47 protein-coding genes and 7 pseudogenes (1 of these 54 running past the window's edge) are annotated in these 57,385 nt (G+C 59.8%); 17 read left to right on the top strand and 37 right to left on the bottom strand.

Annotated features, from left to right (window positions below; genetic code table 11):
* Positions 1-42: pseudogene (locus P6U29_RS32930) on the top strand (IS21 family transposase) (its annotated part extends 309 nt beyond the left edge of the window); the annotation flags it as partial.
* An 11-nt stretch (positions 43-53) separates the two neighbouring features.
* Positions 54-923: an IS21-like element helper ATPase IstB gene (gene istB, locus P6U29_RS32925; RefSeq protein WP_407114469.1), complete on the top strand. Its 870-nt coding sequence runs from the start codon at positions 54-56 to the stop codon at positions 921-923.
* A gap of 1,350 nt (positions 924-2,273) precedes the next feature.
* Here istB (P6U29_RS32925) and P6U29_RS32920 read toward each other — a convergent pair.
* Positions 2,274-2,438: a hypothetical protein gene (locus P6U29_RS32920; RefSeq protein WP_407119608.1), complete on the bottom strand. Its 165-nt coding sequence runs from the start codon at positions 2,436-2,438 to the stop codon at positions 2,274-2,276.
* A gap of 449 nt (positions 2,439-2,887) precedes the next feature.
* Between P6U29_RS32920 and P6U29_RS32915 the strand changes: the two genes are divergently transcribed.
* Both P6U29_RS32915 and P6U29_RS32910 read left to right on the top strand, forming a co-directional pair.
* The gene (locus P6U29_RS32915) at positions 2,888-3,154 is read left to right on the top strand and encodes a type II toxin-antitoxin system RelB/DinJ family antitoxin (protein ID WP_104464508.1); all 267 of its coding nucleotides are present in this window, start codon (positions 2,888-2,890) and stop codon (positions 3,152-3,154) included.
* 12 nt (positions 3,155-3,166) lie between these two features.
* Positions 3,167-3,439 (top strand): type II toxin-antitoxin system YafQ family toxin, encoded by a 273-nt coding sequence (locus P6U29_RS32910; protein ID WP_407114468.1) that lies wholly within the window; start codon positions 3,167-3,169, stop codon positions 3,437-3,439.
* A 235-nt stretch (positions 3,440-3,674) separates the two neighbouring features.
* Here P6U29_RS32910 and P6U29_RS32905 read toward each other — a convergent pair.
* From P6U29_RS32905 to P6U29_RS32835, 15 genes and pseudogenes are all read right to left on the bottom strand, one after another.
* Positions 3,675-4,865 (bottom strand): annotated as a pseudogene (locus P6U29_RS32905) (IS3 family transposase).
* 127 nt (positions 4,866-4,992) lie between these two features.
* The gene (locus tag P6U29_RS32900; RefSeq protein ID WP_407114467.1) at positions 4,993-5,085 is read right to left on the bottom strand and encodes a hypothetical protein; all 93 of its coding nucleotides are present in this window, start codon (positions 5,083-5,085) and stop codon (positions 4,993-4,995) included.
* Between the two features lie 154 nt (positions 5,086-5,239).
* Positions 5,240-5,491: a hypothetical protein gene (locus P6U29_RS32895; RefSeq protein ID WP_407114466.1), complete on the bottom strand. Its 252-nt coding sequence runs from the start codon at positions 5,489-5,491 to the stop codon at positions 5,240-5,242.
* A gap of 187 nt (positions 5,492-5,678) precedes the next feature.
* Positions 5,679-6,056, bottom strand: a complete 378-nt coding sequence (locus tag P6U29_RS32890; protein WP_407114465.1) for a c-type cytochrome — start codon at positions 6,054-6,056, stop codon at positions 5,679-5,681.
* 12 nt (positions 6,057-6,068) lie between these two features.
* Complete coding sequence (locus tag P6U29_RS32885; protein ID WP_407114464.1) at positions 6,069-6,704, bottom strand: c-type cytochrome; 636 nt, start codon at positions 6,702-6,704, stop codon at positions 6,069-6,071.
* On the bottom strand, positions 6,704-7,552 hold the full coding sequence (locus P6U29_RS32880) for a substrate-binding domain-containing protein (RefSeq protein WP_407114463.1): 849 nt from the start codon (positions 7,550-7,552) through the stop codon (positions 6,704-6,706). The genes P6U29_RS32885 and P6U29_RS32880 overlap by 1 nt, the downstream gene beginning before the upstream one ends.
* The gene (locus tag P6U29_RS32875) at positions 7,518-9,353 is read right to left on the bottom strand and encodes a methanol/ethanol family PQQ-dependent dehydrogenase (RefSeq protein WP_407114462.1); all 1,836 of its coding nucleotides are present in this window, start codon (positions 9,351-9,353) and stop codon (positions 7,518-7,520) included. The genes P6U29_RS32880 and P6U29_RS32875 overlap by 35 nt, the downstream gene beginning before the upstream one ends.
* A gap of 106 nt (positions 9,354-9,459) precedes the next feature.
* Positions 9,460-10,251 carry a GlcG/HbpS family heme-binding protein gene (locus tag P6U29_RS32870; RefSeq protein ID WP_407114461.1) on the bottom strand — a complete coding sequence of 264 codons (792 nt, stop codon included), beginning with the start codon at positions 10,249-10,251 and terminating at the stop codon, positions 9,460-9,462.
* 73 nt (positions 10,252-10,324) lie between these two features.
* On the bottom strand, positions 10,325-11,248 hold the full coding sequence (locus P6U29_RS32865; protein WP_407114460.1) for a cytochrome c oxidase assembly protein: 924 nt from the start codon (positions 11,246-11,248) through the stop codon (positions 10,325-10,327).
* The gene (locus P6U29_RS32860; RefSeq protein WP_407114459.1) at positions 11,236-11,589 is read right to left on the bottom strand and encodes a hypothetical protein; all 354 of its coding nucleotides are present in this window, start codon (positions 11,587-11,589) and stop codon (positions 11,236-11,238) included. The genes P6U29_RS32865 and P6U29_RS32860 overlap by 13 nt, the downstream gene beginning before the upstream one ends.
* Positions 11,586-12,185 carry a cytochrome c oxidase subunit 3 gene (locus tag P6U29_RS32855; protein WP_407114458.1) on the bottom strand — a complete coding sequence of 200 codons (600 nt, stop codon included), beginning with the start codon at positions 12,183-12,185 and terminating at the stop codon, positions 11,586-11,588. The genes P6U29_RS32860 and P6U29_RS32855 overlap by 4 nt, the downstream gene beginning before the upstream one ends.
* Positions 12,182-14,089 carry a cytochrome c oxidase subunit I gene (gene ctaD, locus P6U29_RS32850; protein WP_407114457.1) on the bottom strand — a complete coding sequence of 636 codons (1,908 nt, stop codon included), beginning with the start codon at positions 14,087-14,089 and terminating at the stop codon, positions 12,182-12,184. The genes P6U29_RS32855 and ctaD overlap by 4 nt, the downstream gene beginning before the upstream one ends.
* A 2-nt stretch (positions 14,090-14,091) precedes the next feature.
* A complete protein-coding gene (gene coxB, locus P6U29_RS32845; RefSeq protein WP_407114456.1) occupies positions 14,092-15,102 on the bottom strand; it encodes a cytochrome c oxidase subunit II in 1,011 nt (336 codons plus the stop codon).
* 129 nt (positions 15,103-15,231) lie between these two features.
* Positions 15,232-15,354, bottom strand: a complete 123-nt coding sequence (locus P6U29_RS32840; RefSeq protein ID WP_407114455.1) for a hypothetical protein — start codon at positions 15,352-15,354, stop codon at positions 15,232-15,234.
* Positions 15,355-16,019: 665 nt separating this feature from the next.
* Positions 16,020-16,244, bottom strand: a complete 225-nt coding sequence (locus tag P6U29_RS32835; RefSeq protein WP_407114454.1) for a hypothetical protein — start codon at positions 16,242-16,244, stop codon at positions 16,020-16,022.
* Positions 16,245-16,704: 460 nt separating this feature from the next.
* On the opposite strand from P6U29_RS32835, the gene P6U29_RS32830 reads away from it, so the two are divergent.
* A complete protein-coding gene (locus P6U29_RS32830; RefSeq protein ID WP_407114453.1) occupies positions 16,705-16,905 on the top strand; it encodes a hypothetical protein in 201 nt (66 codons plus the stop codon).
* Between the two features lie 1,611 nt (positions 16,906-18,516).
* Here the strand turns inward: P6U29_RS32830 and P6U29_RS32825 are convergent.
* From P6U29_RS32825 to P6U29_RS32810, 4 genes and pseudogenes are all read right to left on the bottom strand, one after another.
* A complete protein-coding gene (locus tag P6U29_RS32825; RefSeq protein WP_407114452.1) occupies positions 18,517-18,855 on the bottom strand; it encodes an H-NS family nucleoid-associated regulatory protein in 339 nt (112 codons plus the stop codon).
* 2,067 nt (positions 18,856-20,922) lie between these two features.
* Entirely contained in the window at positions 20,923-21,378 is a 456-nt protein-coding gene (locus P6U29_RS32820) for a hypothetical protein (RefSeq protein WP_407114451.1), read from the bottom strand.
* A 241-nt stretch (positions 21,379-21,619) separates the two neighbouring features.
* Positions 21,620-22,751 (bottom strand): annotated as a pseudogene (locus P6U29_RS32815) (DNA topoisomerase IB).
* A 166-nt stretch (positions 22,752-22,917) separates the two neighbouring features.
* On the bottom strand, positions 22,918-23,940 hold the full coding sequence (locus P6U29_RS32810; protein WP_407114450.1) for a Ku protein: 1,023 nt from the start codon (positions 23,938-23,940) through the stop codon (positions 22,918-22,920).
* 593 nt (positions 23,941-24,533) lie between these two features.
* On the opposite strand from P6U29_RS32810, the gene P6U29_RS32805 reads away from it, so the two are divergent.
* Positions 24,534-25,106, top strand: a complete 573-nt coding sequence (locus P6U29_RS32805) for a hypothetical protein (protein ID WP_407114449.1) — start codon at positions 24,534-24,536, stop codon at positions 25,104-25,106.
* A gap of 950 nt (positions 25,107-26,056) precedes the next feature.
* Here P6U29_RS32805 and P6U29_RS32800 read toward each other — a convergent pair.
* Positions 26,057-26,278: a hypothetical protein gene (locus P6U29_RS32800; protein ID WP_407114448.1), complete on the bottom strand. Its 222-nt coding sequence runs from the start codon at positions 26,276-26,278 to the stop codon at positions 26,057-26,059.
* 308 nt (positions 26,279-26,586) lie between these two features.
* On the opposite strand from P6U29_RS32800, the gene P6U29_RS32795 reads away from it, so the two are divergent.
* A complete protein-coding gene (locus P6U29_RS32795) occupies positions 26,587-27,063 on the top strand; it encodes a DUF3833 family protein (RefSeq protein WP_407114447.1) in 477 nt (158 codons plus the stop codon).
* A 414-nt stretch (positions 27,064-27,477) separates the two neighbouring features.
* Here P6U29_RS32795 and P6U29_RS32790 read toward each other — a convergent pair whose 3' ends face one another.
* Complete coding sequence (locus P6U29_RS32790) at positions 27,478-27,684, bottom strand: hypothetical protein (RefSeq protein ID WP_407114446.1); 207 nt, start codon at positions 27,682-27,684, stop codon at positions 27,478-27,480.
* Positions 27,685-27,816: 132 nt separating this feature from the next.
* On the opposite strand from P6U29_RS32790, the gene P6U29_RS32785 reads away from it, so the two are divergent.
* A complete protein-coding gene (locus tag P6U29_RS32785) occupies positions 27,817-28,116 on the top strand; it encodes a hypothetical protein (RefSeq protein ID WP_407114445.1) in 300 nt (99 codons plus the stop codon).
* 22 nt (positions 28,117-28,138) lie between these two features.
* Here P6U29_RS32785 and P6U29_RS32780 read toward each other — a convergent pair whose 3' ends face one another.
* The 4 genes from P6U29_RS32780 to P6U29_RS32765 all read right to left on the bottom strand — a co-directional run bounded on the left by P6U29_RS32780 (position 28,139) and on the right by P6U29_RS32765 (position 31,707).
* Entirely contained in the window at positions 28,139-28,738 is a 600-nt protein-coding gene (locus P6U29_RS32780) for a patatin-like phospholipase family protein (protein WP_407114444.1), read from the bottom strand.
* Between the two features lie 57 nt (positions 28,739-28,795).
* Positions 28,796-29,029, bottom strand: a complete 234-nt coding sequence (locus P6U29_RS32775; protein WP_407114443.1) for a DUF3551 domain-containing protein — start codon at positions 29,027-29,029, stop codon at positions 28,796-28,798.
* 137 nt (positions 29,030-29,166) lie between these two features.
* Positions 29,167-31,404, bottom strand: coding sequence for a glycogen debranching protein GlgX (glgX, locus tag P6U29_RS32770; RefSeq protein ID WP_407114442.1), 2,238 nt, complete (start codon positions 31,402-31,404; stop codon positions 29,167-29,169).
* A gap of 21 nt (positions 31,405-31,425) precedes the next feature.
* On the bottom strand, positions 31,426-31,707 hold the full coding sequence (locus tag P6U29_RS32765) for a hypothetical protein (protein ID WP_407114441.1): 282 nt from the start codon (positions 31,705-31,707) through the stop codon (positions 31,426-31,428).
* A 133-nt stretch (positions 31,708-31,840) separates the two neighbouring features.
* On the opposite strand from P6U29_RS32765, the gene P6U29_RS32760 reads away from it, so the two are divergent.
* A complete protein-coding gene (locus tag P6U29_RS32760) occupies positions 31,841-32,629 on the top strand; it encodes an alpha-amylase family glycosyl hydrolase (protein WP_407114440.1) in 789 nt (262 codons plus the stop codon).
* Positions 32,630-32,643: 14 nt separating this feature from the next.
* Positions 32,644-33,789: a hypothetical protein gene (locus P6U29_RS32755; RefSeq protein ID WP_407114439.1), complete on the top strand. Its 1,146-nt coding sequence runs from the start codon at positions 32,644-32,646 to the stop codon at positions 33,787-33,789.
* A gap of 394 nt (positions 33,790-34,183) precedes the next feature.
* Here P6U29_RS32755 and P6U29_RS32750 read toward each other — a convergent pair whose 3' ends face one another.
* Both P6U29_RS32750 and P6U29_RS32745 read right to left on the bottom strand, forming a co-directional pair.
* A complete protein-coding gene (locus P6U29_RS32750; protein WP_407114438.1) occupies positions 34,184-34,447 on the bottom strand; it encodes a GlsB/YeaQ/YmgE family stress response membrane protein in 264 nt (87 codons plus the stop codon).
* Between the two features lie 40 nt (positions 34,448-34,487).
* Positions 34,488-34,943: a YidB family protein gene (locus P6U29_RS32745; RefSeq protein ID WP_407114437.1), complete on the bottom strand. Its 456-nt coding sequence runs from the start codon at positions 34,941-34,943 to the stop codon at positions 34,488-34,490.
* Between the two features lie 1,240 nt (positions 34,944-36,183).
* Here P6U29_RS32745 and P6U29_RS32740 point away from each other — a divergent pair.
* A pseudogene (locus P6U29_RS32740) lies at positions 36,184-36,671 on the top strand (low affinity iron permease family protein).
* A 513-nt stretch (positions 36,672-37,184) separates the two neighbouring features.
* On the top strand, positions 37,185-38,000 hold the full coding sequence (locus P6U29_RS32735) for a Crp/Fnr family transcriptional regulator (protein ID WP_407114436.1): 816 nt from the start codon (positions 37,185-37,187) through the stop codon (positions 37,998-38,000).
* 197 nt (positions 38,001-38,197) lie between these two features.
* On the opposite strand, the pseudogene istB (P6U29_RS32730) reads toward P6U29_RS32735, so the two are convergent.
* The 3 genes and pseudogenes from istB (P6U29_RS32730) to P6U29_RS32720 all read right to left on the bottom strand — a co-directional run bounded on the left by istB (P6U29_RS32730) (position 38,198) and on the right by P6U29_RS32720 (position 40,759).
* Positions 38,198-38,943, bottom strand: a pseudogene (gene istB, locus P6U29_RS32730) (IS21-like element helper ATPase IstB).
* 11 nt (positions 38,944-38,954) lie between these two features.
* Positions 38,955-40,493, bottom strand: a complete 1,539-nt coding sequence (istA, locus tag P6U29_RS32725) for an IS21 family transposase (protein WP_407119246.1) — start codon at positions 40,491-40,493, stop codon at positions 38,955-38,957.
* Positions 40,494-40,633: 140 nt separating this feature from the next.
* A complete protein-coding gene (locus tag P6U29_RS32720) occupies positions 40,634-40,759 on the bottom strand; it encodes a hypothetical protein (protein WP_407114435.1) in 126 nt (41 codons plus the stop codon).
* Between the two features lie 422 nt (positions 40,760-41,181).
* Between P6U29_RS32720 and P6U29_RS32715 the strand changes: the two are divergent.
* Positions 41,182-41,480: pseudogene (locus P6U29_RS32715) on the top strand (adenylate/guanylate cyclase domain-containing protein); the annotation flags it as partial.
* A gap of 93 nt (positions 41,481-41,573) precedes the next feature.
* Here the strand turns inward: P6U29_RS32715 and P6U29_RS32710 are convergent.
* Positions 41,574-43,373, bottom strand: a complete 1,800-nt coding sequence (locus tag P6U29_RS32710) for a hypothetical protein (protein WP_407114434.1) — start codon at positions 43,371-43,373, stop codon at positions 41,574-41,576.
* A gap of 336 nt (positions 43,374-43,709) precedes the next feature.
* Entirely contained in the window at positions 43,710-45,281 is a 1,572-nt protein-coding gene (locus P6U29_RS32705) for a carbohydrate porin (RefSeq protein WP_407114433.1), read from the bottom strand.
* Between the two features lie 169 nt (positions 45,282-45,450).
* Between P6U29_RS32705 and P6U29_RS32700 the strand changes: the two genes are divergently transcribed.
* Positions 45,451-45,765 carry a hypothetical protein gene (locus P6U29_RS32700; RefSeq protein WP_407114432.1) on the top strand — a complete coding sequence of 105 codons (315 nt, stop codon included), beginning with the start codon at positions 45,451-45,453 and terminating at the stop codon, positions 45,763-45,765.
* A gap of 682 nt (positions 45,766-46,447) precedes the next feature.
* A complete protein-coding gene (locus P6U29_RS32695) occupies positions 46,448-46,966 on the top strand; it encodes a hypothetical protein (protein ID WP_407114431.1) in 519 nt (172 codons plus the stop codon).
* A gap of 413 nt (positions 46,967-47,379) precedes the next feature.
* Here the strand turns inward: P6U29_RS32695 and hemN are convergent, their stop codons facing one another.
* Positions 47,380-48,711: an oxygen-independent coproporphyrinogen III oxidase gene (hemN, locus tag P6U29_RS32690; protein ID WP_407114430.1), complete on the bottom strand. Its 1,332-nt coding sequence runs from the start codon at positions 48,709-48,711 to the stop codon at positions 47,380-47,382.
* A gap of 479 nt (positions 48,712-49,190) precedes the next feature.
* Here hemN and P6U29_RS32685 point away from each other — a divergent pair.
* Positions 49,191-49,817 (top strand): annotated as a pseudogene (locus P6U29_RS32685) (IS66 family transposase); the annotation flags it as partial.
* A gap of 271 nt (positions 49,818-50,088) precedes the next feature.
* Here the strand turns inward: P6U29_RS32685 and P6U29_RS32680 are convergent.
* Together P6U29_RS32680 and P6U29_RS32675 are read right to left on the bottom strand one after the other, a co-directional pair.
* Positions 50,089-50,727, bottom strand: a complete 639-nt coding sequence (locus tag P6U29_RS32680) for an effector protein NopP (protein WP_407114429.1) — start codon at positions 50,725-50,727, stop codon at positions 50,089-50,091.
* A gap of 2,321 nt (positions 50,728-53,048) precedes the next feature.
* On the bottom strand, positions 53,049-53,765 hold the full coding sequence (locus P6U29_RS32675; RefSeq protein ID WP_407114428.1) for a sulfite exporter TauE/SafE family protein: 717 nt from the start codon (positions 53,763-53,765) through the stop codon (positions 53,049-53,051).
* A gap of 1,395 nt (positions 53,766-55,160) precedes the next feature.
* Here P6U29_RS32675 and P6U29_RS32670 point away from each other — a divergent pair.
* Positions 55,161-55,886, top strand: a complete 726-nt coding sequence (locus P6U29_RS32670; RefSeq protein ID WP_407119469.1) for a LuxR family transcriptional regulator — start codon at positions 55,161-55,163, stop codon at positions 55,884-55,886.
* A gap of 354 nt (positions 55,887-56,240) precedes the next feature.
* Here the strand turns inward: P6U29_RS32670 and P6U29_RS32665 are convergent, their stop codons facing one another.
* Positions 56,241-56,966, bottom strand: coding sequence for an outer membrane protein (locus P6U29_RS32665; protein ID WP_407114427.1), 726 nt, complete (start codon positions 56,964-56,966; stop codon positions 56,241-56,243).
* Positions 56,967-57,385: the final 419 nt, after the last annotated feature.

Genomic DNA, 57,385 nt, shown 5'->3' with positions numbered 1-57,385 from the left:
ATCCTGCATTCCAACATCCGCGGACCGCGCTACTACAATTAGGAGATGATCCCTTGCTCACCCATCCGACCTTCGACCGGCTCAACGCGCTCGGCCTCCACGGCATGGCCAAGGCCTTCGCCGACATCGAAGCCGCCGGCGAGGCTGGCAGCCTCGGTCACGCCGAATGGCTTGCTCTGCTGCTCGAACGTGAAGCCTCGCTGCGGCACGACAAACGGCTCGCCACTCGCCTGCGCTACGCCAAGCTGCGCCAGCAGGCGTGCGTCGAGGACATTGACTACCGCACCCCGCGCGGCCTCGACCGCCCACTGTTTGCCAAGCTTGTCGAGGGACGCTGGATCGACGACCATGCCAACCTGCTGATCTGCGGCCCGGCCGGCGTCGGCAAGAGCTGGCTCGCCTCGGCGCTCGGCCACAAGGCCTGCCGTGATAATCGCTCCGTGCTCTATCAACGTGTTCCGCGGCTGTTCGATGACCTCGCTCTCGCGCGCGGCGACGGCCGCCATCCACGCCTATTGCGCGGCCTCGGCCGTGTCGATCTGCTGATCCTCAATGATTGGGGGCTCGAGCCGCTCGATGCCGGCGCCCGTCATGACCTCCTGGAGATCCTGGAGGATCGCTACGGCCGCCGCTCGACCCTCGTCACCAGCCAACTCCCGGTCGACCAGTGGCACGCGCTCATCGGCGATACCACCTACGCCGACGCCGTCCTCGATCGCCTCGTCCACAACGCCCATCGGCTCGATCTCTCCGGCGAAAGCTGCGCCGAACCCGGCAATCCGCCCGAAAGTCCTGAGCCCGTGACGCTGTGGACATGCCGCTTCGCTTGGACAACGCCAAGGCGTTGCCCACATGCCCACAGCAACGGCAGCAGAACAAAAAGCAGATTCAAGCGGCGATTCCAGATTGACCACGAGGCTTGACCGATGCCAGAGAACCAACCGGCCAGAACGCCTCGCCCCGGGCGAGATCAAATCGGAGAGGTGGGCGACATCGTCTCGGAATCCCCGGGCGACTTCAAATCGGTACACCAGGGCGACTTCGTCGGAATCCGCAGCCCAGGAGGCCGACAGAGCCCGCAACGACGACGACCGCGCCTCTTGATTGCGTGTGGCGCAGGGTTGGTTAAGCCTTCTCCGCAAAACGCCGGGATCCGAGGAAGAGGCCTTCCGGTAACGCCTGGTTCAGTTGGTGCCATTTCGCGAGAGCAGGCGCACACGCTTGTCCTCCCGGATGACAAGCACTGATAGCCATCGTGCTTTGCTTCGTGAATCCCGTCCGGCCCGTCGCGGACCTGCTTGCCGGGAATCGCCAAGCAGAGCTCGTAGGTCATACGCATGTGCGGAAGATACGCGTTGGGCGAGACATTGCGACCGTTCCCTCGGGCAACAATTCCTGCTGACGGTCGCAAGGGAGCCGTCATTGAAATGTGTTAACGACTACCCTGCCAAAAAGGCAACATTTTCACCGAAGGGCCCAAAAAGAAGGACCTGGGGGCGTCCAATGAGTACCCGCGGTCGAGCGGTCATTCCTGCTGCTGCTATTCGCAAACGTCTTCAGAGCATCGTTTCTGCACTCGTTGAATTAGAGGAAATCCGGGCACGGGTTCTCGCCGCTGAGCAGAACGAAAAACCAAGATCCAAGCAGAAGAGGAGAGTGCTCCGCCGGGCCGAGCCCACCGGCGGAAAGCGCTAGCGGCCGTCGCCATAGCTTGCAACGCGCAGGCGGCCCTTAGGAACGATCGTGTCCGCACTCGGTTCGACTATCGGTCTTGCGTGCCCATCCTTTCGCAAGACCTGTTGCTAAGACTTAGCTCCAGCTCGTCCCCGGCGGGCTGGAGCGTTTCTTTTGCGTCGGATTCAAATTTAAATTCAAGAGACTGATTTTGTGGCGGGTGTTCCCGTCAAATGTGGATCCGATGGCATTTTGCGTGGAACGACCCCGGACGTCCCGGGGCTGGCTGCGGCACACCAGGGCGGCCCGACGCACCACTCACGCGGCGCACCGGCCGAAATCGTCTCGGCCAAATCGCAGGGGCAGCGTCTCAGATGATAGGCGGTCGAGATCAAATTCGACGGCCCGACTTCTCTGGGCTGATCCCGGGCAGACGGAGTTCATAACTCCCTTTCGATCGCTGGGTGGCTCCGGTTCTTCACCTTGATCCAGTGCTTCTGCCGACCGCCACGATATTCATGCAAATTCCGATGCCAGCTTGTCTACCGCCAATCTGTCGAGGGTGACAGACGATATCTCGGTCGTGGACGATAAGCCAATCAATGCCACCGGTCTGCAACCTCCTGCTGCATTCGCCAGTGAGATATTCCCCGGCTCTTCGAGATGAGCTGGAGCGGCTTGGCGCGATAAGATACCTGCTGGCGCCGAATATGCCGCACTGGATGTTTTTGCTTGAGCAGCCGGACAGGATTGGCGTCGGTCATGATTCTGAGTCTAAGCAGTCGATTGAGAGATACCAATGCAACTTACTGGGCAAGCCCGCTAGGTGTTGCGGCACCGTGCCGAACCGCACGCCTCAGCTCAGTCAAGAGCGACCTTTGGAAGGACGGATCGCGTCTGGACGATTGGCGATAAAGCCGGTTCGGAACCCGCAACTTCCGGGTAGTCGACGGAGGAAAAAGCCAAGGGCCATTATGTGGCAGTTTTCACACGTTCTGGTAGTAATATGGAGAAGGGGCCGAATTGGCCCCCTTTCCAATTGGTAAAAGTGACTGTAAGACCCTGATCTAGCGAAGGAATTTGCGATTAATTAAATTTTCGTTTCCTTGTGGGAACGTGTTGCGGACGTGTGGCGTTCGTGATTACATCGAACGTACAGACGGAGCAGTGCGACACATCAAGATCGTACAGCGCACCTTCGAGAGGTGGACATATGGCCAAGACAGCAACAATCAACGCTCGGATTGAACCCACTATTAAGGCGAAGGCGGAGAAAGTGTTCGCCGCCATTGGGCTAAGTGCTACTGACGCTATCGGTATGTTCTATCGTCAAGTTGTCTTTCGGAAGGGACTTCCCTTTGACGTCTGCGTTCCTAACGCGGTCACATTGGCGGCTTTACAGGAAGCGGAGTCTGGCGGCGGCGAGGTTGTTCAGGGGACAACTGAGGAGCTGTTTGAGGATATCCTGAACGAAAAGTGATACTACGAGGGGATGAAGCCCCTCCGACTCACAACCCAATACAAGAAAGACCTGAAGCGGATAAAGAGCCGGGGTTACCGGATCGATAAGCTTGTTATCATTGTGAACAAGCTTCGGTCCGGCACTCCTCTCTTGCCGATTGACGATGACCACCCGTTAAAGGGGCCTTGGGAGAGCTATCGCGGTTGCCACGTGCAAGGCGATTGGTGCCTCATCTATAAAAGCGAGCCTGATGAGTTGGTTCTCGTTCGGACAGGGACTCATTCTGATCTTTTCGAGAGGTGATCGGCCCGCCTCAAGCCCTGAGCGACTCACACAAGCGTGGGGCGGTTAACTGTGCCGTTAATCGCCCGTTCTTCACTAAGTGAAATCCGCACGAATCTCACGCCAGCGCGAGTGTCCTAATTCTCCTCTGCGGGTGGCCGCTCAGCGCATCCAGCGCAAACATGCGCCCGCCGTTGGTCGCGATGAAGATGCGCGCCGGACAGTTGGCAGGAGCGGGTGACCTTGCCCCCAAGTTTTATCCAATCCTGAGTTCGCTCCGGTCGTTGGATTTGCCCGGTTGGGCGGTGGGAGCGACGGGAGCTGGCGCGGAGCCTTCGGCATAGCGCAGCGCCAGATCCCGGCGCGGGTGACAGGTGAAGGCGAACTCGGAGGGCGTTTTCCATCCGAGCTGCGAGTGGGGTCGGGCATCGTTGTAATCGGCCCGCCAGCATCCGAGTGCGACGCGAGCCTGGGCCAGTGACGTGAACAGCGTCTCGTTCAGCAATTCATCCCGCAGCCGGCCGTTGAAGCTCTCGATGAAGGCATTCTGCATGGGCTTGCCCGGCGCAATGTAGTGCCAGGCGACGCGGCTCTGATCCGCCCATGTCAGGATGGCGTTGCTGGTCAGCTCGCTGCCGTTGTCGCTGACCACCATTTTCGGCTTGCCGCGCTCGATCATCAGCCGGTCCAGTTCCCGCGCCACGCGGATGCCGGAGAGCGAGGTATCGGCCACCAGCGCCAGGCACTCGCGGGTGCAGTCATCGACCACGGTGAGGACGCGGAAGCGGCGGCCGCAGGTCAGCTGATCCGACACGAAGTCGAGCGACCAGCGCTCGTTCGGCGCCATCGGCACCGTCATCGGCGCCCTGGTCCCGATGGCGCGCTTGCGGCCGCCACGGCGGCGCACTGCAAGCTTCTCTTCCCGGTACAGCCGGAACAGCTTCTTGTGGTTGACCCTATAGCCCTCCCGCTTGAGCAGGACATGCACGCGCCGATAGCCGAAGCGGCGGCGCTCGTGCGCGATCGCCTTTCATGCGCTGGCGAAGGCCGCCAGCGTCCGTCCGGATCGTCTTGTATCTCACAGTCATGCGGCAGCTGCCGATGGTTTTACACGCCCGCCGTTCGCTCATCCCGTGGGCATCCATGAGATGGGCGACAGCTTTCCGCCTCCTCGCGGGCGTCACCATTTCTTTCCCAGCAAGTCCTTCAGCGCGACATTGTCGAGCATGGCATCCGCCAGCAGCCGCTTCAGCCGCGTGTTCTCATCCTCCAGCGCCTTCAGCCGCTTAGCCTCCGACACCTCCATACCGCCGAACTTCGCCCTCCATTTGTAGATGCTGGCGTCGCTGACGCCATGCTTGCGGCACAGGTCGGCAACCGAAACGCCGGCCTCGTGCTCCTTCAAAATCCCGATGATCTGCTCTTCCGAAAAGCGGCTGCGCTTCATGCTCTGGTCCTTGTCGTGGGCCAGAACGAACTTCAAACTGGATTAAGCCCGTGGGGCAAGGTCACGGGGGCGCCGTCGGCGGTCAAGGCACCGGGCTTGGTGGCGTGATGGGACACACCGCGGCAGGTCATGTGCTGGAAGTTCTTGTTGTGCTTGACCTGCTGACCTGCGGGTCGAACTTCCAGCGCAGCTTCCCGGTCGCGGCGTCCAGCGCAAACACGATCTGGTGCTTCGAGCAGGTGTAGAGGAGGTCGCCGACCTTGAGGGGCGTCGCCTGGTTGGTGATCTCGTCGGAATCGTCGGGCCCCTTGTGGTCGCCGGTGCGGAATTCTCAGGCCAGCTTGAGATCCTTCACATTGTCCGTGGTGATCTGGTTAGCGAGGAATAGCGCCTACCGAACCAATGCCGCCATAGTCGGTCCAGTTCTCGCCGAAAGCAGGCACCGTCGATCCGGAAGCTGCCGCCGCCCCAGTCATCCCGCTCTCTGGAAACGTGCCGGCGAGATCGTGGGGATCGCGCGAGAGCGAGACGCCGAGCACGATTGCGGCGACGATCAGCAGGAATCCCAGCGCCCATCGCGGGGCCCGCAGGCGAGGCGTCAGACGCGCCGGAATGAACGGCAACAACCAGCCAGACGCCCAGCGGCACGAGCACCCAGCGACCAGAAATCGAACCCGACTTCCCAAATCGCCCAAACCATCGTGTCGAGCAGCAGCTAAGCACCAGGCCCATGATGGCGACAACCACACTCGCAATGGCCACCAGCGGCCTGGCGCGGAACACGTCGCGAGGCGATCTATCGGATTCATGATGCTACTTCAGCGTATAGAGAAACGCCGCGATGTCCCGCGCGTCCTTCTGCGGGATGCCCATTGTGGGCATGGCATTACCCGGCAACGCTTTCTGCGGATCTTCGATCCAAGCGGCCATATTGTCAGGCGAGTTCCGGATGTAGCCCGCGATATAGGTCCGCGTGCCGATCCGATGCAGCGGCGGGCCGACATTGCCGTCCGCGCCGGTAATTCCCGGAATGTCGTGACAGCCGCCGCAATGGTAGTTCTTGACAAGGTCGGCGCCGCGCCGTGCATCACCGTTGAAATTGTCAGGGCCCGCAGCCTCGGCCTTGCCGCAGCCGATCACCGTCAGCCCCAGCAGCGAGGCGATGAGCAGCCGTGCGGCAAAATTGTCCATTCACCACTCCGATTAGGGCTTCTGGCCGAAATTGAAGGTCTTGGTCGCCGACCAGGGATCGGTGGTCGAGACGTGCTCGGTCGGGACTTGCTCGACCTCCGGCGACAGAGGGTTCGCCGAGAAGGTGCGGCCCCATTGGTGGCTCGGCTCATTGCTGATCTTGCCGATGTAGGTGACGAGATCCCAGATCACGCTGTCGGGCAGCACGCCGCCCCAGGCCGGCATGCCGTTCGGGCGTCCCTGGTAGATCGACAGAAAGATGTTCTCGGGCTGCGAGCCGTAGATGAAGGTGTTGTTGCTCAGCGCCGGACCCATGCCGCCACCGCCATTGGGCGCGTGGCAGCCGACGCAGTTGAAGTTGATGTAGTACGTCATCCCGCGCTGCTCGGCGTTAGGATCGCCCTGCACGGGATTCTTGATCTGAGGCGGGTCGGGCTGCGCGCCCGGGTGGAGATGACTGACCGGAACCTGCATAAAGACGCCGGGCCGGCCATTGCCGACGCTGCCGCCGAAATTCGGCCGCGGCCCCAGCATCGGCATCTGAGCCTCCTGCGATTGCGGCAGGGTCTGCTGGGCAACGACGGCACTATGCGGCGCGGCCGCCAGCAGCAGTGATATGGCGCTCGCGCGCAGCGCTGGAGCTGACATCACTCATGTCCTCCCGATGCTGTGACGGGCTGCTCGAGCAGCGGCACACCAAAGCTTCGCAGCAGCGATGCAATCTCGGATCGATGCGCGTCGATGAACGCATTCAGCCGGTCGCGCAAAGCGTGGTCGCCCTTGCGTACGCCCATTGCAATGGCGAACTGGAATTGCTGGGGTGCAAAACCCTCGTAGTCTCGGATCGGATTGACGTTGAGTGGTACCGCTGAGCGTTGGGCGAAATAGCCGCCCAGCGGCCCCCAGGCGGCGGCAACGTCGATCTCGCCGGTCTCGACCGCCTCGATCAGGCGCGCCGGGGGATTTGCCTGGCGATAATCGCCATAAATCGAATAGCCCCTGACATTGTCGACGATGCCCTCTGCGCCGAGCGCCTGCGCCGGCGGCGGATTGTTGCCATCGTCGCCGATCAGATGAACGCCAATCGCAAGATAATGCAATCGCGGGTCGAGCAGCGACGACAGATCGAGTTTGCGGTCTTGCCGGCTGACGAAGACGTAAGTCGAGCGGTAATAGGGCTTCGTCGTCTCCACGAGAGCATAGCCTTCAGGCACGCCCATCACGACGTCGCATTGGCCCACTTTTAGTGTGTTACGGATAAAGCCGCGGCGCTGTGTCCACCAGGTGTAGGCAACCTTCTGGCCGAAGTGTTCGGCCACCATGCTCGCGAGCTTATTCTCGAATCCGGCCTCGGCGCTGTTCGAGAACGGCAGATTGTTCGGATCGGCGCAGACCCGAAATTCGTCCCTCGACGCCGCCGCGCTGGTCGCGAGCCCGGTCAGGATTGCAAAAGCGATGGCACTATTTCGAAGGCGCACGGCTTTGGTCCTCACCATTTGCGCCGCTGAGTTTGAACACCAGCAGCTCGCTTCCGCCCGTCGTATAGAACGGTAAATCCTGCATCGCGCCGCTGAATCCGAGTGCGGCGTTGCGCACGCGGGGATCGACCTCGGCATTGGCGACCACGCCGGGCCAGCCTCCGACGCCCGACAGGATCGCGATGTATTGCTGTCCATCGGAGCCGCGGTAGGAGATCGGCTGGCCGATGAAGCCGGAGCCGGCGCGGAATTGCCAGAGCAGATGTCCGTCCTTGGCATCCACCGCCTTGAACAGGCGGTCCATCGTGCCGTAGAACGCGACATCGCCGGCGGTGACCAGCGCGCCGCTCCAAACCGGCAGCTTCTCGTGGATCTCCCATACCTTCTTGCGCGCAACCGGGTCCCACGCCATGAACTCACCGCGATGGCCGCCAGGGCCGGCATACATGTCGACATCGGCGCCGACATACGGCGTGCCTGCGATGTAGCCGACCTGCGAGGCCTTGAAGTTCATGCAGAGATGCTGATGCGGCACATAGAGCAGTTTCGTCCGCGTTGACCACGCCGTCGGCTGCCAATCCTTGGCGCCCGGCGCGCTCGGGCAGATGTTCTCGACGGTCTTGCCGACCAGCGGCGTCTTCTCCTCGTTCGGGATGATCTTGCCGGTCTTGAGATCGATACCGTTATACGCGTTGACGAATTCATAGGCGTCCGCCGAGATCACTTCGCCGGTGGCCCGATCCATCACGTACATGTAGCCGTTGCGGCCGGGATGGATCAGCACCTTGCGCGGCTGACCATTGAGCTCGAGATCGACCAACACGTTCTCGTTGACCTCGTCATGATCGAACAGATCATGCGGATTGAACTGGTAGGCCCACTTCGCACGGCCGGTGTCCGGATCCCTGGCGAAGATCGACGCGCTCCAGAGATTGTCGCCGCTGCGCTGATTCGCGTTCCACGGACTCGGATTGGCGGTGCCGTAATAGATCAGGTTCAGCTCGGAATCATAGGAGATCCAGCCCCAGACCGTGCCGCCGCCGGTCTGCCAACGATCTGCGGGCCAGGTTTTCACGCCGAGATCAGCACCCTTCAGATTGTCATAGAACGGCTTGAAATCCCCGGCGATCAGCACGTCCTTATCGGGTCCTGTCGAATAGGCGCGCCAGGCGATCGCACCGGTGTTCTCATCCAGCGCCGTGACCCAGCCGCGGACGCCCATTTCGCCGCCGCTGTTGCCCACGAGAATCTTTCCCTTCACCACGACGGGAGCCATCGTGATGGTCTCGCCCTTGTTGATCTCGCCGAGCTTGGTGTGCCAGAGTTCCTTGCCGGTCTTGGCATCGATCGCGACGGTATGGTTGTCGAGCGTGTTGAGGAAGACCTTGCCGTTGTCGAAGGCCAGGCCGCGATTGACGACATCGCAGCAGGCGACACCGGCGGCCGCAGGCTCCGGCTTCGGCGCGTAGGACCATTTCAGTTCGCCGCTCGTCGCATCCAGCGCGAACACGCGGTTGGGGTAAGGGCCTGCATAAGGGCCGACCACATACATGGTGCCGTCCACCACGAGTGGCGCTGCCTCTTGACCGCGATCGGCGCCAACCGAGAACGTCCATGCAAGCTGCAGGCGAAAGGCATTGCTGGTGTTGATCTGGTCGAGCTCGCTGTAGCGGGTGTTGGCGTAATCGCGCGCCGCCATCGGCCATTGGCCGGGGTCCTTCATGCGGCTGGCCAGATCGCTCTGTGCCAAAGCGGATGACAGCAACGCACCGAATGCGCAAAGCACGCAAAGCACCAGCGTGAAAGAACGCACTAACATAGGTCAAGATCTCCACGGCAGTGACGAGGCCGTGCCGCGTTGGAGGCCGGTCTGCGAACGTACAAACCTTGCCCTTCCGCTTGGTTCCAAAGCGGCGATGGACGAGCTATCTCACCACGGTGCCAGAGACGCCCGCGCCAAGATCGACCGCGATCTGGTCCTCCTTGCCGTTGCACTTGGGGTGCCCGAAGCCTGACGGGCTTTTGCCGTCGGGACCGATGTCATAGATGATCGCGTCCTTCATGTTCGGGCTGACGCCAGCGGGCACGCGGTCGAGCCCGAGCTGGTGACGCACGCGCCAGGCGACATTGTGATCGGCGCAGGAAGTGTCGCCGCTGATGCCGAGCGCACCGGCGATGCCGTTGCCGTCATAGAGCGCCAGCCCGCCGCCGAACGCGATCACCCCGCCCACGGGCTTGCCGACCATCGGATCATGGGCCGTCCCGAAATCGTCAGGGCTGCCGGCATAGAGGGTTTCCGGCGAAGGTGGGTTGCTAAAAGCGGCGCCGAACAGGAACCCGCCGGGTTGCGCGCCGGCGTAGAGATTGGCGCTCGCCATCGCCTTGTCCTTCAGGCTGAACGCGTTCGCCGTGTTGGCCTTCTCCGCTGCGATCGCCCGGCTGCCTGGCCATTGATCATCAGCCTTGCTGCCGCTGTAGGCGATCGCGCAGACGATGCCCTGCCGGTTGACAACAGCAGCCCATTCGTTGTTGTCGAGGCCGCCATTGGTCGGGCCGCCGCCCGGCTTGACGCTCTTCTTGAGGATGTCGGCGAGCTGATCATGGTCGACCGGACACGACATTGCGGGTCGCGGCTGGTCTTGCGCAATTAGGCTCGCGGGCATCGACAATGCCGCGCTCAGGATCGCAGCTGTCGCCATGATGGATCGTTTGCCCATGTGACCTCCCTTCGGTGTCGCAGTCAGCAGGCGAACGTTCGAACGGAAGTTGCAGTTCCTATGCGAGAGGCGCTCATCCCGGATGCCGGATGGGGGCGAGCGGCGCATGGCTATCGTTCACTGTCAGCCAGCGATGCGCAAAGAACAGCGCCGCGCCGGTGTAGAGGATGCCCATGGGCACCCACATCAGGATGCCGGCGAGCTGCTGATCTTCGAGCGGCGAGAGGCCAAATTCGCCGGCGAGCGCGCCCTGGCCGGGAATCCAGAGCCGCGGCGAGATGGTCAGCAGCGCGCCGAGCACGCCGGAATGCAGGATCGTGATGAACAGACAAGCGATGGCGATGCCGTCGCGAATCCGGCTGCTGCGGCCCTGTCCGCGGCCATGCAGCAGCACCCACCAGAACAACAGGGCGGTCGCGAAGAAGCTGACATGCTGGAGGCGGTGCACGGCAGAATCGGCGAGCGCCCACGCATAGAGCGGCGGTGCATGCCAGGCCCAGAGCGCCGTCCCATGCAGCGCCGTCACGCTCACGGGATGGCTGATGAAGCCCCAGGCGCCTGCCACCGGCACCAGATTGAGGAAGCGCCCGGCCGCAGGGCGAAACGACGCCGGCAGGCTCCACAGCAGCGGACCGTTGATCCGGGCGTAGGCCATCAGCGGCGCGGCGACCACCATCAGCAGCTCATGCTCGACCATATGCGCAGCGAACAGGCGCTCGCCGAGCCAGTGCAGCGGCGATGTGATGGCGAGCGCGGTGACCAGCCAGCCGGTCCAGAATGCGGTCACCTGGCGGAAGCTGACGCCGCGGCCGCCGCCGGCCTGCCGCCAGAGCCGCTGCGTGCCGACATAGAAGGCGATGCCGACGAGGTAGAGCGGGGACAGCAGCCAAGGATCGTAGCTCCAGAGCGATCTGGCATCGACGTCGGAAAGGCCGTGGGCGCGTGCCGGCTGCGCCAACACGGCAAGCAGGAGTGCTGCGATGCTCAGCGAAGGCATGGGCTGATCAAGAGCGAAGCGGCCAGCTGGTTCGCAATCACGAGCGCAAACAGCGCGCCGGTGCCGACGCCGATCCAGGCCATGAATGTTCTGGGTCCGCCACCTTGCGCGTCGGTCCATTCCGCCCCGGCGCTGCGCCGGACTGCGCGAGCCGATATGGCCGTGCCCACAAACGCGACAATGGCCAGCACGAGGCTGACAATCGCACCGCTGATGCGCGTGGTCTCGCAGGAGAAATGCGCAAGCACGTAGATGCCTTGCAGGTTGAGCCCCCAGGCGATGGGTCCGAGCGCCACCCCGGCCCAGTACAACAGTCGCGAACGTTCGTCAGCTTCGGTCATAGGCGCGGCACCCAATCGAGCAGGACGTAGAGCGGCAGCCAGGCCAGCACGACGAAGTTCCAGTAGAACACGTTGTCCGTGACGTCGCTGAAACGCCTTGGCTGGGCATGGCGCGTGAACATCAGCACCGCCAGCACGACCGTGTCGCCGACATCCGTGGCAAGATGGGTCGTGTGCAGTCCGAGGATCAGCCACACGATGGAGCCGTAGGCGGAATTGTCCCAGCGCGTGTTGAGATGGGCGAACTCAAAGCCGCGCAGCACAAGGAGTGCGATGCCGATCAAGGCCATCACGATCAGGCAAATGCGTGTCGTCGCGAGATCCTGCCGGTGCGCAACGCGGCTGGTATATTCATTCGGGATGATGCTGAGCAGATAGAGCACGGTCGCGGCCGTGCCGGGCCAGAGGTCGGGAGGCGGGGCGCCGATCGGCCAGGTCGGGTTGACGGCGTAGAGATAGAGATAGGCGCCGATGGCGACGGCAAAGCCCATGCCTTCCAGCGCCATGAAGCCCATGGCGCCCCACCAGGGGCCGCTGCGCGGACCGAAGCCGTAGGTCGGCAGGTCCGAGACGTTGCGCACGATGGTCTGCCTCACGCCTCATCCTCCTTGCTGCCCGTTGGCCAGAACCAGCCGATCAGAGCAACGGCCATTGGCGGCGTGCCCCAGAGCACGGCCCAGGGTGTGAAGATTGATCCTATGAAGAAGATCGTCGTCGCGATCGCCGTGAGCAGCGGCCAGATACTTGGCTCGGGCGAGGCCTCTCGGATCTGCGGCTCGGCATCCGCCAGCGAGGTCACGAGCACCTCGCGCCGGTCCGCGCTGAGGCCGGCGACCACGGGCAGGCTTTCGTTATCAGCCCAGAGAGGATCGCGGTGCTTGACCACCGGAATGCGGTCGAAATTCTGGGGCGGGGGTGGCGACGAGGTCGCCCATTCCAGCGTCGAGGCATTCCAGGGATTGTCGCCCGCTAGCTCACCGTTGCGCAGGCTGTAGATCACATTGAGCAGCAACAGGACGAAGCTGAGCGCAAAGACCAGGGCGCCGCCGCTGGACACGAGATTCAAATGCGCCCAGTCCATGTCGGCGGTGTAGGTGTAGACCCGGCGCGGCATCCCGATCAGCCCGAGAATATGCATTGGGAAGAACGCAACGTTAAAGCCGATGAAGGCGAGCCAGAAATTCCACTGCCCAAGGCGTTCGCCCAGCATGCGCCCGGTGATCTTGGGAAACCAGTAGTAGACGGCGCCGATCAGCGGGAAGACGGCGCCCCCGATCAGCACATAATGGAAGTGAGCGACGACGAAATAGGTGTCGTGCACCTGGGTGTCGATCGGCACCGAGGCCACCATGACTCCAGAGAGGCCGCCGAGCACGAAGATCACGATGAAGCCGATCACGAACAAGAGCGGCGTCCGGTAGACCGGCCGCCCGTCCCACAACGTCGCGAGCCAGCAGAATATCTGCAGTCCGCTCGGCACCGCGATCAGCATGCTGGAGGCCGTGAACAGCCCGGCGCCGAGCTGCGGCAGGCCGGTGACGAACATGTGGTGGACCCAGAGACCGAACGACAGCAATCCCGTCGCGATCAGCGACAGAATGACGATTGGATAGCCGACAACCGGCCGGCGCGTGAAGGTCGCGAGGATCGCCGAGACCATGCCGGTGCCCGGAATGAAGATGATGTAGACCTCGGGATGGCCGAAGAACCAGAACAGGTGCTGCCAGAGCAGGGGATGTCCGCCGGATGAGGAGTCGTAGAAGCGGGTGTTGACGAGGCGGTCCAGGATCAGCGATGTCGATGCGACCATGACCGAGGGCATCGCGAACATCACGAGGAAAGCCGTGACCAGCATTGCCCAGACGAACAGCGGAATGCGGTCGAGCGTCATGCCGGGCGCGCGCAGCTTGAAGACGGTGACGACGATCTCGACGGATACCGCGAGCGCGGCGACCTCGGTGAAGGTGATCATCTGTGCCCACACGTCGGCGCGCTTGCTTGGCGTGAATTGCAGGTTGGAGAGCGGAACGTAGGAAAACCAGCCGACATCAGGGCCGACATTGAGTATAAATGAGATCCAGAGAAAAGCACCGCCGAACACAAACATCCAATAACTGAAGGCGTTCAGGCGGGGGAAGGCGATGTTGCGCGTGCCGACCATCAGCGGCACGAGATAGACGGCGAACGCCTCCATCACAGGCACGGCGAACAGGAACATCATGGTCGAGCCGTGCATCGTGAAGATCTGGTTGTACTTGTCTGCCGAGAGAAACGTCTTCTCGGGGCCGGCAAGCTGAATGCGCATCAGGACCGCAAGAAGGCCGCCCAGGATCAGGAAGGCGAATGCGGTCACGATATAGCGGCGGCCCACGATCTTGTGGTCGACCGACATCAACGCGCCGAGGAAGCCGGAGGGGGTGCGCCATACGCGCTCAAGCTGTGTCGACAGCTGAAAGCCGTTCAGGACGTCGTCCCGCAACTCGCGTGGTTCAGCGGCCATGCTCACTTGAGCTGCTCCAGATAATGAAGGATCGCGATGAGCTCGTCCGATTGCAGCGGCATCTTCGGCATGAGATTGCCGGGCTTGATGTGCTGCGGATCGGCGATCCAGGCGCCGAGCGTCCCCGGGGTATTCGGCAGCGTTCCTGCCGCGATCGTCGTGCGGCTGCCGATATGAGTGAGATCCGGACCCAGCTGTCCGCCGGCGAGGGTGCCGCTAATGTTGTGGCACAGGGCACATCCACGTGCCTGGAAGAGAGCCTGGCCCCTTTTGCCGAGCGGATCGGCAGGACTACTCGCACTCTGGTTTTCGTGATCGCGCCAGCGACCGAACTCGTCAGGAGGTAGTGCAATCACCGCAAACGCCATGTGGGCGTGCTGGAGCCCGCAGAACTCAGCGCATTGTCCGCGATAGACGCCGACGTTCTTTGCCGTGAATTGCAGTTCGTTCTTCTGGCCGGTGATGAGGTCCATCTTTCCGGTCAGGCTCGGCACCCAGAAGCTGTGGATTACGTCGGCAGATTCCAGCTCGAGCTTCACCGGTTTGCCAGTCGGGATCCGGATCTCGTTCGCGGTCACGAAGCTCTGGTGCGGGCTGTCAGCCTCATAGCGGACCTCCCACCACCATTGGTGGCCGATGATCTTTAGCGTTAGGGCGTTCTCGTCCTTGGCAAAGACGGTGCGCTGGCCGGCATAGCTGACGAAGGAGAGGCCCAGGACGATCACGGTGGTCGCAATGCCGAGCCCGAGAATGACGCGTCCTGTGCGCTCCTCAAACGGCTGATGCAGGTCGAGCGGTTGATCGATCGAACGCTTCCGACGCAACATTCCCAAGCCGAGCACGATCACGACAGCGGCCCAGACGATCGCCGCGACAGCAAGGAAGATGAAAAGCGTGTACCGGATTTGCTCCGACTGAAAGCCTTGTGGATCAAGCGCCGACTGTTGGCCGGCGCACGCGGCAAACGGCCAGGTCGTGTATAACACCAGAACCATTCGCACCCAGACCTGCATGGACGCTTCGCCGTACTCCGCTGCACAGGCGGAACCGGTGAATCCTACTAAGGTTCCTATTTGTTGATCGATAGATGCGCGCGCTCAGCCGGGAGGGACCGTCTCCAACGTCGGCCATCGTTCGGCGAATTAGAAGGGCCAACCCTTGGCAGCGATTACGATGGCCGCGTCTGCCGCTGCCATCAGCAAGAGGACGGCGAGCACGGCGATGATGGCACCCGGCTGGGCAAGCACACGCAGCGCTTCGAGCATGTTTAACTCCAGAATGCTATTGTTCCGGAACGGAAATTTTCCGGTGACCGGGAAGTTCCTATTGGGAGTGATGGGATGGCCCCTCTGCACCGGAACGAAGGCTCAAGTCCGCGCAGTCCCTCATCAGTTTGAGGATTACACGTGCCACGCTATCACTTTGATCTGGTGGATCGAAATGCGGGCTCTCGAGGCAGGAGGTGCTGAGTTGCCGGATAGCATCAAAGCCCTCAATGTCGCCGAAGAGATTGCGAAGCGTCTGCTGAAGGAGCGGCCGATCTCAAGGGCCGCTTAGGGAAGGCACCGGGGCAAGTGTCGCCGATTCCGTCCAGAAGCTCCGCTACTGCGATAGTCGCCACCTCAGGTGAGACCCCGGGCAGCGGCGACCCTCGAGCAATGTCGAAAGCGCGATCACGAGCGTACGGATCCGTGTCGGTCCTGCACCGTGCTCTTCGCACTCGCGGATGGCGCCAGCTTCCAAAAACACCGATCGAGCCCGGCCTTCGATCGTGCGATAAGCAGCGCATCGCTCCCGGAACATCAACATCACGAACTCCAGTGACGCGGAAGGAATCGCCAAGCAAGCCCGTCGTTCCGGCGCATAGCACAGGGATTCGAAATATGCAGGCTCAATCGTGTCCACTTGTCTAGTGAGGGGCTGTGAACAGCTATTGTCCCGATTTCATGAGCTGCCACGGGAGAACGAGCACTACATTGATCGTGCGATCAAGGATCTTCGAGGCGATGTTCGAAATGTGCAGCGCGAACTCGTCTTCCATCGCGGCTGCGGCATCCTCGTCTCGTGCATCGTAGAGTATATCGCCACCCACTTCGTCGAACCGGGCAGCTCGGAAGAGCCGACCGAACCGATCAGTACCGACGATCAGCGCCATTCGGGCGCAATCGCTTGGTCTTCGACTGCAGTCGCAATCATAACTCGGCCTAATTTTGTCTGCCGTAGTCGACTGCAAAGGCTTGGTAGCATTGGCCCGGCGTCGTCTGAGTGAACACGATCTCCAATGCGGCGGTCTCCGAATAGCCCTTCGTTTCATCACCGACATTGATGAGACCTACTACGGATGCGCTACTTGTATGTCGAGATGGAACTTACGATGGCGCCAAGTGCTAGCTCAGCGATACAGGCAGGCTAAACTCAAGCAGCCAGGAAGTGGTCCGCTGCTGATGTTGGCTAGAACCTTCCACGGCGTGTTCGCTGGCTTGGCACGTCGCGAAGCTGACGTCGCGGAGCGTTGCACATTTGCAACCCGCGCAGGCGTTCGAGGTAGTAAGCTGCTCGATCAGAATGATCGAAATACATTTCGTGTTTACTTCGACAGGTTTAGGGGACGAAAAGTGTTTGATATCTATCGCAATGGGAAGCGTGACTTGCTCGTTCTAAGCACAGGCTCCGCGATACCCGCGGCTTACTCTGCAAATAAGTGGCGTAAGACCAGAAAAAGGATTCTCAAAGTAAGCGACGAGATCAGGTCAACGGTTCAGCGACAAGGGTATTACGTTCGTAGCTTGCGGGTCACGAAAAAGACGGCAATTTAGTTTCGAGCGCATCGGGGCCGGATCCGTCTCAGTCTCTACAAAATGACTCTCAACCAAACCCCCATCCTCTCGCTCGTCCGCGTTCAGCCGCTCCTTGACCCAACGTGGCTTCGAAGCCATTGTTCGCCGAGTTTCGACAGGCTCTCGACACAATTTGCATACCAAAATACCGACTGCTCGCAACCTCATAACTGTTTGTCAATCGCTTTGGCGTAAATTCTGGAAAGGACATTCTACAGATGGCCAGCGTGGCCATGGTTGTCCTGGCAAGCCTAGTCCGAGGCCTGTCCTGTTGTAGTAGCTGAATTTTTCATCATCTCTTTTTTTTGATTGCGTTACGGCAAAGCAACGCCGACTCGCGAATAGAGAGTTGCGACGATGTCGTCAAAATTTCTGCAGCCCTACGCGAAATCTGAGACAAGCCCCTCGTGCCAAAGATTCTGAGATTGTGGCGAATGTCGCCGCTCTGTTGTCGCAAGTTCAATCTCTCGAAATTCAACCAACAGATGACATCCGTTAGGCCATCTTCATTCTTGAACTCGCGAATGGCTCCGATTGATCGTGGGGCAGACAAAACTGATGAAACGACCAGGACGACTCTTCTGGCTCAGTCGACGAAGATCGATTTGCCGCGCAGGGAGGCGGCGCATTTATTTGGAGAAACTGTGAAATTGGGGATTGCCGATGAGGGGAAACAGTCGAAAGGCGCACCGTGTTCGGTTTGAACACAAGCATACCGTCAGCATCACGGGCGTCGATGGGACGTGGCGACGAAGCTGCATTCTTCTCGATGCCTCTCCAGAGCTTCTCTGATGAAAACATCGAAGCCGAAGCAATGGGCCGAGCAGGAGGTCCGACGATTGGTCAGGCTGGCCCGGCAGGGTGTTGGCGTGTCTAAGATAGCCGCCGATCTGGGCCGCCATGCGGGATCAGTAAGGCGAATGGCGCGGACTATGGGACTACTGGTGAAGAAGTAGTGCGCTGCGAAAATTCCTCGCGGCCCGATACATTTTCGCAGTTGTACGGATTTGTTCGTCGGCTCCATCATAGACCAGTTGATCGAACAGCTCAAAAGAGCTGGAGCTGAATTTGGCTGCTCGCGAGTTGGCTGCCAAGCGAACTGAGTAGCCTCATACCGGGGCTAATGCGGCGCATTTAAGAATTGGCCAACTGCGCCGGACCTCGGGCAGCAGAGGCTGGAATTGGTTTTCAAATGACCGGGTCTATAAACCAAACCCGCGGCCGATCTCCCGCATAAGCCTGATCGCGGCGTCAGTATTGCGCCCCCTGAAGAGCGCTCCATCAAGGTGAGAAAAGATGTCCATTCCACCTAGCGCGATAGCAATGCCTCCAAGCATGGTTGTAGATGCTGAGAAAGTTCAAAACGGCCCCAGCCGCAGGATGGGGTAAGCAGCCGGGGCCGGCATTCCCATTCCATGTGCCGCATCGGCGGTGGGCGGCACGCTTCAAGCTTAGGCACAGAGGAGCTAACGAACTATTTCGCAAGACGCGATCCTCTGGGCGCGCTCGAAGGCATGGCTTCGGCCACATCATCGGCCAAAATGAGGATGGGCGTTGGGCTTCTTCCCAACCCGCTCGCGGCCGCGGCGCTCAATTTGTCTGCCGCTTTTGAACCGCAGCCTGGTCGATCAGGAAATCGTCCAATTTCCGGCCGCCTCGAAGCTGCGGCCGCAGCCACCCAGGCAGCCTGCCGCGACCCGACCATGTCTCCGCCGGGTTCTTCGGATTGCGATATTTGGGACGAACGGGCGGGTATGGGCGGCGCTTACGATCGAGCGGTGTGGCCTTGTCGGCGAATCTGATCTTGTGAAGCCGTTCTTCCAATTGTGCTTTTTGCACTAACATTTTCTGAGTGAGGCTGGCGGTGACCTGTTGGTGAAGTGTCCAGAGTTCGTCAAGGGAGAGCGAATTGAAGTGCTCGGTGTTCATGGATCCGATCCGAATTCTCGGGAGGAGGCCCAGGCAGACAAGTCGGGAATGAAGGAGCGGGCAAGCCAGCAGCTAAATATTAGCCGTACAATCCACATTTAAATGCGGAAGGTAGCAGGGACAAAGGCGCGACGGCGGTAATATCATGGCGGAGCATTTAATTCGGGGCGAGGGGCGACCCTCGCTGACGGCCGGCAGACCGGTATCATGACATCCACAAACTTACCGACACTGAAGCGGTGTATCTAATGCGCCCACCGCGCGATCAATGAGTTCACGCTGATATAGCCGAATTGCCAAACGTACAAAGGTTCCGCACGCCCGCACTTGGTTTGGCACTGCCTCAGGCGTACATTTGATTTACGAGGACGGTCCCCTTTTGGATGGGACTGCCAGCATGCGGTACAAAGTGTTCGTGGTTGACAGCAGCCGGCGCGTGATCTGCGCCGCAAAGCTTGACTGCATTGACGAGCAGGCGGCGAGACGTCGAGCCGAGCAAATGTGTTGCGAGCACGACGTGGAGCTTTGGGAAACTGATCGGCTCGTTGCTGTGTTTCAAGGTGCAATGTCGAACGGAAGCGACTCCGCCCCGAATAGACTGCCCATTTCGCCCCCGAGTTAGTTCACGGCTGTTGCTCTGCCGCCGGGTTTAACACGCCGTCTTCTGCCTATTGTTCTCGCTTCTGCGTGTCGGAGCTTACTTCGAAGCTTCTCCACTTCTCTAAGCTCCGCCACAAGCGCTTGGCGTCGTTCATTCAGAACAGCACAATTATAAATCTGACGCATACTGGACATGACCTGTCTCAAAATATGACTTGCAGTAAGAAGTCAATGAAAAGAGAAAGGACGAGATCGCTCGGCCGAAGCTCAGTGGGCCAAAGCCGCAGCCGCCAGATGCTCCCAGTACTCTGCCTCAGCGAGCAGTTTCCAGCTTCTCTCAGGTTGGCGCGCGGCAGTCTATCGGCTAAGCAACGCCATTGCGCGAAAGCGGCGGGCAGCTTCCATTCCGGCCTCCCATGTTTTCCCCAAAGATATTTTTCAATTTTGAGGTGGAGTCATCATGATTATCAACCATAATCAAATTTATCGTTTAATGGCGTCAATCTGATTAATGTCGACAATCTGACCGGAGCTACTTTCGGTTCAGCTTCGCATCCGTTTCGAATGCTGCTTGCTAGGGCGCGTCGAAACGCATCTGCGCGCCATCGCGCGCGTACGAGAAGCGTGGTTTGGTCAGCTTCGCACAAACCAAGCCAAAGCCGTAAGTAGATAACCTTCCATCCTCAACTTGACGTCTCGTTGCCGGCCCCGTTTGGTGACTCCAAGCTAAGGCCCTACGTGAGTCGGGGGATTCATGGAACGGGAGCGGTTGCAGAGCATGTCTGTGGAGGAGCTGTGGCAACTGCACACGCTAGTCAATGAAATTCTCTCGCTGAGGCTGTTAGCGAAAAAGGAAGAGCTGGAACGACGGCTTGGGCTGCTTAACCGAGGCGAAAACACTTCCTCGACTCGGTTTGATCCGGAGGAGTGAGGTCGCAGAAGTGTTGCCTCCTAAACTAGATTGACAGCCGATTCCGTCGACTTCTGGCCACGGCCAACAGTTGGACCTCGGCGTCATTGAAATCACGGCGCCTGCGGCGGGCCGCTGCTCGATGCCTTGCGGAAATGAGCGCCCTAATGCAATAGCCAGTGATGACGCCGATACTGAATGCGGCTGCCACTCTCAAAGGTAAAGAGAACCGCTCCCTACCAGCGAATGCGGTACCGCGTTGCAGCGTTTCTACCTGGGATTTACCAGGACCCGAACCGCCGAGGCTAGTGCAACGTTCGCGGCCTCGGCGAGCCGGACCTTCTTTCTCAGCCCCTCGAGGTGCTCCATTGCTTTACGCAATCTCACCAGATCGGAGAACATGTGTGCCAGAGTAGGCTTGCGGGGCTTTGGGACTCGAGACTTCTGTTTCATCGAAATGGCTCCCTCCCAGGACCGACGAAGTAGGGGTGGATCGGCAAGGACCGTGCCAGCGGAATCAACCAGTCACGCCAGAGAGCGCGGGAGGGCCGGCGGGGTCACCGCGTCGGCAGCCGGTCAACCATGTTCGCCAAGACCTTCGGCGGCAGCCCAATCCCCGAGAGCTTCCAGGTCGTCCCGTCGAGATGCATGCTGACGCTACCTGCGTCCCGACTGTCGCCAAGCTGCAACGCAAACTCGACAGGCTTCACTACGGTGATCCGTCCGGCGAAAACGAAGATATTGGAGATGTCGAGCTCGGCCAATGACGATATCGTTCCGAAGGTGATGTTCTCCGCGCCGTTGCGAACAGTGCCGCTCTTTAAAAGGGCGGACAGGTTGTCCGGCGTCATGAGCTTGATCGCGAGGTCATCGGCGATTGTTGCACCGAACGCGTTGATCGCCATTCGCTCGAATGGGCTCACCGGCCGCCTTTGGGCGAGTCGATCGAGGTAGGTGGACATAATCTGATCGACCAGGGAATGGCGGAGACGCTGCAAATCCGTCCGGGCCATGAATTGAGCGGTCGCTCCGAACGGCCGAAACGAGATCCAACGCGGAAACGAAAGCCGATCCGGCATACACCACAAGGCAGAGCACGAGGACCGCAACGATGCCTAGGAGCCACTTCATGGAGCGGCAATCGAGGCGACCGGGCTTTGTTCCTGAAGCTGACCGAGCCGGTGTTCATCGTTAGCAGCAAGGTCAATCGAAGGACCGCCAATTGTGCCCTTACAGGTTTGGACAAACTGGCCGTCAGGGAGCGGGCACTCGGCGTTTGCCTGAAAACGCTTGGGCACCGGCGCTGCCCGCCTCTTTGGCGAGCCGGCCGCGCAGCAATGCGAGCACGGCGGCTTCCTCGGGCTTGAGATTTTCCACCCCATTCCGAAGCTCGGTCTCGGCTTGTGACTTGACCTGGAAGACCAGGTTGCCGTCCAAGTAGCAGTTCAGCACCTCCGGGTGGATGTAGCACTTCCTGCAGATCGTGGGCGTGTTGCCGAGCCGTGCGAAGACTTTTTCGATCGCACTGCGAAGATTGCGCTTCGCCTGCGCGGCGCTGTCAAAGCTCTCAAGTTCACTCAGCGCCATGGCCGCCAGCACCGTCCCGGCCCAGGTTCGGAAATCTTTGGCTGTGATGTCCTTCCCTGTGATTTCATTGAGGTACTTATTCACGTCGGTTGACGTGACATCCCGGCAATTGCCTTGTTCGTCGATGTACTGAAGCAGCTCCTGCCCGGGTAACTCCTGACAGGCCCTGATGATCTTAGCGACGCGTCGGTCTCGTACACGCAATGACCACTGCTTGCCGCTCTTGCCTGTGAAGCGGAAACGCACCTCGTTTTTGTCGACCGCGACGTGCCGATTCCTCAGCGTGGTCAGGCCATAGCTGTTGTTCTGCCGGGCGTAATCATCGTTCCCTACGCGGATCAGCGTGGACTCCAGGAGATGCACGACCGTTGCCAGAACTTTTTCCCGCGGCAGGCCGCGCAATGCCATGTGCTCGCGAACGGTTTTTCGGATGGAAGGCAGCGCGTCGGCAAACGCAACCACATGCTCGTATTTCGTGCTCTCCCGCACCTCACGAAAGCGCGCATGGTAGCGATATTGCTTGCGTCCCCTTGCGTCACGACCGGTTGCTTGGATGTGGCCACTCGGAAACGGGCAAATCCACACGTCAGTCCAGGGGCGGAATCGCCAGTGCCCGGATCCGCTTCAGCGCGTCGGGCTCGATGAGCCTTGAGCCATCGGGACGAAGGTAGCTGAAGCCGGTCCCCACCTTCTTGCGCCGAATACCCGGTCGTTCGTCGGAAACATATCTGAGGCCCGCAGATTCGGCGGCATCCCGCGGGTCGACGATCGGCTCCGGGCTATCAGGTGGCTCGACCAGCAACACACCAGCTCCTTTCGTGCGTCAAATGAACTGTTGCGATGAACGGCGGTTCCATAGTTTTGATGGAGGCATAATGGCCTGAGCTGTCTGATCTCAAGCCTAAAGGAAGTTAATGTTAGCAATAGCGATGGTCGGCGCGGACGAAGCAACGGCGTGCGTCGGGTCATCCGGCTTTGTGGTGGCGCGCGCCGCGCTTTGCAGGGGGCCGTTTCCCCGTGCCGCGCCGGCCCGCAGGCTCGGCAGGACGCTCGGCGGCAACGCTTCGCCGGAGCGCGTCCATGAGGTTGACGACGTTCTCGCGTGATGGCTTGCTCGGTGGCGGCTGCACTGGGCGTTTCGCCTGCTTCCTGCGCAGGATGTGCACGAGCGCTCTGCGGTAGTGATCCTCCAACATAGCAGGATCGAAATCGGCCAACCTCGTCCGGATGATGTGCTGCGCGAGCTTCATCATTTCGGACGGCAGCTTCATTTCCGGAATCTCGCTGAAATAGTCCGCCTCATTTCGGAGGTCCTGCGCGAAGCGCAGCGTCACGCCGAGAAGGCCGCGACCTGTCGGCTCGAGCAGAACCGGCCGCTCGCGCGAGGACAGCACCACGCGCGCAAGTCCGACAACCCCCTCCCGGCTCATTGCATCTCGAATCACCGCAAACGATTCTTGACCGATCTCCTCGCGCGGCACGATGTAATACGGCTTCTCAAAATGTCGCGCATCGATCTGCCCGGCGGGAAGGAAGCGTTCGATCTGGATCGTGCGCGTATTCTGCGGCCGCGGGAAAGGGACGGTTGCCTCCTGTTCCTCGACTTCATCATCGTAATCGTAGGCGCCTTCGTCGGCCTTGTCGCCAAGGTCGGCGGGAACGGTTGGCGGGCTTATTCGGTGGGGTGGCGGGGCAAGCTCCGCCTCCCCAAGCCCTTGGCGCACGCGTCTCGCCCGCTCGAGGTCTCGGTCCTCGACCAGCAGAAAATCATTCTCACCGACCTCATACCCCCGCGCCTTGTCTGCTGCATCAACGGTTTGGCCCGTGACAGTATCGATCAGTCTGTGTTTGAGGCGATGGCCGGTTCGGCGGTTGACCTGCCGAAAGGAAATACGCTCGGCCGCCGAGATTGCGGGAAAGAGCGCGATAGGACATGAGACGAAGGACAGCTTCAGGTAGCCCTTCCAATAGGGGCGGGAGGCCGGCACCGGAAACTCCAACGCAACAGGGGTACAAACGCCAAGCCGGTAGGCAAGGCCGCGGAATTAACGGCCGGAATGGACGGGAGTTTCAAGCGCTTGGAATCGTCCAGCGTGTCACCGGGACGGCATCGCTCGAAATCCCCCTGATCAGCGGCTCAAGCTGGTCCTTTCCTCCTCACTCGCGGAGCGGAGACCGAAATAGCATTGGTCGGCATGACTGACCTACAGTACTGGTTCGGGGGAGTGCTGGCACAACAGAGACGGAAGCGACAGTTCACGAACAGCGCGTGCGGATCGACTTGATCCGAGTGGTCTGTGCGGCCAACTTAGCTTTCGGAGCCAGTGCTCCGATCTGACTTGCGCCTTGGCACCAGCGTTCGCACGTCATGCAGGCTATAAAGCAACCGAGAAGGACCCTGTGCGCATTCCCGCACCAATCGCCTATATAGTCCTGTACGCGGCGTTCGGCGCCGCATCTCCATTCTGGCCAAATTTTCCAAAACGCGAGCTCTGGCGTCTCAGCAGATCGGTCTGATCCTCGCTGCCGCAATGCTGACGCGGCTCGTTTTCGGACCGGTGGTCTCGGACCGGTGGTTGCTATGCTGGCGGATCGGCTCGGGTCATTGCGCCTCGTGCTCGCGGGCTGTGCTGCCGTGGCGGCCGCAGCAGCCGTCGCATTGCTTTGGGCCGATAAATTCTGGTGGTTGCTTGTTGTCGCGTTGGTTCAGGCTGCCGCTCTCGCCCCCACCACCTCGATCGCCGACGCGTTATCGGTCAATAAAGCGCGGCCTCGGTTCGCGGACAGCCATTTGAGTACGGGTGGATACGGGGCTGCCTCCGCGGCTTTCGCTCTGGGAACACTGATCGCCGGACAACTCGTAAGTCCAGCCGATCTCAGGCCGGTTATCAGGATGAACGCTGCCTTCCTGAATCGCCGCCGCTGGCGCCACTGCATTGCTATCTGGGCAAGCCCGATCGAAGAGGTCGCCGTCCTTTGTTGTGTCAGAGATGAAAGCCCTGATCAGCGTATCGCAGTTTCGCATCATGATCATCGCATCAGCTTTGATCTATGGCAGCCATGCCGGGCACGATGCATTTGCAGTGATCAGGTGGAGCGATGCGGACATCGGCACCTCGGCAATTGGCTTCCTGTGATCGAAGCGGTGGTTTGAAGTGTTGGTGTTCATGCTGGCCGGTCCAGCGCTCCTCGATACGTTTGGCGTGCGTGGCGCGGCTATCTTGCCACCGGGGCGGCGTTCTTTCCAATGGCGGCGATCTGCGTTGTCGCGCCCCCATTCGCCTGGTTTGGCTTCGCCAATGGGAGGGACTGATCATTCGGTCCAGCGAACGGGAGAAGGGCTGCTGGTCTACCTCCGCCGAAAAGCGAAGTCGGACTGCGCATTCTATCTCGCGCCCACGGCCAGTTCGACGCTCGGACGAGATCCTGTTCGACCTAACTGGCGTCGTACCCAACGTGCATCTCATGCTTCCCATCGGGGCCACGTCGGAGCTTCTCGAAGGAGACGGCAGTTAGAAATTAACACCGAGGTCGACGTAGTTTCGAATTTTCAGCTTAGTTGCTGTCGTGATGGCGGGTTTGCGGACAGGTGTCCCGATCGATTCGGCACGCCCTGGATCTCTGATACGGCACAACTTTCGCCTTTGTCCAATTAAGGACCAGTGTGGCTCAGCCAAGGAGCCGGCTTCGCCGAAACATGGAACCGGTCGGTACGAACCTTCTGGCTACCTCCAGCGCGCCATTCTCGCAACATTCCAACGCGATCTTTTGGGAAAGCATAACATCTCCGACCGGCAGATTACCACACGGCATGAAACACAGGCCGCGCGTAGGGCGGCCCTCTTCGTCGATCTCGCAGACGTTCATCGACGCGCCCGCGTAGATCCGATATTGCCTGCCAGTGTCGCCACCGATGACCTCGAAATAGCCCTTCCTCGCAAACTGTGCACGCTGGGCCGACGATAGCCACGTCCGCAAGAGCTGCAACGAGCGCTCCTCCGGAGTTCTCTCGGCGCCGTGTCTGATGAAGAGAGCCCGAATGGCTCTCGCCCGCCGGCGTTCATGTCGACGAGATGACCTGAAGCCCAACATGGCGCGGGCCGATCACCCGCCGACCAGCCTAGGGAAGAAGACGGTTTCTTCCGCGTTCGGGTCAAACGATCGCATTTGCAAAACTTGACCCGGACCCGTGCGGACCGCCGCGGTGAAACCGGCATCGGTCAGTTCGTAAAACCGCCGCTCCGCTTTCGCGAGCTCTCGTGCGTCGTCTGGACTGAAAAAGTGACGGCTGTCACCGGTGCTGTCCATCACGATCTGGATCGCCATGATCGTCTTCCTCGGAATGATGATCGCTAAGGACTTGATCCAAGTATCCGCCCGAAATCGCGAAGTTTCAAGACAAGAAGAGGTCAACGCAACGCCTGGCTACCCCAAAGCAGGCTGGTAATGCCTGCGATAAACCCTGCATCAACAGTGAACCGATCGCCGAGCGGTATTAAATTCCGATCGTGTAAATGCAAAGGCGGGCTGTGGATGGTTGAGCGCTCCGAGCGGAGCACGTGCCGGAGAGCCAAGTAGGAACCAGCGGGAGAAAGGAGATTTAGTGTACTAGATGCATTTCGAAGGGTTTACCAATGGCGATCGATGCTTTTAGAGGAACAACGCCGCTGTTTCTTCCTGAACGTTTTTTCATCGGGCGGCTAGAAGGTTGGGCAGTGCTCGAAAGTCTAGTTGGTGGACTACTGAAGCGGGCAACGATTGCTGGTCACGGCGAACTAGATGCGGACACTGATACAGTGCTGTTCGTCGAGTCATATACGTTTGACGATGGCTATAGCGACACTCTGCATTGGACGATCCGAAAGGGTGAGGAAGGCAAGTACACCGGCTTGGAAAACCGACTGGAAGGTGAGGCCATTGGGGAGCAAGCCGGTTGTGCATTCCATTGGAAATACACGCGCGATACACCGCAAGGGGCCGGTAAATCGTTCAAGCTGAATTTCGACCATTGGTTTTATGCAATCGATGAACGAGCTTGCATGGTCCGCGGCCGTGCTGGCCGTGCTGGCATCCCGTTTGCGACGGCGCACGTCACTTACCGTAAGCTTTAGCTTCGCTTGCGTCCGCCACTGCCACAGGCGAGAGCAGTGAGGGGCTCAGGGAAGATCGAATCGCGAGCGCAGGCATCGGCAACTGACGGCGGACGTTTCCGGGTATGGAACGCCGGGTACGGCTGCAACGGCGGCGTAGTCCTGGCGACACTGTAGAATTGCTCGTGGAGCAACTCCGCTGGCCGATGCGCTCAAACTAAATCATTCCTTCTCGGTGACCTCTAGGCTACGGACGTAATATCCTTCTGAACGGTTGACCTAATTTCGTCGCTTTATTTTCTTTTTCTGCTCGCCAATTGTTTGCAGAGTAAGCCTCCTGTGCTTAGAACGAGCAATTCCCGTTTGCCATTGCGATATACGAGCAAACAGTTTTCGCGCCCGGCTGATCGTATCGAAGTAAACGCGAAATATGTTTCAGTCATTCTGATCGAGCAGCTTACTACCTGCAACGGCTATGCGGGTCGCAATGTGCAGCGCGGGCATCGGTTGCACAGCTCGGGTGCCAGGATCCCTGAAGAAGTTACCATCTTTTTGGTGAATTTTGTTCGAAACCATATTGGCAACTGGGGCATCACGACCATTGCCATCGACGGGTGCCATTGCTGCTGATGATGATCTCATGCGGTTTCTTCGGGATGTCCACCAACGCCTAGACTGAGAGACCTAGAAGGGGGGTCCCTTGCTGGCTGTACAGGAACGTTGCTATCGCCGCACGCTGCAGATCCCATTCCGGACGGGAGCCCGGCTTGCGGCATGCTGCATGTCCAGAAACCCGGCGCGCCATCGTTGCGCCATGGCAGCTTCCGACAAATCGAAGGAGTTTTCGGGACCGGCTTCTTCGCGGCCCGGCCTGTAGCTCAAGAGATAAACCCGGTCGTTGCGATCCAGGCTCTGAAGCTCGCCGCGAAGCTGGCGCGCTTCCGAGGCGTGGCCAAGGCGCTGGAAGGTTTGGTTGCCGTAGGTCAGATCGCTTTTGCGCTCGGCCGCAGCCTCGAATCCGTCAAGCATCTGACCGTCACGCGCAAAGAGATCGACGACGTAGAGCCGGAGTGAGGCAGGAGTCTCGAGAATCGGATCAAATGGCGCGTTCAGCGAGAACCCGCCATCGCCAAAGCCACCGCCCGGCGATCTGCTTGGGAGCGAATTCAGGGATGAATCCGCAACTCGCCAGAATATGATCGATTTCGATCCGATCCGACGCAGAGTCGAACATCACGGCGTCGCCGTTTTCGAGGTCCGTGGCGCAGATCGTGATGCGAGGATCACCATCATTCAGACGGCTGAAATCGATCAGCTGGCGAAGGCGTTCTCGCGTAGGGCTGAGATCATACAGGCCGCTGAAGTGAGATGCCGGAATGGGCAGCCGGGGCTGGAAGAACCCGCTATGCCCGAACAGGCGCGTATTGATCGAGCTCAGCCACGCGAAAAGATGGCGACTTTCGTTCGTGTTTGCGGAGGGGACGCCTGCCTGCCAGTAGCTGCGCAAATTCCGCAGTCGATCGGCACTTGGGCTTCCCGCGATCAGTGCGGCCGTGATCGCGCCCGCCGATGAACCGCTCACCCAGTCGATCGGCAGCGCGAGACCGGACAAGGCTTCGAAGACTCCGCCATGATGGGCACCAAGGCCCAGACCGCCGGAGAGGACAACGGCGGTAAGGCATCGCTCGGGAGTCATGATGCGGCTCGGCTTAGTGGAATGTTCAGCTAGGACAGCCACAGCTTCAAAGCCAGCCTACCGGTACCCTCTATAACGCCGCGCATAATAACGCGGATTGACCCCGCAATAGGCGTTCGTTCCAGATGCGCTCGCCATGCACTGAGCATAACTCGCAAATTGGCAATTGCCGGGATAGCCCCAAATACGGCCCTGAAGGCAATAGCGATCCTGTGCGACGGCGTCCGTCGAAGCGCCGAAGCTCGCCACGAGCGCAGCGGCGGCGGCAGCTATGAGTAAACGATGCCTCATCCGAATCTCCATTTCGACATTGAGCGCCGGCTTTGAAGCGGCGTTCCAAATGCTCCTCAATCCGCATTTGAGTTCCTTGGCAAGGGGCGTCTGCTCTCGGCGATCCGGGCGAGGTGGCCGTGTCGAGACTGGTCTATCTAGCCAGACAGAGGTGTGTCTGCGATATCCAACAGTGCGCCAAGACCCTGCCGCAGGCGGCGCGTCGCGATGTTATCGTTGGCAAGCCCAAACACCAACAGGGATCGCCCGGTCACCGCGTAGGCATGCTCGAACTCAAACTCGACCATCCGCGCGTCCGGCTGGTTGGTGTCGATCAGGCCCAACCAACTAAGGCCGTCGGCCACCGCCGGCAAGGTGAAGGTCACGACGTCATGGTGCGCATTGTAAACCAGCAGCATGGTCGCATCAGAGCCGCGGCGCTTGATTCCGGTCTCCTGCGCGCGTCCGTCGAGCAGCATCCCGAAGCACTTGGCATTGCCGTCCTGCCATTGCTCCGTAGTCATCTCCTCGCCGGATGGTGAAAGCCAGGTCACGTCCTTGACGTCGAGCTCCTCATTGTGCGAGCCAACCAGGAAGCGACTGCGGTACAGAATGGGGAATGCTTTGCGTGTCGCGATCAGCTTTCGCGCAGATTCGCGCAGGTTGCGGCCGTTCGCGGTGATGCGCATCCAATCGAGCCAGGTCGTTTCATTATCCTGGGCATATGCGTTGTTGTTCCCCTTCTGGGTGTGCCCGAACTCGTCGCCGGCCAGCAGCATGGGTGTGCCATGGGAGAGCAGCATCGTCGCGAGCAGATTCCGTTTCTGGCGCTCGCGCAAGGCCGTGATCTCGGGATCGTCGGTCGGACCCTCGACGCCGCAATTCCAAGAATGGTTGTTGCTGTGACCGTCGCGATTGTCCTCGCCATTCGCCTCGTTGTGCTTGTCGTTGTACGAGACGAGATCATTCAGATTGAAGCCATCATGCGCAGTGACGAAGTTGACGCTGGCCCACGGCCGGCGGCCGCGCTTATTGAAAAGATCACCCGACCCCGAAATGCGTTTGGCAAAGTCGGCTATCTTGCCGGGATCGCCCTTCCAGAAGGCGCGCACGGTATCCCTGAACTTGTCGTTCCACTCCGCCCATCCCGGCGGAAACTGGCCGACCTGATAGCCGCCCGGGCCGATGTCCCAGGGCTCGGCGATCAGCTTGACGCTGGAGAGCACGGGATCCTGGCGGCAGGCATCGAGAAAGCCGCCGCCTTCGTCGAAGCCGTAAGGCTCTCGCGCCAGGATGGTTGCGAGGTCGAAACGAAAGCCGTCGACTCGCATCTCAGTGGCCCAATAGCGCAAGGAGTCGGCGACCAGCTGGAGCACGCGCTGATGCGAGAGGTTCACCGTGTTACCGGTGCCGGTATCGTTGATGTAGTAGCGCTGTTTGTCCGGCAGCAGGCGGTAATAGCTGGCGTTGTCGATGCCTCTGAATGATAGGGTTGGGCCGAGTTCGTTTCCTTCCGCGGTGTGATTGTAGACGACGTCGAGAATGATCTCGATGCCATGGGCATGGAACTGGTTGACCATGGTCTTGAACTCGTTTGCAAACGGCGTCTTCAGGTAGCGCGGCTCCGGTGCAAAGAACGCGATGGAATTGTAGCCCCAGTAGTTGCGCCGGCCTTTCTCGACCAGATAGCTGTCGTCGACGAAAGCATGGATCGGCAATAGCTCCGCAGTGGTAATGCCGAGAGAGCGCAGATAAGCGGGAACCTCCGAATGCGCGAGGCCCGAGAACGTGCCCCGGTCTGCTTCCGGAACGAGCGGATGCAACTGGGTAAACCCCTTGACGTGCATTTCGTAGATGATCGTTCGCTCCCACGGCACTTCCGGCTTGCGCGCCACGCCCCAGGTGAAGGCCGGATCGATGACACGGCACTTCTGCATCAAAGGCGCACTGTCGCGGCCGTCGAAGGAGAGGTCCTTGTCGGCATGGTCGAGCTGGTAACCGAACAGCTCTGGCCCCCAGTGCAGATGCCCGACCAGCTGCTTGGCATAGGGATCAAGCACGAGCTTGGTGGGATTGAACCGGTGTCCCGCGTCGGGTTCGTACGGACCATGGACGCGGTAGCCGTAGACGGTCCCCGGACGGGCAGAGGGCAGATAGCCGTGCCAGACTTCGTCGGTATATTCGGGGAGTTCGATCCGCTCCAGCTCGGTCTCGCCGGTGTCGTCGAACAGGCAGAGCTCAACTTTGGTGGCATGGGCCGAAAACAGTGCGAAGTTGACGCCTAACCCATCCCAAGTGGCGCCTAGCGGAAACGGCTTGCCCTCGGTGATCCGGGAGCGGCGCAGGCTTGAGGCCGCCCGTGTCAGGGCGTGGTCTGAATGTCCTGGTTGATCCATTTTCGCCCCCGAACTAGCCCGTCAGAATGTCGGCGCGGTCGCCCCGACCTCGGTCGTCGGCGGCTCGGTGGCGGCCGCCGAGGCGATTACCGGGGCGGGAGGCACCTTGGCCGGCTTGGGCAGCGCGGATGCTCTTTGCAGCGCGGCCTCTTTGCTGATAGCCGAAATCGAGTTGCCGATCCGCCCGACGATACTGGTCAGCTCCGCGTCGGATAGTCTGAGACGCTTTTTGACGAGGCGCACCTGGGCGCGGTCGGTCAGGTCGAGTTTGTTACGGATCGGTTGCGATTTCGGGCGGCGCATGGCGACAGCTCCTGTCTACGACGGTAACAGTCGCGCGTCTGATTCCGTTCCTCCTCGTGCTGCAAATGGCCGGCTCCGCACCCAGGAGGAACGAACGCGCACAGCTCCGCTTTGTCGTCCCGGCAAAAGCATCTTGAAGCACGCCGAGACGCTGGGAATGTGGGCGAAAGGGACGGGTTTGAGCCAAAAACTGGGAACGGCCACACAAAGTCGGTGCCACGGTCCTCAGATCGTTGATCATGGTGTCTCGCTCAACCTGTGGGCGCCCACGGCCCGATCGGTCGAGCTGCTCGAGCTCGACCAGCCGCCCCGCAGCATGCCGCGCGATGATGATGGTTGGTATCAGTTGCTGAGCCGGACGGCGCGAGCCGGCACGCGCTATCAGTTCAGGATCAACGAAGATCTCATCGTTCCTGATCCCGCCTCGTTCTTCCAGCCCGACGACGTCGGCGCGCCGAGCGAGGTGGTCGACATGGCAACACTCCGCGACTCGGTGCTCGATCCCGGCCGTCCGTGGGCGGAAGCGGTGATCTACAAGCTGCACGTTGGCACGTTCAGCGAGGAGGGCACTTATGCGGGTGTCGAGAGGGAGCTGCCCTATCTGCGCGAGTTGGGCATCACCGCGATCGAACTGATGCTGCTCAATGACCTCCCCGGCCGGCATAATTGGGGCTATGACGGCGTGCTTCTGAATGCGCCAAACGCCCGCTACGGGAGACCGGAGGATCTCAAACGGCTCCTGCGTGCCGCGCATGACCTCGCCATCATGGTCTATCTCGATGTCGTCTATAATCATTTCGGACCGCAGCTGAACTATCTGCACAGCTACGCGGAAAGCTTCTTCACCGAACGCCATACCACCGGCTGGGGACCTGCCGTCAACCTCGAGGGACACGACGGGCATTCGTACGCGAGTTCCTGATCGAGAACGCCCTGATGTGGCTGCGCGACTATGGCTTCGACGGCTTGCGTTTCGACGCGGTCCACGCCTTGAAGGATGATTCCGAGCGGCACTTCCTAATCGAGCTTGCCGAGACCGTTCGCAACGAGCTTTCTGACCGGCACCTGCATCTGATGCTGGAGAACGAGGCCTATGAGGCGCATCTGCTCGAGCGCTCACAGGGCCGCGCGAAATACTACGATGCGCAATGGGGTGACGACTTTCACAACGCGCTCCACGTTCTGCTCACGGGCGAGAATGAAGGCTATTATCGCGCCTTCGCAGACAAGCCGCTCGAACATCTCGCGCGATCCTTGACAGAAGGCTTTGCCTATCAGGGCGAAGTCTTTCCGCTCCACGGCAAGCCGCGCGGCGAGCCGAGCGCTCATCTGCCGCCGGAGGCCACCATCGTCTTCGCCCAGAACCATGATCAGATCGGCAACCGTGCTTTCGGGGAACGGCTGTCCGAACTGGTCAGTCCGGAGAAGCTCTCCCAAACATTGGCGCTCGTGCTGCTGAGTCCGCATATTCCTTTGCTGTTCATGGGCGAAGAAGCGGCGGCGGACACACCGTTCCTGTTCTTCGCGGACTGGAGCGGGGAGGCTGCCGAACTGACACGCGAGGGACGGCGTAAGGAGTTTGCCCATTTCAAGGCTTTCTCGACACCAGAGATGCGCGCCCGGATACCTGATCCCTGTGACGAGAAAACCTTCCAGGCATCGAAGCTTGACTGGACGCGGATTGATCGGTCTCCGGCCAGCACCGAGTTTCGAGTGCTGACAGTCCAACTCTTGAGGATTCGTCGCGAAAAAATCGTGCCGCTAATCAAGCGGGGTTTCGTTTCGTCTCAACGAAAGTTGCTGGGCGAGGGTGCTCGCTTGGGCGGCCTGGATGTCCGCTGGCAGACCGAGGATGGAGATGCTTGCAGATCGTGGCCAATTTCGCCGATTGGGAACTCCCCATGCCGGCGGGCGTCGAGGGCGAAACCCTATGGCGATTGCACCCAGCTGGCACAGAGGGACTATTGCCGGGCGACATTACCGTGCGGCTGGGGCAGCAGGCGTGACAGGCCGGCAAGGAGCGCTTGCGGTGTCTTTCCGTTGAGGTGGCAAATTACTGCCGTCTCGCCGGAAAGAAGGTGATCATCACCGGGGACGACAGCGGCATCGGCGGCGAAGTGGCGATCGCCTATGGCAGGAGGCGCGGACATCGTCATCTCCTATTTGAGCGAGGAGGCGGATTGCGGAAGAAGTCAAGGCGCTGCTGCCGCGAGAAGGGGCGCAAAGCCGTCCTGATTCCAGGTGGCATCCGCAATCCAACGCCGATCCATCGTGCGTCGTGACGTCGAGTAGCTTGGTGGCGCAGGCGGGGCATCGCTCTCAATGGGGCTGGCGCGCGTGAGCGGGCGCGCTTGCTCTGATTGCAGCCCTGAAAATTGAAAGGCCCAAGTTCGGGCAGAACTGGGCCACTGCCCCCTTTGCTTGAACTTGACCAGGCAGTGCTTCGCCTGCGGGACAAAGCCCGATCTTCTGCTCTTCAAATCGAGCGCCGTTGTCGTCCGACGAAGAGGCCATACACAAAGAGCACGATGATAGCGCCGACCACCGCACCGATGAGTCCGGCACCCTCTCCCGGACGGTACCAGCCAAGGGCTTGGCCAAGATAAGTGGCAACGATGGCCCCGACGATCCCGAGGATGGTCGTCAGGATGAACCCGGAGGGTTCGTTGTCACCTGGCATGATGAATTTTGCGATCACCCCCGCGAGAAAGCCGATGATGATGGTCCAAATAATGCTCATTCTCCGCTCCTCCTGAATAAACAACAGCGCAGTTTGAAGGCTATGAGGTGGGTAAACGCCCCTCGGGTGTGTACTTGTCGATCGCCTGGGGAAGCTCGCGCGATAACCTTGCGAGAATCTCCTCCTGAGAAAGCCCGGTCTCCTTCTCCAGTTTGTCCAACACGTCAGGGCCGATTGCTTCCCGCAGCTGTGGGGGCGAGATGTCCTTGTTCGGCCCTGAGCTGACCCAAGACCGAGCCTGGTCCCCGTGACCGTTTTGGTTGAATTTCTCCAGTAGCTCGCCAATTCCTCCCTGGAGTAGTCCTCCGACACCTGCCCCGCTCAGCATGCCTGTGAGATTGCCGAGCAGACCTCCTAACGGTTGTTGGGCACTGGCCGGCTCTAAAGATCCGGATCCCGGACCTCTCAGCAACTCCGCCAGCTTGTCTCGATTCTGATAGCCCGCAATAGCGAGCAGCCCAAGAAGCGCAGTCATGGACGGCATTCCGCGGCTCATCGTGTAACTCCCTGATAAGGTTCGACAGCTCGAACTCGGACTGTCCACTTCTGTTCCTACGATCGAAGTGTCCGTCAGTTGAACTTGGGTCTGTGTCGATTGCCTCTGGTGCGAGTGGACGGCACGATACTCCACGAACACTGGGCGATAGAGGAGCGACACATGGGGAGGGGATCTTCCTGGCCAACCAGAAGCTTTGATGCCCGGCTCTCAACGATGGCCGCAAGAGCCAAGAGCCGTTCCCGAAAAGTTCAACGAGTGGCCGCCCTCTGAGGAGTGGCGACGTCTCTAAAGAACGCTCGCCGGCCTTGCACTCACTGCGGCTGGAGAAGTCCCAGAAGGCGCTGCCGGTCTTGTTCAAGAACGCGCTGATCTTTGCGCATCATCTAAGGCTCTGCTTGAGCCGCCGCCGCGTCTGTTTACTTCGCTTGAGTTCAACAATACGCGCTTCGCACGCGGCCAACCGCCGCTCATGACCTGGCGTTCGACGTGTCTCAGGTGATCTGAAAGCGCCTCTTTAAACATGAGATGCTGCGTCGCTGCGGAAACGCCTCCCGACCAAATGCATGATCCCGAAAACGCCAAACATGCACAGCAGGAAAGTTGCAGCACTGATCTCGCTGTGTCGGCGACCGCGTTTCATTGAACGCTCGTCTTATAATAGGTCGCGGATCAACAACGCTATGCTCACAGATGTTCCTGTCCATAAGAGAAATAGCTCTCGGATGAATCGACACACTCTCCAGAGAGCCTGCATTTTGATTAGGGTCAAATCCGATCGGCCCAAGAGGTGTAGATGACGCGCGTACAAGCGCACCACTACGTGAGCTCGAATGTTGACCGCTGCCGAATGCCGCAACCTCGCACAGAGATACAGAAGCAAAGCGAACGAACCGGGCTTGCCTCCGCGACGGGCGACCGTTCTCCGCAACATAGCCCGCAGCCTCGGTGGCCTAGCTAGTCTACTGGAAATGCTGGGTACCGCCTTAGAAGAAGATGGCCGCAGGGCGGTAGAGCTGGCTCAGATGGCGACGTCTTCTCAAATGCGCAATTCCGCTTCTGGGCTGGTAGCCGATCAAGGCTCGAGTATTTGGCACGTCGGCTGAAGGCGGTAGGCACGACGTCGCACCCCGAAGCCTGACAGTTGCGTGCGATCCACAACGTGCATTGAGGAGCTCACATTCTAGCCGAGCTGTTAGATTTGGAACCTTGCGAGTTCCGGGCCGTTCAATCCGGCGAGATGGTCATGAGCGCAAGCAAGCCAGTAAAGGAAAAGCAGAGCGAAACCGCCAAGTTCTTGGACAATCTCGCGACCCGGACGGCTTAGGCCGCGGGCCAGGCCGCGACCTTTGTGCTGGCTGCCGCGGTCGTGTCATCTGGGCTGTCACGTGTCATCTGGGCTGTCACCGGACCAGTCTTCGGCTTCTCGGACACTTGGCAGCTTGTCATTAATACAGGCACCACAATCGTCACCTTTCTCATGATCTTTCTCGTCCAGAATTCGCAGAATCGCGTCAGCGCGGCTATGCAGGTGAAGCTCCACGAGTTGATTCGCGTCGGCAGCGCTGGAAAATCGCTCGTAGGCACTGAGCACCTGACCGACGATAAGCTCGAAGAGTTGCGCACGAAATGCGAAGCGCGCGCAAGAGCTGAAAAAATCGGAGAGGAGAGTGTCAAGGCTACTGGGTGCGAATAGCTCAGCGCGCCGCCGAACGATCGGCCGATTAAGTGACCGGAAGCACGAAGTTTGCTGCCGCTGGTCCGGTAGATCCTACGAAAGATGGGCCAACAACGAAGCGTCAGCAGGTCAAATGAAGTGAAGCGCCTCAGTTTGAGCGTTCGCAGCTAACTGCCCCGATCTTACCGATGCGATCGAATTCTAGGACCGCGCCCACCGCGCCAGTGCTCGTTCTCTAGGAGATCATTGTGCGATTGTTCAATGCCCTTATACGCGTCGGTGGCTGATAGACCGATTTGCGCTCCGCCTACGCGAGAAGAGCAAGATGATGGACCGGTCAATGCATTTTCAACATCTGGAGGAAGCTGACCGCCACGTTTTGCTGCAAAGCATTCCTCGCCGCCGTTTCGCCGGTTCAGCTAGCGGTCCTCTTCGCCTTTAGAGCTGGCGGCACCGGCCCCAGCGCCTCTAACTTTGTTCCCATTGAGGGGCCACTAGCAGGAACATGCCCCTGAACGCGGGTTTGAGCCTTTGATAGTTTCTGCGTGCTCTAAGGGACGTCAATGGCGCTCCAGACTGGCCTCGGGAATAGACTTTTGGCGGCTTTGCTACCAGCGGATCTCGACCTGCTTCAGCCTCACTTTCGAAAAATGTCGTTTGGGGCTGACGCTGTACTGGTGCGAACTGGAGATGAGCTCAAGCAAGTCTATTTCCTCCTTAGCGGTGTCCTAGCGTTCCTGGTTGAGATGTCGGACGGACACATTGTCGCGTCCATCCTCATGGGCTCGGAAGGAGCGGTCGGCGCTCTTTCCATTCTAAGTCCCTCGCAGTCGCCAGTCATCGTGACTGCCTATGCGGCAGGAATTGCGCTGCAGGTTCCTGCTTTACGATTGCAGCTTGCCTTTGAACAAAGCGCCGCGATTAGGCGAGTTCTGCGCCTCCATTTCCGCACACAATTGTTGCAGCTTCAGAATATGGCCGCCTGTAACGCGGTGCATCCGGTGGAATGCCGGATGGCTCGATGGTTGCTCGAGATTCATGACCGTGTCGCGAACGGCGAAATTCAATTGACGCAGGAGGCGCTGGCACAACTTCTTGGGGTTCGGCGAACGACCGTGACGGTAACGATGCGCAAACTTCGAGAAATTGGTGGCATCATATCAGAGCGACGCGGCGTGCTGGAGGTCCACCGAACGCGGCTTGAGAAAGTCGCTTGTGAGTGTTACGACGTTGTGCGACAGAGGATCAAACGGATGCATGACGAGGAGCTGGCGATGGGCTCGCCGAAAATGTCACATCTGCAGTACTCTCCTTTCTTGCTGATTCCGATGATCTCGCCCGGGTGTACCGATTTGATCTCGCCCAGGATTCCGAGATGATCTCGCCCACCATTCCGATTTGATGTCGCCCGGGGCGCGAGGCGTTCTGGCTGTCTGGTTTCTGGCATCGGCGAAGCCGCGTGGTCAATCTTGAATCGCGGCTCGACGGGTTGGTTTTTCTGTTGCTCCTGCTGTGGGCATGTGGGCAACGCTCTTGCGTTGTCCAAGCGTAGCGGCATGTCCACAGCGCCACAGGCTCAAGCCTTTCGGTCGGGTTTGCGGGTTCGCCGCATGCTTTCGCCGTTGAGATCGATCCGGTGGGCGTTATGGACCAGGCGGTCGAGGACGGCGTCGGCGTAGGTGGGATCGCCGATCAGCGCGTGCCATTGATCGACCGGGAGCTGGCTGGTGACGATGGTGGAGCGGCGGCCGTAGCGGTCCTCGAGGATCTCCAGGAGGTCGTGGCGGGCGGCGGCGTCGAGCGGCTCGAGGCCCCAGTCGTCGAAGATGAGGAGATCGACGCGGCCAAGCGCGCGCAGCAGGCGGGAGTGGCGGCCGTCGCCGCGCGCCAAAGCGAGATCGGTGAACAGCCGCGGGACGCGCTGGTAGAGCACGGAGCGATTGTCACGGCAGGCCTTGTTGCCGAGCGCTGAGGCGAGCCAGCTCTTACCGACGCCGGAGGGCCCGCAGATCAGCAGGTTAGCGTGGTCATCGATCCAGCGGCCTTCGACCAGCTTCGTCAGCAGGCTGCGGTCGAGGCCGCGTGGAGTGCGGTAGTCGATGTCTTCGACGCAGGCCTCCTGGCGCAGCTTGGCGTATTGCAGCCGCTTCGACAGCCGCTTGTCGCGTCGGGTAATGACGCTTCGCGTTCGAGCAGCAGCGCAAGCCATTCGGCGTGGCCGAGGCTTGCGGCCTCGCCGCCGGCTTCGATGTCGGCGAAGGCCTTGGCCATGCCATGCAGGCCGAGCGCGTAGAGTTGATCGAGGGTCGGATGCGTGAGCAAGATGTGATCTCCTAATTGTAGTAGCGCGGCCCGCGGATGTTGGGATGAAGGATCGGCGCGTCGTCCGCGGAGCGCTTGGGTGAAGGACGCCGATCGAGATTGTTGGCAAGGATCGATTTGACCGAGCCGTACGTGCGCGCGCCAATATCGATCGCCCGCATGGCGGCGGCATCGAGCCGCTCGTGCCCGTAGGATCGGGCGAGCCGGATGATGCCGAGACAGGCGCGGAAGCCCTGTTCCGGATGCGCCCGCTCGTCGAGGATCAGGTCGCACAGCGCCGCGGTGGCCGGCCCGATCGAGGCGGCGTCCTTACGGATGCGCTCGATGGTCCAGCCAGCGTAGCGCCGATGACTGGAGGCCATATGCTCCGGCACGGTCGTGTGCTTGTGGTTGCCGCTCATGCGCTGATGCGCGGCGATCCGCTCACCCTTGTGGAAGATCTCGACGGTGCGAGCCGTGAAGCGCACCTCCACCTCGGCGCGGACGAAGCGATGCGGAACGCTGTAATAATGCGCCTCGACCTCGACGTGATAATCGATGCTGACCCGGCAGATCCGCCACTCGGCGAACTCGTAAGGGTTCTCCGGCAGGGCCTTCAGCGCTGGCCGGTCGATCTCCTCCAGCAGCTTGCGGCGGGTGACACCGAGCCGCCTAATCGGTCGCTCCTCGTTGAGCCGGATCATCAACTCGGCGATCGCCGCGTTGACGTCGGCGAGGCTGTGGAAGGTGCGGTGGCGCAGCCGCCCGAGCAGCCAGCGTTCGACCATCAGGACCGCCTGCTCGACCTTGGCCTTGTCCCGCGGCCGTCGCGGCCTGGCCGGCAGAATGGCGGTGCCGTAATGCGCCGCCATGTCGGCATAGCTGCGATTGATCCTGGGATCGTAGAGACAGGCTTTGATCACAGCGACTTTGGTGTTGTCCGGCACCAGCAGCGCCGGTACGCCGCCGATCGCCTCGAAGGCGCCGACGTGGCCGCTGATCCAATCGGCGAGCCCCTGCGTCCAGGTCGCCTGCGCGTAGGTGAAGCTCGATGCGCCGAGCACCGCGACGAAAATCTGCGCACTGCGCCGCTCGCCGGTGCGCCGGTCGATCACCACCGGGACGCCGTCGCCGGCATAGTCAACGAACAGCTTGTCGCCGGCCGCATGCGACTGGCGCATCGTCACCGACAGCCGGCCTTCCCAGGCGCGGTAGAGCTCGCAGAAACGCGAATAGCGATACCCGCCGGGCTCGCCCGCGATGTACTCCTCCCACAGGATCGACAGCGTCACGTGCTTGCGCCGGAGCTCGCGGTGCACCGCCGCCCAGTCCGGCTCGGCCTGCCGGCGATGGCCCCGCCGGGTGCCGGGACCGGCTCCCGCGCTGGCGAACAGCCGGGCTTCCAGCACAGCGTCGGTGATGGCGTCGGGCAATGGCCAGGTCAGCCCCGCCGCCTCGAACCGGTGGATCGTCAACCGCACCGTCGAAGGGGCTGTCCCCACCCGCCGCGCAATCTCGCGGGTCGGCATCCCGGCCGACTTCAATCTGATCACATCGCGCACATGGCGCATCGCAAACCTCTCCGTCGGCATCCAGGTCCCCCTTCGCAAAGCCGAAAGGCGGACCGTATCGGAGCCAGAAGAGGCCTCGTCACCCCGGGCGACATCATCCCGGAATGGTGGGCGAGATCATCTCGGAATGGCGGGCGAGATCAAATCGGAACGGTGGGCGAGATCATTCCGGAATGGTGGGCGACATCGAGCGGAATCAGCACTTTCTCATGAATCGGATGTTTTCCGGCGGAACGGCAGGCCTGGTGGGCGTCGAGCTGCGGCACTGTTGCCAACCTCATCCCTCGACTATCGGCCCTTAGCGCTCCCGCCAGCTACTGCGTTCGCTGTTGAGCAAAAACCGGATGTTGGCCGCGTGCGGTGCTAATGCCCCCAATATCCCGCGAGCCGCGCCGTTTTGCCAGGCCTCAGCTCACCTCGTAGCGCAGAGCTGAGGTCTTCTCCTTCATCGCGTTGTTCGGGAGAACGGCCTCGAGCGCACGCATGAGCGCATCGGACGAGCAGGGCTTTTTGAGAACGAGCGCGCCCTTGAAGCTGTCGGGGAGACCTTCCGAGCCGTAGCCACTCAAGAAGACGAATGGAGGGCCACGCCGTCTTCCGGCCTGCGACCGGCCGCAAATTATCGCTTTGCAGAATCGCGCAATCATAATCAGCGGTTCTGCCAGGCCTCATCCCAAATCAACGCTATCATCGCCGTAAGCTGCTCCACGCCATAGCCACCTTGCCGGCCGAAGCGGGTGCACCAGCGCCGCTATCCGACGCGCCTTTGGCGAGCGACAAAGCCGGCGGGGACACCGCCGAGCGCCGCCACGTCACTGTAATGTTCTCGGACCTCGTCGGTTCGACGGCGCTCTCCGCACGTATGGACTCGGAGGACCTACACGAGATCGTTTCGGCCTATCAGAGATGCGTCGCTGGCACTGTCGGGGCTTCGTCGCGAAATACATGAGCGACGGAGTGCTCGTTTACTTTGGCTACCCTGCAGCACTTGCTCAAGCTCGCTCCTCTCTGCTCTGCGTCGAATGCGATGTGCCCTTGCAGAAAGCGGACGGGGCGGGTTGATCATCTCGCCCTTCCTGCTTATTCATCATCAAGCAGTCGCCGAAGCTCCGCTGGAGAGAACTGCTCTGGGTCGAAAGTAAATTCTTCTGGATCAATGGAGACCGAAGGGGCGAAGTGATCGTCCCGTAGTCCGTGAAGCGCGTCATGCAAGTCCTTTTCCAGTTGCTGAAGCTCCTCTGAAGGGACGGACACTGGCGAGGGGCTGGAGTGATCATCAAGATGATCCATTACTCGCCGAAGATCTGCCTGAGGGAGCTGCTCCGAATGGAATGCGACTTGCTCCTGGATGAAAGCCGACGTGGCGGGTTGATCATCTCGCCCTTCAGCAAGCTCCTGTGCGTCTTCATCCTCGAGCAGTCGCCGAAACTCCCCTGGAGAGAACTGCTCTGGTTCGATGGTAAACTCTTCCGGATCAAGGGAAAACGAAGGACCAGGCAAATCCCCCCATTGCCGGTCGAGCTCGTCACGCAAGCCCTTTTGCAGCTGCTGAAGCCCCTCTGGAGGAGCGAAGACTGGCGAGGGACTGGATTGATCATCAAGATGATCCAGTACTCGCCGAAGCTGCTCCCGAGGAGGCTGCTCTGGCTCGACCGCGACCTGTCCTTCGAGGAGAGCCGACGGGACGGGTTGATTATCCTGCCCCGCCTGATGCTCCTCCTGCCGATTAGCTTCGCGTGACGCGCGGTGCTGTGCAGCGGCGCCGTCGATGCGTATCGGTTCCGTCAGTAACGCGCTTTCGGGATTGATGGGAGGCACTCTCTGGGGGGGAGAAGTGAGCTTGGCGCGAGTGCGCCCCGGACGCACGATGGGCACGACTACGCCCGTCGACCGAAAGGTCCGCAGATGCTCTAATGCTTTCAGGAGTCTGTCGCTCTTGCCGAACTCGTGCAAGTCACCGCCGTCGGTCAGCGACTCGCCGTCCACCCGAGCAACAATGCTTGGTTTGTTTTTTGCGAAGAGCCAACGGCTATAGCCAAGAAGAGAACTTACATATTGCTTCGCCGGCTTGGCAGTCATCCCGCCCTTGATGAGGGCCTCCTCAAGGCTCAGGATAGCGGGAGCATCCTCGGCATAAAGAGGCCGACTGTCCCACTGCGCCCGGATTATGACGCCCGTTGAGGCGACCGGCATTGCTCCGCTGCTTCCTCCTGAGGCGGCGTTTGAGCTTGGCTGCCGGTATACCACGACCTCTTCCAGATCGTTCAGCGTCCTCGGTCTCTTCGCTGCTCTCGTTTGAGCGATGTCATGCTCATGATTGATGAGGACCTCCTCACGTGACAGGAGACTGCTCCTGGCACGTGCATCCATCGCTTCATCCGGGGATTGCTGGCTGTCGTTAAATGCGTCTTTCGCTGGGGCGACCGCGCGCGGTCGCCCGCGAGAAACCAAATGGTCCGAATCATGATAGGCACGAAGCACGCTTACGCCTGTCTTCATGGCCGCGTCTTTCGGGAAGTAAGTATCTGCGTGATCAAGCAGAGACTTGTGGTCCCCTAAATCAGTCGTTTGGCCACGAGCGCGCAGATCATTCGCCAGTCGACGAAGCGCCTGAGTATAGAAACTGACCGTGCTCGGTTGCAGGTTTTTCTGAGCCGCATATTGAGCAATCGCCCTGTCGATAAGGCCCCGGTCTTCTGTAGATAAATGGGGATAGTGGTCGTGAGCGCCGACGGGAGCGGGATCTGCCTGCCTTGCCTCGGCCACGTGCTGCTCAAAGCCATCTTGTGCGGCCGGGCCAGTCTGCGCCGCTTCCGAGACGGCGTGCTGCACGTGCGACCAAGCTCGTACGCCAAATGGGTCAAAATCTTGCGGATCCACGCTAACCTCACCTCCAGGATCACCTGAACAGGTTCCCGTAATCGGGAAAGCTTTCGAGAACCTGACGTGGACATGGTTCCGTACGGGAGTTATTCGCGCTGGCCAACGTCCGAAATGACGCGCTCGGGACCAGCCGCTCCTCAACAATCCGCCGGTCCTCGCTGGAGAACCAACGACATCCTTTTCCGTAATCTGTTCCAGCTGGCGTCCTGTCACATCCGACTTAACGGGCTCGTCTGGCGCAGATGCAGGCCGATCCGTTCAAAGAGATCGCGACGCTCAAGTCCCAGTCCCATGCGTCACGAGAAGTTGGGAGCAGAACGGCGCCTGCGATGATCAGAAGAATATCAACGTAGACACCAGCAGATTGAGCGCGTGTTCGGTTTGGGGCGTGTGTGTGATGCTTGTCGGGTTATGAATGTATGACAGTCCGACGCTTGCATATATCCCCGGAGCGAGATGCGCGGTGTATGTTCCGGTGATTGCGGTGGTATCGCGGTGCGCAAGCTGGCCTTTAGCCAGGGCGGCATCCACCGCAAATTTGCTCCAGGTCGTGTTGCTAGCAACGAGAGCAATCAGATCACTGGGCCGATTATCAAAAGGTCCCTTCGCATAAAGACGAAGCTCGTAATACCGGCTGATCCTGTTGAGGTCAGGCGGAGCTCCCATAACGGAGAAGCCGCCATAGATGCCGCGAGACGGCGACCCAAGGGCGTCACTCTGCCAGAGCTGCCTGTCCGCAGCGATATAGTGAAAGTTATTCCCGCTCTCCCTTGGTTGCTCGGGATCCGCCAAGCTCTTGTAGCGGCTGCTGTTGAAACCAACGCCGGCCCGCAGCCACGTGTCGGGTAGGCCGGGAGCAGCCTTGCTCTTGTAACCCGCTTCATCAACGAGAAGCATGCCTGCATTGGCCGTGTTCCAGTTCAAGCCGGTGGGATTCTCCGTTATCTGGACATAGGGACCATCTGGACTGATTGAGCGCTGGACGGAGACCTTGTTGTACAAGCGATCGTCAAAATTGTACTTCAGGTTGACCGCCGGCGTGGGCGCAGCATTGGTGCTCATCCCTGCCTGAAACAAGGCAGACATGTTCGATCCTGTAATCCCTCCGAACAATGTGCCGGTGAACTCATTTTGGTTTCTGAGATAGCCAAGTTTGAGTTCTAGCGTCCTGTCGGAGAAAGTCTGGTAGTAGGCGAGCGTATTGAGCCCCACTCGATCTGGCCCCGGGCGATCCCACGTCCAGTATTGCTGCTCGGCTCCTACGACAATCTGTCCGTCGGCAATGCCAAACCGGCTGAGATCGTAGGTGACGATCATGAAATTTGCCGAGGCGAAGGTCGGATTCTGGCCCATATAGAGCTGGTTTGCGATAGTGCTTCTGGCTGCATTCGGCAGCTGGTTGTTTGCAAAGCTGTTATGTGTCCAGCCGATGTAGCCGATGCCGACATCTGCCAGCGCCGATCTAACGCCGTCCTTGTCCTGATCAATCGTGTCCGCAGGGCCAGGTATGTTGAGCCACAACCCTTTTTCCCGCAGATTATCGTACCTTGCGAAGGGATCGATCGTCTTTTGCGTTCTCGTCTGAGAAGCCTGCTCCGCATTGCCGCGCTTTTCGAAAGGCTCACCGGGACTTGCTGCGGGGGTCGAGGCAGGAGGGCGGATTGCCTGACGGATCAGCTCGATCGGGAGCTTTGCGGCTCGATGGGAAGTCTTTCGTCTTTTGCCGGCCTGATCCACAGCGTGGCTACTAAGATCAAGCCCGCTCGCGGTTTGTGCGAGCACGGAATTGCCGACCAGACAACCCGCTAGCGAAAGTGCGATAACGAGCCCACCTTGCTTTCCCCTTGGTGTTGCCGTAGCCGAGTATGTCCGAGGCGAGGTCGTCGCAAAAAAGTAATCACGCATGGCGCAGTTCGGGGTCCATGTCTACCGGCCATGAATAGATGCAGTGCAGCCTGATTGGCCCAGACTGAGCTCCCGGCGTTTTCGCGTACGAGGGCGGGGGGGACGAGTCAGGACTCGATTTATGCGACGAGAACCACTCAGGCTTCCCGAACCTCTCAGCTCGGGGGCGATGATCATCTGGTCCGCAACTTTGCTTGTGGATGACGCCGGTGCGCCGAGAACCAGCGGCGAGCGCTGGGCCGACAAAATGCTCATGACGAGCGCGCGGGGCCTCGCTGTCCTGGGCACCAAAAAATTGCGAATGTCCACCTTGCTCACTGTGAGTCAGGCGATTCTGGCGGTGCCGCGCGTCTGCATCGAAGGCGGCTTTCTCGACGAAACGGCAGCGACCAGAAAGCAAGGCTCGCCGGTCAAGAGGCCCGGCTTCACGAAGCGCTTCATTGGTATCGTTGTCAGCGAAACACGAGACAATCGCCAGGCTTGAAAGCCGAAGAGCCGTTGAATTTGCGCGCGCGGCAACCACACCACAACGTCTAACTTGATGGCCCAGGAGATCGGAGGAATCGGCAGGTATCGGCGAGCAGTTTCTGGCTCCGTCAGCGCCGTTGGCGCGGCAAAATCTGTCTTGCATCCGAATCCTTGACGTGCGCAGCGTTCGTTGGTCTCGCTTGCCACGTGCCCGTCATCTCGAACAACCTGCCGGAATTGGGAGTTGACCAGGTGCAATGGTTGCCGGTCCAATCCGCCATTGCGGCTCGGCCGATCAGCGTGGCGCTTACGTCGCGCGTCCCGGATGAAGTTGCTGGTCTCAGCAAGGCGTGAGACGGGGCTCCATCGAACACACTGCAGGAAGCAGTGGACGGTCTGCATTCGTGCCGGAGCAAGGTAAGAAAATCTGCAAGGTTCTTCTGAATGATGAGAAAATGCTGCGCCATCGCTGGCGAAGATGAGAACCATTGCTCGCTGGTGACGCTATCATGGAGAACGCGCAAATTGTCGCGTTGCGTTGCTCAAGAAGTACCGCTTCATAGCAGCAGGGGCAGCCGATCGGGAAGCTCGCCAAGATTGATTATTGTCGACGCTGGCAGCTCCTGGAGCGCGTGAGCATCGCAGGCTGTCGCGTCGATAAAATAAGCCTGCTGGAATGGAATGTTGAGCGAGGGACAATGGACTTGATTGATCAAGCGGCCGCTTCAGACTTGCGGCCGCTCTTGCACGGGCCGTCAAGACGGACTCTCCCGGTTTTGGTGCTCCCGCTTGTCCTCGTCGGCTCGTGTGCTGCTGGCGCCTGGCTTTGGGCTAACCTTGAAGAGTTTGTCGAGACGCCGGAAGCCCGGGATGCCTCTTCAACGATGAGCCTGTCACTGGAAGACAGGATGTCCTTGTCCGAGATAAAGTGGGCACAGCAGAAAGCTGGCGATGAGATCGCAGAACTCAACCGCCAGATCGATGCCCAGCGGGATGACCTCAAACGGATTCTGGATCAGATCACCGTGCTGACTTCGCGCATCGATTCGCTGCAGAGTTTAACACCTATCCCTTCTGCTGCTCCCGTGCCTCCTTTGTCGCCAGCCCGGGCTGCTCCAAGCGTCGCCAGGAAGCACTTCGGGCGGTCCAAACCACAGGGACCTGTTTCCGTCGGAGGCGCGCCAGTGATCGCAGGACCGAAGACAGCCGAGCCTTGAGATCTGAGATCGCTGCGGGCGTAGTCGAGTCTCCAACCGCGCTCGAGGAGGTGGACCGTAGCTTCGCAAGCTGCCTGCGGCCGTAAAATACCCGAAACTTATGCGGGCGCCGGCGTCTCCAGCGGCATGTCGCTGAATCCGTCACCATCGTCGAGACACTCCGGGGCAGGCGGGGGGCAGAGCCCTTTCCGCATGATCGAGGCGTGGCCCTGAACGGCGGGATCCGCTGCGCCTCTCCTTCAAATCAGCTCCCTTTTAATCGGCTCTCGCCAGTTCTGAGGCCATATCTGAAACGTCGTGCCATCACACAGCCGCTGCATCCTCGGAATCTGGCCTGTCCGCCCGAGGCGCTTCTTCGGATCGCCCTCGCGAAGAGCTTAGAGGTTTGGGATCTGCTCACATGCGTGGCCTGGTTAGGGGGTACGGTCGAGATAAGTGTCGAATGCGGCAGCAACAGCACGAATGACAAACCGGTGCTCCTGCTTGACCCGAATGAATCCCTCTTCAATGTCCACTATCCCATCTTCGGCAAGCATTCCCAGGCGGTCGGCCGAATCGAGAAGAGGAATCGGATCAAATCCGTGAGCAGCACAGATCGCTGATACGTCGGCCTGCAAATCGCACATCAGACGCTCGATGATTGCGGCGCGGAGGCGATCTTCAGCGGTGAGACAGTAGCCTTTTGAGGTTGCCAGACGGCCAGCCTGAATGTGTTGGTGATAGGAAGCGGTTGCGATCTCGTTCTGGACGTAACCGTCACGCAGACGGCCGATGGCTGACGGACCTAAGCCGATCACGGTTTTGCAGGTATCAGCCGAATAACCGAGAGAGTTGCGGCGCAGCTGACCGGCTTTCTGCGCCAGCGCGAGCTCGTCGGCGGGCAGGGCAAAATGGTCGAGCCCGATCTGGCGATAGCCGGCCGAGACCAGCGTATCTGCAATGGCCGCGGCTTGCTCGGCGCGGGCGACATTGTCCGGCAGCACCGTCTCATCGATCTGGCGCTGACGTTTCATATAGGAGGGGACGTGAGCATAGCCGAAAACCGCAAGCCGGTCTGGCCGCATGGCCAGAGCCGTCCGGGCGGATTCCACGCAGGACCGCACCGTCTGATGCGGTAGTCCGAAGAGTAGGTCGAAATTGATGCGGCTTATCCCATGCTGGCGAAGACTTTCGACGACAGAAGCCGTCTGCATCTCGCTCTGGAGGCGGTTGACCGATCTTTGAACCACGGGATCGAAGCTTTGCACGCCGATGCTCGCGCGACTGACTCCGGCCGCTTGTAAGGTTTCGACCATCTCGGCCGTGAACGCACGCGGGTCGATTTCTATGGCGATGGTAGCGGATTTGCTGAACGCGAAGCAGTGGCGCAGGAGGTCCATCAAGGCCAGGAAATCGGTCGGCGCAATGATGGTCGGCGTCCCGCCGCCGAAATGCACGTCGTTCACCGGCAGAGCGCGCGGCGCTTGCCCTGCGACCAAGCGTATCTCCTCCTGCACCGCCGCCAAGTAGTTGCGGATCGGTCGGTCGCTGCGAGTGAGGCTTGTAGGGAAGCCGCAATACCAACAGATCGAGCGGCAGAACGGAACGTGGAGGTAGATCGATACGGGTTCATCGGGCGGCAGCCGCCTCAACCATGTCTCACAAGCCTTGGCACCGATCATCGCCGAGAAATCCGGTACGGTTGGGTAGATGGTGTACCAAGGCAGGCGAGCATCGCAATATTTGTTCAGGAGGGAGGTCTGCAACGCTTAACTTTCCCATGCTCAAACAGCATGAAGCTGACCGATGCCATCTCTTGTGTCTTTGCGTTATATCAAACGCGCCTAACTGTTCCGGAGATCTGGTCCCGCTCTCGATGTCAGTGCCAACGCGGCTTAGGGGCGGGAGTGAGAGTGGGAGTGAGAGCCGCTCGTTGGCGACTATTTGGATGCTTGTGGATAGAATGAACTTCTCGTATGAGCACGGCCGAAGCGGCTAGACGTCCCCCGAACGACCTCTCCTTAAAATGGCTTGAGAAGGCGAGGTTCTGCTGGCCGCGGATCGGATATTATCGGGTGCAGCTGAATGCTGCCCAGTTAAGGCTCTGGACGATGGGACGGACCGGAAGCGGGTCCGGACCGCGGCGGTCAGCCGCCGGAGATCGTTGGGTAAAAGCACCGCGGTGAAGTGAATCAGTAGACGGAAAGGGCAAGAGAACCGGGCAAAATGTGCTCTGGTCGAGTCAATGACGCCGTCCGATCTCAGCCGCCCGAATGACATAGAGACGCTGAAGGGCATGGTACTTGCCATGGCCGAGAAAGCGGCCCGCGCCGGTGCCTTGGCGATGCGAAGTCGCCCATCTCAAGGCCCGCAACGCCGACGCCGTTGTGCGCATCCAGCGGTTGACGCAGATCCTAACGGCCTCCGCGCCTGGTTCGGCCGACGATCGGAAAAGCTCGGCTCCGCGAGCGGCGACGATGAACAGGAGGGCTGCGTCTTCGAGGAAATCGAGACCGGCATCGCCGCCTCAACGCCCAGGTCAGCAAGGGCCGTGCGCAGGCGGATGGCAAGCATGCAGAGCGTCGGCGCAAGAACTTTGCGTCCCATCTCGAACGGATCGAAACTGTCATTGAGCCGGAAGAGCTGGCTGAGCGTGCCGGCAAACAGAAGATGCTGATCGGCGGGGACGTGTCGGAGCGTCTGGATGTGGTGCCGGCGAAGGTAATGATCGTGCTTAGAACGCGGACGGCTTGATCCAGGCGCCGGCCCCCGGCCCATATCATTTGAAGGAGGCATTCCGACGGAAGCAGTTCTGGCCTCATTGCTTCAGCGTATCGCCAACGGCTGGCCAAGCAGCGAAATCGACGCGTTATGCCATGGAACCACCCGCTGACGGCCTCAGCTTGCCGCTTACGAACGATAGACCGCCCATTCGTGATTGATGCCCAAGTCGCACTCGTGGCCTTTCCGCAACCCTGATAGCGCCAATGCCACGTGCGTTACGGCGGAGGGCCATTCGCGGGCGACCTCACATTCTGGAAAGCCGGGGCGGACCATCAGTAATCAGCCCCAACCGTAATGCAGACATGCCTCGTGGGAGCACCAATCGCCATATATGTTTGGACCGATGACTCGTCCTACTTTCAATCCTCGCGCCTGTGCCGACAATTGGCGGGGCTGAAGGGATACAGACCGCTTCGCGAGGGCCTATCGCGCCCTCGCGAAGCGCCAAAGCGCCTCCTACATAAAGTCATCGTCTTCCCAATCGGGCGTGGTATTTCGTGCTCGGCCGGAACGTTCCGTATCCCTGCGCTCTCCTCCGCTTTGGAAAGGTAAAGTCGGGGTTTGTTCTCTCGCTGCCATTCACCGTTGCTGTTCTTGCCCCACTTGTCGGGATTCCGGGTAGGATCAAGAACCATCAGCGAGTCACTTATCTCAACAAAACCCAATGCTGCCGCACGGGCTTTCGCTTCCGGATTCACGGGATGAGAAAGGACCAAGGGCTCGTGGCCGTCAAGCCGAAGTTGATGCTCCAGCAAGATGTCGCCTGCGTTCTCGACCAGGGGATGCGTAACCCGAAAATCTATCGTTGATGTGATTTCAGACCGTTCGGGAAACTGTTCCTGCCAGCGGGCGCGTGCGGTTTCGCCCTTGAACACATCATTGACGGGAGCTCCTCCTTCCGTTCGGAGAAGTCCAACGCTTTTGTTTCCTAGTTGATAGCTGAAATGTCGTGCGTCGTCCGAACCGGCCTTCCTGCCATGATTATAGGCGGCGTCCACAGCGCGTTCCGCTTTCAATGCCACCGAACGCGGGTATTGCTGGCTGGCCGCGATTTGCTGTACTCATCCCCATAGAAATCTTCCAATAGTTCCTGAAATGAGGTGCTCGAGATCTCCACAATAGGTGGTTTGGCAGTTAGTGAGTACGACCGTCTGTTGCCGAAGATGAACCAGGGTAAGGCCTTTGCGGCCCGATCTGCATACCGGAAAAAACGTCCTCGAAGCTTCGGCTTTGATCTGTTTGCGTACCGCCGGCTTCAGTTTGTGTCGTTCCATCAAGACTGGAACTACTCATCCAAGGAAAGCTGGGTGAGCCATCTAGTCGATTGTACATGGACGTTCGTGCTCCCATCCAAGAAAGATATGTTGGGTGTCAGGCTACTAAGGCCGAGCGGGACTTGATAGTCAGATTATCTGACGAGAAGCTGACTGCAAGTTTCGGACATCTTACAAATGAATTGTACGGAGCTTGAGCGATGGGGTGTCTCTGCTCTTCCGATCAAATATGTCACGCGGCTTCAGCATCGCGCCCGATGGTACAGCTTCTCGAGGGCGATTTCGGCTCGACCATAAGCGTTGCTCTTGCAGTGGAATTGAGATCAGGTCGATTTCTCTTTTGACAGGAACAAAGGTCCGAGAGTGCGCCGCTAAGGATGAAGTCGATTTCACCCTCGGGATATCTGAAGTTGTGGAGATAGTGGGCGGCCCTATCCCAGTCAGTGCAGTTCCAGACGTCAGTGGTCTCTGGTGACAACAAGGTAGATATTGGGGATCGTCGATGAGCGCGTCGATGAGATCTCGGGTTCTGAGTTGAGAAGGAGAACCTCACCTGTTTCAATCAGCGGCGGATGGATTCGGGCGAACTCGCCTTTCCGGTCGGTCGGAACGCACCGTCGGATTCTCGTCAAACGCTGAGAGAAAGCTTTTCATCGCACGTAGCAGCGACGGCGGCATTTCTGCCGCAAGTGTCTCCCAATCAGCCTTGGTGACGAAAAGACTACCGTGTTCAATTGCACAAACTGCAATTGGGCTTTGGGACGATCTCTCCGTTCGCGGCGATCATCTCAGGTGTGCGCCAAACCGTCGTTAAGGATTCAACCTGAGAAGGGACTGAAGCCAACCGAAGGAGCATCCCTTAGGTGCGGTGATGCGGTCCAATCCATCATGTGGGCCGACGGCCGCGCAGCTCCACTTCGAATATCAAGCCCGAGCATATCAATTTGGCGGGCTTTGGAAAAAATTCGCTTCGCCTCTGAACATTCGTCCGTTCATTCTTGCCGTGCTTCTGTTCTTCACGCGGCTCTAATCCTACCCTGTTTAGACGCCCCGTTTCGATTCGCCGTCTAAGGGTCTTGCGACCAGTGGTCGTCGTGTCCACCGGACGAAATGCCGGATATGTGGGGTCGCGTGCTAGCCAGGGTCGCGAAAGCTAACCGCCAGACCAAGGTCGAAGTTTGCTGCCGAAAAAGAATGTCTTGATGTTCCATGGTGGCGTTGAGCGACGAGATATCTTCGCGCGGTCCCGCCTACGGCCTGTTGCGCTGCGAGCGGTGGATACGATCCCGACATCTCGCATTTACCGCGAGGCAAAGAGGTCTAAGTCGGTGAGGCGAGTGGCGTCTCGCCGCTTACCTTCGATATGTGCAGCACCTCTCCGCAGACGGCGCGAGTAGGATGCCTCCCAAAGCCGGCGTGGCACGGCAGCCAGTTGCTTGTTAGATGAAAGCGCCAAGTTTGCAATCTTACAACGTGACGCTACGTGCGATTCAAGTCCTTCGGAGCAGCTCACGAAAACATTTTCGAATTCCAAGTAGAAAATGCATGAGCCTCAATTCCGCCACGCTGCTTGGCTCATTGCCGCAAGCATCATCACGGATGTACTGATGATGTTGGGGCCGGCCCGGCGCACTTTCAACCCCCGGTAAAGTGCGTCGGGGCGCCTTGGTTTGGCGGGTCCCGCTCCGTCGCCAAAGCAGCTCACCAACTCACAACAACTTTCACATTGAAGCTGCGACGCACACCATAGCCGAGATCGGGGTACCCCTCATCCTGCTCGCCCGCTCCGTCCGACATTGCCTTCCCGCCCATTGGCAAGCGCGAGCCGGATGCGATCTGGTACTGACCGCCCGTTCATGACGATGAGCCGGGCCCCGCGAGGTGATCCGCCCCACCCTCGGCTCGTACGACTTTTCCCTGCCCAATGGCGACTTGCAGAGTTAGGCAATGCGCTCGGGCTAGACTTGAGGTGCGGCTTGCATCGTGTTGCACCTCGATCTGACCGCGCTGGGCGCTTCCCAATTAAAAAGTGAGACTTGAGATTTTCAAGCACGAACCAATTGGATGCCGGCGACGAGCAGAACCGCCACGAGAATGAACCTGATAGCTGTCTGGCTCAACCATTTCAGGCCGATAACCGTTCCTGCGACGGCCCCCCCTAGTGCGGAGATTGCGTAAAGCGCCAAATCCGAGGACGGAAATTGTCCGGCGAAAAGAGCTGCGACGAAGCTGACTGTGGAATTAGCCAGGATAAAAGGGGGTGATAGCGCGGTGGTCTGCTTAGGTGATGCCAAGTTCAGTGCGATGAGCGTCGGGGCCAGGAACACTCCGCCACCAACGCCGGTCAGGCCAGAAACCAGACCGAGGACCGCGCCAATGCCTACGCTTGCCACGAGCGGAGTTTCGCAAACGCGATCGGCGGCTCGTCCGCGCCGCATGATCATCACGGCGCTCGCCAGAAGAAGGACGATCCCGGTCACTGTCTTGTAAATGTGTTCTCCGAGGACAAGAAAACCACCGGCAAGCGCCGTTGGCATCGATGAAAGCAGAAGCGGACGCAGGATTATCCAGTCTACGACTTTGTTGCGGTTGAAGAGCCACGTAGAATAAGTCGCGACAACAATGTTGAGAGCAAGCGCCGTCGGGCGCATCTCTGTCGATGGCATACCAGAAAAAGCCATTAGCGACAGGAATGCGGTGCCACCCGCTTGGCCGACGGTCGCATAGAACAGTGAGGTGATCGCGAAGAGCAGAGAAACCATACTTCACCGATCTTGGCGAAGTTCTTCGCCTTGGTTGCACCAACGGCATCATGATGCGAGCGTGAGGTGACCACGCAATTGTCGTTCCGCTAGGGGCGGGATTCCGAGCGCTTAATCGGGGATCCGCGCGGCCGGAGGTACAGTCAGTTCAAGTTCCTTGACGATTGCCATGTGTCACCATCCTCTTCAATTGCCAAGGTTGGTACTTGACTGGGCTGCGCGAGGGCTGCGCTTGGGGGGCCGACGGTTAGAACTCCAAGACAGGCTCAAGGCTGCCGCCGAGGGAGCGGCACCTTTCTTCGGCCAAGCCAACTCGTGCCGCGGCTCTCGCGAATGGCGCTGTCGCGTTTCCTTCCGATGTCATGATTGCTTCAATGCACTCATGTGGAACCGACCGTCCGCCTTACAAGCCCTTGTTCCGACCGTTGATTTTCGCGAAATTCACAATTGGTACGACACTTGCTGGTCTGATCCGGGGTCCTCTCCCTTCTGGAGATGCGCATGCAAAGTGTCCTCTGCATCAAACAGGTCTCGCGACTGGGCGTATCCCCCATTGCGCCTTTGACGTGGCCATTTTCTGCCCCTTCGGTTCGTTTGCGCCGGATCTGGCGGACGGACCCGCTGAGACGCCGGGCAATGAAGCAAGGAGTATGGCTTCTGCCTGGGCTGTTCCGTGTTGCTCATCGATCGCGTCCCCGACGCCGTCATAGGGCGGAGCATCAGCCAACGGTTAGCGATGGCAATTCGCAAGATTCGGAAGAAAAAATGACGCTCCTGTTGTCTTCGTCGGCAAGCAGAGAATCGATACCGACAACGCGGAGGTCGAGTTCGGCACCGCGAAGCGCATCGGCGTGCTCCACCTTACCTGTATCGCGGAGTTCAGTGCTCAGGATCTCCTCGTGCTCGGCCTTGAGACAAAGCGAAGTGTCGTTCGGACAGGACCCTGGTTTCTCGCCATCCAATCTGAACAGAGCCGGGCCTGTAGCCGCTCGTGTTGTTTGGTGCGTCTCGCCAGCTGAGTCGCCAGGGTCCTCGGACTTTCCATCAGTACCAGACCATCAACATGGACGATGGCGGGGCGATTTGGCCAGTGCGTCATCGGCGAGCTGGACCGATCACTTCGCATGTGCAACGGCGCTTCGATTCCGGCGTGCCGTTCAGCCTCGGACCAGGGATGATGGCGGCATCTCGGCTGTTTGGCGGGACGATCATGCCGGCGCAGCCAGGGACAGGGCAACGAATTCGGGATTGGCGTCTAACGCTGCGTGCGGCGCTCAGACTTCACGAAGAACAAACCCAAGAGTTCAGGTCATGGAATGGAATTTGGCTCCGCCTGAAACGAGCGCAATCGAACACAGTGACAGGGAGCTTGATCGATGTTCTGAGGCGCCCATCATGGATCTCTTTAGCTTCACCGAATGCGCGAACGAGACGCATTCGCTCAGAGCGCTGTTCGAGCTTCTTGTAAGGTGTGCGACCGAGGAAGGGTTCAGTGAAGTCGCTTACGGCGCTCTCAACTTCGTCGAGCCACTTCGGCTGGCGGAGTATCCGCCTCCGACTGTGGCTGTGAAGTGGCCGCCAGACTGGTGCGAGCGATACTTCAAACGCAAGTACCATACTATCGATCCGGTGGTCCGGCGAACGCCGATGCTTTCGCGGCCGTTTTTGTGGGATCAACTCGCCGATCACTATCAACTTCAACCGGACGAGAGACGCGTACTGGACGAGGCGAGAGAGGCGGGCCTGAAGCATGGCATGAGCGTGCCATTGTTTGGCCCGTTGGGTCGGGTATCTGTGGTGTCGTTTGCATCTGCGTCCGACGATGCTGATCCTCAGGACCGCATCGGTCATCTCAACGCGCTGGCCTGGCAGTTTCACACCGCCTATGGCGACATCGCTCGTCCCTGCGATAATGGTTGCGAAAGAAAAGTTGCACTATCGCAACGGGAGATCAGTTGCATGCGGTGGGTGGCAGAGGGGAAATCGTCATGGGAAATTGGGAAGATCCTGGAAATCAGCGAGAATACAGTCAATTTTCATATCAAGAATGCGATGCGCAAGCTGGGTGCGACTAGCCGGATCCAAGCGATCGTTATGGCTATGCGCCTCAATGTTCTTTGAATTCAATCGAATGGAACGAGCACCAACTGCCAAATGTTTGTTTGCTGCTTCTGGCAGGTTCAGCATGGCACTTTCGGCGAAATCGCAGATAGCTTCTTGGGGCAAGTCTGCGACCTCACTCTGCGTGAGGTTGTGGAGCTACACAACCCTCAATGACGTGTCGAATCGACTGACCTGGTCCGCCAGTATTGGGGTCAGGCGGCGTCGTTCCATCCAGCCGGTGATCCATGCTTAAACGAGCTCGGACCTAGTGCGTCGGAACGGCGGCAGGGGTGCCGCGAGAGAGAGGAGCGTCTGAAGAAAGAACCCCGACCGCGGTCGGGGCTCCCGATTCACGCAAACGCGTGGAGATCACTATTTGGCAAACGCCCAGCCAAATTTGTAATTGAGCCGTGCCGTGATGAGATCGACGTCCTGGTGGACGCGATCGGCGCCAACGGCCGCTGGGAAGCTTACGTTGCTGGGCTGCATGAACAAGTGGGTATACTCGACGCCAGCTGACCAGTTCGGCGTGAGGCTCACTTCGGCACCGGCGCCCAGCGCGCCACCCCAACGCACATCGTTGTTTTTGGCAATCTCGGTGCCAGTAGCCACCGAGTTGACATGGTAGGTGTTGCTCGTCACCGCAGCACCGCCCTTGGCGTAAAGCAGCACGGCATTGAACGCGTAGCCGATATGGCCGGTGAGCTGACCGAACGCATCTGTCTTGGTGCCGATGGTGTCTGCTGGGAAGGCGGTGCTGACATTGGACCCGCTGAAGTCAGCCCAGTTGCCCTGGCCTTCGATCCCGTAGACCATGTTGAAGATGTGCCAACGATAGCCAATCTGGCCGCCAATGGTGCCGCCAGTCGAATTATGGCAACCATCGGGAGTGAGGCCATTGAAATCCCAGCAGTTGCGGCTCGTTCCCCAGCCGCCATTGACACCGATATAGTAGCCGGACCAATCGATAATCGGGGCTGCGACCGGCAGCGGGGGCGCCTTGATCTTGACGGGCTGCCCGGCCAAGTCCGCGCCGAATGCGGGAGCGGCCGCACTGAGTGCGCCGATGCTTGCGGTCAGAATCAGAAAATTCTTCATTCGAGTGTCGTTCCTTTGGATGCCCCCCGGCGCCGTGCGTTTAACAACATGATCGCGAATTGCTGTAACTGCCGCACAACATGTCTTCGGAAGAAATGGGTCCAATCGCACGCCGCGTCAGATTGTGGAGCGCGCAACTTGCCATGCACTGCCTCGACCGAAAATGCTGCGGCCTGACAATGGTCGCTTCGCGCAGATCCTTTTGAATACGATCCGTTCATGATGGCCTGTGATGCGACGCAATGCTGCCAGGTGTTTGGCTCCCTCTGTCGCTAACGCCAAAGTCAGGCTGCGCCAACACGCCCCGTGCATGCTTGCTGTTCAGAAAGTTCGGCAAATGAAGACCGCTGATCGAGGACGCGTCTTGGGCGCTCAAGCCCATTTTTCCGGCAGGACGGTCGTGCTGCCGCTTGCAATCG

Source organism: Bradyrhizobium sp. LMG 9283, from assembly GCF_045571415.1.
Taxonomy (GTDB): domain Bacteria; phylum Pseudomonadota; class Alphaproteobacteria; order Rhizobiales; family Xanthobacteraceae; genus Bradyrhizobium.
Note: the sequence above shows the minus strand (reverse complement) of the source record. Positions and strands in the feature narration are given on the sequence as shown.

What these genes read in the sequence shown, in the direction of transcription:
- P6U29_RS32920 (WP_407119608.1), bottom strand. Translation starts at nt 2,438, where the DNA reads ATGACCGACGCCAATCCTGTCCGGCTGCTCAAGCAAAAACATCCAGTG.
- istA (WP_407119246.1), bottom strand. Translation starts at nt 40,493, where the DNA reads ATGCGCCATGTGCGCGATGTGATCAGATTGAAGTCGGCCGGGATGCCG.
- P6U29_RS32735 (WP_407114436.1), top strand. Translation starts at nt 37,185, where the DNA reads ATGGCGCTCCAGACTGGCCTCGGGAATAGACTTTTGGCGGCTTTGCTA.
- P6U29_RS32675 (WP_407114428.1), bottom strand. Translation starts at nt 53,765, where the DNA reads ATGGTTTCTCTGCTCTTCGCGATCACCTCACTGTTCTATGCGACCGTC.
- P6U29_RS32860 (WP_407114459.1), bottom strand. Translation starts at nt 11,589, where the DNA reads ATGACCGAAGCTGACGAACGTTCGCGACTGTTGTACTGGGCCGGGGTG.
- P6U29_RS32670 (WP_407119469.1), top strand. Translation starts at nt 55,161, where the DNA reads ATGGATCTCTTTAGCTTCACCGAATGCGCGAACGAGACGCATTCGCTC.
- coxB (WP_407114456.1), bottom strand. Translation starts at nt 15,102, where the DNA reads ATGCAGGTCTGGGTGCGAATGGTTCTGGTGTTATACACGACCTGGCCG.
- P6U29_RS32880 (WP_407114463.1), bottom strand. Translation starts at nt 7,552, where the DNA reads ATGGTGAGGACCAAAGCCGTGCGCCTTCGAAATAGTGCCATCGCTTTT.
- P6U29_RS32800 (WP_407114448.1), bottom strand. Translation starts at nt 26,278, where the DNA reads ATGGCGATCCAGATCGTGATGGACAGCACCGGTGACAGCCGTCACTTT.
- P6U29_RS32835 (WP_407114454.1), bottom strand. Translation starts at nt 16,244, where the DNA reads ATGGCGCTGATCGTCGGTACTGATCGGTTCGGTCGGCTCTTCCGAGCT.
- P6U29_RS32695 (WP_407114431.1), top strand. Translation starts at nt 46,448, where the DNA reads ATGGACTTGATTGATCAAGCGGCCGCTTCAGACTTGCGGCCGCTCTTG.
- P6U29_RS32915 (WP_104464508.1), top strand. Translation starts at nt 2,888, where the DNA reads ATGGCCAAGACAGCAACAATCAACGCTCGGATTGAACCCACTATTAAG.
- P6U29_RS32875 (WP_407114462.1), bottom strand. Translation starts at nt 9,353, where the DNA reads ATGTTAGTGCGTTCTTTCACGCTGGTGCTTTGCGTGCTTTGCGCATTC.
- glgX (WP_407114442.1), bottom strand. Translation starts at nt 31,404, where the DNA reads ATGGATCAACCAGGACATTCAGACCACGCCCTGACACGGGCGGCCTCA.
- P6U29_RS32825 (WP_407114452.1), bottom strand. Translation starts at nt 18,855, where the DNA reads ATGAACACCGAGCACTTCAATTCGCTCTCCCTTGACGAACTCTGGACA.
- P6U29_RS32775 (WP_407114443.1), bottom strand. Translation starts at nt 29,029, where the DNA reads ATGAGGCATCGTTTACTCATAGCTGCCGCCGCCGCTGCGCTCGTGGCG.
- ctaD (WP_407114457.1), bottom strand. Translation starts at nt 14,089, where the DNA reads ATGGCCGCTGAACCACGCGAGTTGCGGGACGACGTCCTGAACGGCTTT.
- P6U29_RS32870 (WP_407114461.1), bottom strand. Translation starts at nt 10,251, where the DNA reads ATGGGCAAACGATCCATCATGGCGACAGCTGCGATCCTGAGCGCGGCA.
- P6U29_RS32755 (WP_407114439.1), top strand. Translation starts at nt 32,644, where the DNA reads ATGTGGCTGCGCGACTATGGCTTCGACGGCTTGCGTTTCGACGCGGTC.
- P6U29_RS32910 (WP_407114468.1), top strand. Translation starts at nt 3,167, where the DNA reads ATGAAGCCCCTCCGACTCACAACCCAATACAAGAAAGACCTGAAGCGG.
- P6U29_RS32840 (WP_407114455.1), bottom strand. Translation starts at nt 15,354, where the DNA reads ATGCTCGAAGCGCTGCGTGTGCTTGCCCAGCCGGGTGCCATCATCGCC.
- P6U29_RS32820 (WP_407114451.1), bottom strand. Translation starts at nt 21,378, where the DNA reads ATGGCCCGGACGGATTTGCAGCGTCTCCGCCATTCCCTGGTCGATCAG.
- P6U29_RS32795 (WP_407114447.1), top strand. Translation starts at nt 26,587, where the DNA reads ATGGCGATCGATGCTTTTAGAGGAACAACGCCGCTGTTTCTTCCTGAA.
- P6U29_RS32780 (WP_407114444.1), bottom strand. Translation starts at nt 28,738, where the DNA reads ATGACTCCCGAGCGATGCCTTACCGCCGTTGTCCTCTCCGGCGGTCTG.
- P6U29_RS32705 (WP_407114433.1), bottom strand. Translation starts at nt 45,281, where the DNA reads ATGCGTGATTACTTTTTTGCGACGACCTCGCCTCGGACATACTCGGCT.
- P6U29_RS32885 (WP_407114464.1), bottom strand. Translation starts at nt 6,704, where the DNA reads ATGTCAGCTCCAGCGCTGCGCGCGAGCGCCATATCACTGCTGCTGGCG.
- P6U29_RS32865 (WP_407114460.1), bottom strand. Translation starts at nt 11,248, where the DNA reads ATGCCTTCGCTGAGCATCGCAGCACTCCTGCTTGCCGTGTTGGCGCAG.
- P6U29_RS32745 (WP_407114437.1), bottom strand. Translation starts at nt 34,943, where the DNA reads ATGAGCCGCGGAATGCCGTCCATGACTGCGCTTCTTGGGCTGCTCGCT.
- P6U29_RS32805 (WP_407114449.1), top strand. Translation starts at nt 24,534, where the DNA reads ATGCTGGCGGATCGGCTCGGGTCATTGCGCCTCGTGCTCGCGGGCTGT.
- P6U29_RS32785 (WP_407114445.1), top strand. Translation starts at nt 27,817, where the DNA reads ATGCTGCATGTCCAGAAACCCGGCGCGCCATCGTTGCGCCATGGCAGC.
- P6U29_RS32665 (WP_407114427.1), bottom strand. Translation starts at nt 56,966, where the DNA reads ATGAAGAATTTTCTGATTCTGACCGCAAGCATCGGCGCACTCAGTGCG.
- P6U29_RS32700 (WP_407114432.1), top strand. Translation starts at nt 45,451, where the DNA reads ATGATCATCTGGTCCGCAACTTTGCTTGTGGATGACGCCGGTGCGCCG.
- P6U29_RS32750 (WP_407114438.1), bottom strand. Translation starts at nt 34,447, where the DNA reads ATGAGCATTATTTGGACCATCATCATCGGCTTTCTCGCGGGGGTGATC.
- P6U29_RS32790 (WP_407114446.1), bottom strand. Translation starts at nt 27,684, where the DNA reads ATGAGATCATCATCAGCAGCAATGGCACCCGTCGATGGCAATGGTCGT.
- P6U29_RS32765 (WP_407114441.1), bottom strand. Translation starts at nt 31,707, where the DNA reads ATGCGCCGCCCGAAATCGCAACCGATCCGTAACAAACTCGACCTGACC.
- P6U29_RS32890 (WP_407114465.1), bottom strand. Translation starts at nt 6,056, where the DNA reads ATGGACAATTTTGCCGCACGGCTGCTCATCGCCTCGCTGCTGGGGCTG.